Source organism: Marinihelvus fidelis (assembly GCF_008725655.1).
GTDB lineage: Bacteria > Pseudomonadota > Gammaproteobacteria > Xanthomonadales > SZUA-36 > Marinihelvus > Marinihelvus fidelis.
The window spans coordinates 1-54,880 of sequence record NZ_VYXP01000004.1 but is presented as its reverse complement, the minus strand read 5'-3'; the positions used below and the strand labels follow the sequence as shown (position 1 = coordinate 54,880).

63 protein-coding genes (1 of these 63 cut by a window edge) are annotated in these 54,880 nt (G+C 63.3%); 23 read left to right on the top strand and 40 right to left on the bottom strand.

What is annotated here, in order from left to right; translation table 11 throughout:
• Positions 1-504: the 3' portion of a heme o synthase gene (gene cyoE / locus F3N42_RS06565; RefSeq protein WP_150863628.1), read on the top strand. The gene continues 375 nt to the left of window position 1, outside the view; 504 of the gene's 879 nt are visible here — the last part of the coding sequence; its start codon lies beyond the left edge, outside the window; the stop codon is at positions 502-504.
• A 65-nt stretch (positions 505-569) separates the two neighbouring features.
• Positions 570-3,497: an aminomethyl-transferring glycine dehydrogenase gene (gene gcvP / locus F3N42_RS06560; protein ID WP_224784777.1), complete on the top strand. Its 2,928-nt coding sequence runs from the start codon at positions 570-572 to the stop codon at positions 3,495-3,497.
• Between the two features lie 75 nt (positions 3,498-3,572).
• Here gcvP and F3N42_RS06555 read toward each other — a convergent pair whose 3' ends face one another.
• The 5 genes from F3N42_RS06555 to F3N42_RS06535 form a co-directional block, all read right to left on the bottom strand.
• Positions 3,573-6,131: a bifunctional aspartate kinase/diaminopimelate decarboxylase gene (locus tag F3N42_RS06555; protein WP_191621272.1), complete on the bottom strand. Its 2,559-nt coding sequence runs from the start codon at positions 6,129-6,131 to the stop codon at positions 3,573-3,575.
• 72 nt (positions 6,132-6,203) lie between these two features.
• Positions 6,204-7,064, bottom strand: coding sequence for an RNA polymerase sigma factor RpoH (rpoH, locus tag F3N42_RS06550; protein ID WP_150863626.1), 861 nt, complete (start codon positions 7,062-7,064; stop codon positions 6,204-6,206).
• 161 nt (positions 7,065-7,225) lie between these two features.
• On the bottom strand, positions 7,226-8,194 hold the full coding sequence (gene ftsX / locus F3N42_RS06545) for a permease-like cell division protein FtsX (RefSeq protein WP_150863625.1): 969 nt from the start codon (positions 8,192-8,194) through the stop codon (positions 7,226-7,228).
• Positions 8,191-8,865: a cell division ATP-binding protein FtsE gene (gene ftsE, locus F3N42_RS06540; protein WP_150863624.1), complete on the bottom strand. Its 675-nt coding sequence runs from the start codon at positions 8,863-8,865 to the stop codon at positions 8,191-8,193. Before ftsE ends, ftsX begins: the two co-directional genes overlap by 4 nt.
• 45 nt (positions 8,866-8,910) lie before the next feature.
• Positions 8,911-10,287 carry a DEAD/DEAH box helicase gene (locus F3N42_RS06535; RefSeq protein WP_150863623.1) on the bottom strand — a complete coding sequence of 459 codons (1,377 nt, stop codon included), beginning with the start codon at positions 10,285-10,287 and terminating at the stop codon, positions 8,911-8,913.
• 227 nt (positions 10,288-10,514) lie between these two features.
• Between F3N42_RS06535 and trxA the strand changes: the two genes are divergently transcribed.
• The 10 genes from trxA (at position 10,515) to F3N42_RS06485 (ending at position 16,584) form a co-directional block, all read left to right on the top strand.
• Positions 10,515-10,841, top strand: a complete 327-nt coding sequence (gene trxA / locus F3N42_RS06530; RefSeq protein ID WP_191621271.1) for a thioredoxin TrxA — start codon at positions 10,515-10,517, stop codon at positions 10,839-10,841.
• A 327-nt stretch (positions 10,842-11,168) separates the two neighbouring features.
• Positions 11,169-12,425 (top strand): transcription termination factor Rho, encoded by a 1,257-nt coding sequence (gene rho, locus F3N42_RS06525; protein ID WP_150863621.1) that lies wholly within the window; start codon positions 11,169-11,171, stop codon positions 12,423-12,425.
• Between the two features lie 12 nt (positions 12,426-12,437).
• Positions 12,438-12,851: a hypothetical protein gene (locus tag F3N42_RS06520; RefSeq protein ID WP_150863620.1), complete on the top strand. Its 414-nt coding sequence runs from the start codon at positions 12,438-12,440 to the stop codon at positions 12,849-12,851.
• Complete coding sequence (locus tag F3N42_RS06515; RefSeq protein ID WP_150863619.1) at positions 12,835-13,380, top strand: lipocalin family protein; 546 nt, start codon at positions 12,835-12,837, stop codon at positions 13,378-13,380. The genes F3N42_RS06520 and F3N42_RS06515 overlap by 17 nt, the downstream gene beginning before the upstream one ends.
• A 20-nt stretch (positions 13,381-13,400) precedes the next feature.
• Complete coding sequence (locus tag F3N42_RS06510; RefSeq protein ID WP_150863618.1) at positions 13,401-13,775, top strand: DUF3224 domain-containing protein; 375 nt, start codon at positions 13,401-13,403, stop codon at positions 13,773-13,775.
• 63 nt (positions 13,776-13,838) lie between these two features.
• On the top strand, positions 13,839-14,213 hold the full coding sequence (locus F3N42_RS06505) for a SpoIIAA family protein (protein ID WP_150863617.1): 375 nt from the start codon (positions 13,839-13,841) through the stop codon (positions 14,211-14,213).
• 4 nt (positions 14,214-14,217) lie between these two features.
• Positions 14,218-14,751: a GNAT family N-acetyltransferase gene (locus F3N42_RS06500; protein WP_191621270.1), complete on the top strand. Its 534-nt coding sequence runs from the start codon at positions 14,218-14,220 to the stop codon at positions 14,749-14,751.
• A complete protein-coding gene (locus tag F3N42_RS06495) occupies positions 14,748-15,365 on the top strand; it encodes a class I SAM-dependent methyltransferase (RefSeq protein ID WP_150863615.1) in 618 nt (205 codons plus the stop codon). The genes F3N42_RS06500 and F3N42_RS06495 overlap by 4 nt, the downstream gene beginning before the upstream one ends.
• Positions 15,362-15,976 (top strand): YhgN family NAAT transporter, encoded by a 615-nt coding sequence (locus tag F3N42_RS06490; RefSeq protein ID WP_150863614.1) that lies wholly within the window; start codon positions 15,362-15,364, stop codon positions 15,974-15,976. The genes F3N42_RS06495 and F3N42_RS06490 overlap by 4 nt, the downstream gene beginning before the upstream one ends.
• Entirely contained in the window at positions 15,973-16,584 is a 612-nt protein-coding gene (locus F3N42_RS06485; RefSeq protein WP_191621269.1) for a glutathione S-transferase family protein, read from the top strand. Before F3N42_RS06490 ends, F3N42_RS06485 begins: the two co-directional genes overlap by 4 nt.
• 12 nt (positions 16,585-16,596) lie before the next feature.
• Here F3N42_RS06485 and F3N42_RS06480 read toward each other — a convergent pair whose 3' ends face one another.
• Genes F3N42_RS06480 through F3N42_RS06465 form a run of 4 tightly spaced genes read right to left on the bottom strand, consistent with a single transcriptional unit; the run spans position 16,597 to position 21,140 of the window.
• Complete coding sequence (locus F3N42_RS06480) at positions 16,597-18,045, bottom strand: bifunctional 2-methylcitrate dehydratase/aconitate hydratase (protein ID WP_150863612.1); 1,449 nt, start codon at positions 18,043-18,045, stop codon at positions 16,597-16,599.
• 53 nt (positions 18,046-18,098) lie between these two features.
• Positions 18,099-19,238, bottom strand: coding sequence for a bifunctional 2-methylcitrate synthase/citrate synthase (prpC, locus tag F3N42_RS06475; RefSeq protein ID WP_150863611.1), 1,140 nt, complete (start codon positions 19,236-19,238; stop codon positions 18,099-18,101).
• 4 nt (positions 19,239-19,242) lie between these two features.
• A complete protein-coding gene (prpB, locus tag F3N42_RS06470; protein ID WP_150863610.1) occupies positions 19,243-20,124 on the bottom strand; it encodes a methylisocitrate lyase in 882 nt (293 codons plus the stop codon).
• Between the two features lie 38 nt (positions 20,125-20,162).
• Positions 20,163-21,140: a malate dehydrogenase gene (locus tag F3N42_RS06465; protein WP_150863609.1), complete on the bottom strand. Its 978-nt coding sequence runs from the start codon at positions 21,138-21,140 to the stop codon at positions 20,163-20,165.
• 133 nt (positions 21,141-21,273) lie between these two features.
• Here F3N42_RS06465 and F3N42_RS06460 point away from each other — a divergent pair, with 133 nt between their 5' ends.
• From F3N42_RS06460 to typA, 5 genes are all read left to right on the top strand, one after another.
• Entirely contained in the window at positions 21,274-22,398 is a 1,125-nt protein-coding gene (locus tag F3N42_RS06460) for a 4-phosphoerythronate dehydrogenase (protein WP_150863608.1), read from the top strand.
• Positions 22,395-25,145, top strand: a complete 2,751-nt coding sequence (locus tag F3N42_RS06455; protein WP_150863607.1) for a two-component regulator propeller domain-containing protein — start codon at positions 22,395-22,397, stop codon at positions 25,143-25,145. Before F3N42_RS06460 ends, F3N42_RS06455 begins: the two co-directional genes overlap by 4 nt.
• A 340-nt stretch (positions 25,146-25,485) precedes the next feature.
• The gene (locus F3N42_RS06450) at positions 25,486-26,118 is read left to right on the top strand and encodes a hypothetical protein (protein WP_224784776.1); all 633 of its coding nucleotides are present in this window, start codon (positions 25,486-25,488) and stop codon (positions 26,116-26,118) included.
• Positions 26,118-28,571 carry a zinc metalloprotease gene (locus F3N42_RS06445; protein ID WP_150863606.1) on the top strand — a complete coding sequence of 818 codons (2,454 nt, stop codon included), beginning with the start codon at positions 26,118-26,120 and terminating at the stop codon, positions 28,569-28,571. The genes F3N42_RS06450 and F3N42_RS06445 overlap by 1 nt, the downstream gene beginning before the upstream one ends.
• A 210-nt stretch (positions 28,572-28,781) precedes the next feature.
• Positions 28,782-30,626, top strand: a complete 1,845-nt coding sequence (typA, locus tag F3N42_RS06440) for a translational GTPase TypA (protein WP_150863605.1) — start codon at positions 28,782-28,784, stop codon at positions 30,624-30,626.
• Positions 30,627-30,684: 58 nt separating this feature from the next.
• On the opposite strand, the gene F3N42_RS06435 is transcribed toward typA, so the two are convergent.
• Together F3N42_RS06435 and F3N42_RS06430 are read right to left on the bottom strand one after the other, a co-directional pair.
• Positions 30,685-32,070: a class II 3-deoxy-7-phosphoheptulonate synthase gene (locus F3N42_RS06435; protein ID WP_224784775.1), complete on the bottom strand. Its 1,386-nt coding sequence runs from the start codon at positions 32,068-32,070 to the stop codon at positions 30,685-30,687.
• A complete protein-coding gene (locus tag F3N42_RS06430; protein ID WP_150863604.1) occupies positions 32,070-32,579 on the bottom strand; it encodes a disulfide bond formation protein B in 510 nt (169 codons plus the stop codon). The genes F3N42_RS06435 and F3N42_RS06430 overlap by 1 nt, the downstream gene beginning before the upstream one ends.
• Positions 32,580-32,675: 96 nt before the next feature.
• Here F3N42_RS06430 and hutU point away from each other — a divergent pair, with 96 nt between their 5' ends.
• The 6 genes from hutU to F3N42_RS06400 all read left to right on the top strand — a co-directional run bounded on the left by hutU (position 32,676) and on the right by F3N42_RS06400 (position 40,804).
• Positions 32,676-34,355 carry a urocanate hydratase gene (gene hutU / locus F3N42_RS06425; RefSeq protein WP_150863603.1) on the top strand — a complete coding sequence of 560 codons (1,680 nt, stop codon included), beginning with the start codon at positions 32,676-32,678 and terminating at the stop codon, positions 34,353-34,355.
• Positions 34,355-35,857, top strand: coding sequence for a histidine ammonia-lyase (hutH, locus tag F3N42_RS06420; RefSeq protein ID WP_150863602.1), 1,503 nt, complete (start codon positions 34,355-34,357; stop codon positions 35,855-35,857). Before hutU ends, hutH begins: the two co-directional genes overlap by 1 nt.
• On the top strand, positions 35,854-37,068 hold the full coding sequence (hutI, locus tag F3N42_RS06415; protein WP_150863601.1) for an imidazolonepropionase: 1,215 nt from the start codon (positions 35,854-35,856) through the stop codon (positions 37,066-37,068). Before hutH ends, hutI begins: the two co-directional genes overlap by 4 nt.
• Positions 37,069-37,179: 111 nt before the next feature.
• Positions 37,180-37,410: a FeoA family protein gene (locus F3N42_RS06410; RefSeq protein WP_191621268.1), complete on the top strand. Its 231-nt coding sequence runs from the start codon at positions 37,180-37,182 to the stop codon at positions 37,408-37,410.
• 2 nt (positions 37,411-37,412) lie between these two features.
• On the top strand, positions 37,413-39,554 hold the full coding sequence (feoB, locus tag F3N42_RS06405) for a ferrous iron transport protein B (RefSeq protein ID WP_150863599.1): 2,142 nt from the start codon (positions 37,413-37,415) through the stop codon (positions 39,552-39,554).
• Positions 39,555-39,568: 14 nt separating this feature from the next.
• On the top strand, positions 39,569-40,804 hold the full coding sequence (locus tag F3N42_RS06400; protein WP_150863598.1) for a threonine/serine exporter family protein: 1,236 nt from the start codon (positions 39,569-39,571) through the stop codon (positions 40,802-40,804).
• Between the two features lie 279 nt (positions 40,805-41,083).
• Here F3N42_RS06400 and rplQ read toward each other — a convergent pair whose 3' ends face one another.
• From rplQ to F3N42_RS06255, 29 genes are all read right to left on the bottom strand, one after another.
• A complete protein-coding gene (rplQ, locus tag F3N42_RS06395) occupies positions 41,084-41,473 on the bottom strand; it encodes a 50S ribosomal protein L17 (protein ID WP_150863597.1) in 390 nt (129 codons plus the stop codon).
• Between the two features lie 31 nt (positions 41,474-41,504).
• Positions 41,505-42,491, bottom strand: a complete 987-nt coding sequence (locus F3N42_RS06390; RefSeq protein WP_150863596.1) for a DNA-directed RNA polymerase subunit alpha — start codon at positions 42,489-42,491, stop codon at positions 41,505-41,507.
• Positions 42,492-42,564: 73 nt separating this feature from the next.
• Positions 42,565-43,191, bottom strand: a complete 627-nt coding sequence (gene rpsD / locus F3N42_RS06385) for a 30S ribosomal protein S4 (RefSeq protein ID WP_150863595.1) — start codon at positions 43,189-43,191, stop codon at positions 42,565-42,567.
• A 12-nt stretch (positions 43,192-43,203) separates the two neighbouring features.
• On the bottom strand, positions 43,204-43,593 hold the full coding sequence (rpsK, locus tag F3N42_RS06380) for a 30S ribosomal protein S11 (protein ID WP_150863594.1): 390 nt from the start codon (positions 43,591-43,593) through the stop codon (positions 43,204-43,206).
• A 24-nt stretch (positions 43,594-43,617) separates the two neighbouring features.
• Entirely contained in the window at positions 43,618-43,974 is a 357-nt protein-coding gene (rpsM, locus tag F3N42_RS06375) for a 30S ribosomal protein S13 (RefSeq protein WP_150863593.1), read from the bottom strand.
• Between the two features lie 106 nt (positions 43,975-44,080).
• On the bottom strand, positions 44,081-44,194 hold the full coding sequence (gene rpmJ / locus F3N42_RS06370) for a 50S ribosomal protein L36 (RefSeq protein ID WP_150863592.1): 114 nt from the start codon (positions 44,192-44,194) through the stop codon (positions 44,081-44,083).
• Positions 44,195-44,212: 18 nt separating this feature from the next.
• On the bottom strand, positions 44,213-45,556 hold the full coding sequence (secY, locus tag F3N42_RS06365; protein WP_150863591.1) for a preprotein translocase subunit SecY: 1,344 nt from the start codon (positions 45,554-45,556) through the stop codon (positions 44,213-44,215).
• Positions 45,556-45,987 (bottom strand): 50S ribosomal protein L15, encoded by a 432-nt coding sequence (rplO, locus tag F3N42_RS06360; RefSeq protein ID WP_150863590.1) that lies wholly within the window; start codon positions 45,985-45,987, stop codon positions 45,556-45,558. The genes secY and rplO overlap by 1 nt, the downstream gene beginning before the upstream one ends.
• A 49-nt stretch (positions 45,988-46,036) precedes the next feature.
• Entirely contained in the window at positions 46,037-46,225 is a 189-nt protein-coding gene (gene rpmD / locus F3N42_RS06355) for a 50S ribosomal protein L30 (protein ID WP_150863589.1), read from the bottom strand.
• 4 nt (positions 46,226-46,229) lie between these two features.
• Positions 46,230-46,742, bottom strand: a complete 513-nt coding sequence (gene rpsE / locus F3N42_RS06350; RefSeq protein ID WP_150863588.1) for a 30S ribosomal protein S5 — start codon at positions 46,740-46,742, stop codon at positions 46,230-46,232.
• A gap of 37 nt (positions 46,743-46,779) precedes the next feature.
• On the bottom strand, positions 46,780-47,133 hold the full coding sequence (gene rplR / locus F3N42_RS06345; RefSeq protein ID WP_150863587.1) for a 50S ribosomal protein L18: 354 nt from the start codon (positions 47,131-47,133) through the stop codon (positions 46,780-46,782).
• A 26-nt stretch (positions 47,134-47,159) separates the two neighbouring features.
• On the bottom strand, positions 47,160-47,687 hold the full coding sequence (gene rplF, locus F3N42_RS06340) for a 50S ribosomal protein L6 (protein ID WP_150863586.1): 528 nt from the start codon (positions 47,685-47,687) through the stop codon (positions 47,160-47,162).
• 22 nt (positions 47,688-47,709) lie between these two features.
• Positions 47,710-48,105 carry a 30S ribosomal protein S8 gene (rpsH, locus tag F3N42_RS06335; RefSeq protein ID WP_150863585.1) on the bottom strand — a complete coding sequence of 132 codons (396 nt, stop codon included), beginning with the start codon at positions 48,103-48,105 and terminating at the stop codon, positions 47,710-47,712.
• Positions 48,106-48,163: 58 nt separating this feature from the next.
• Positions 48,164-48,469 carry a 30S ribosomal protein S14 gene (rpsN, locus tag F3N42_RS06330; RefSeq protein WP_150863584.1) on the bottom strand — a complete coding sequence of 102 codons (306 nt, stop codon included), beginning with the start codon at positions 48,467-48,469 and terminating at the stop codon, positions 48,164-48,166.
• 13 nt (positions 48,470-48,482) lie between these two features.
• Entirely contained in the window at positions 48,483-49,025 is a 543-nt protein-coding gene (rplE, locus tag F3N42_RS06325; RefSeq protein WP_150863583.1) for a 50S ribosomal protein L5, read from the bottom strand.
• An 11-nt stretch (positions 49,026-49,036) separates the two neighbouring features.
• A complete protein-coding gene (gene rplX / locus F3N42_RS06320; RefSeq protein WP_150863582.1) occupies positions 49,037-49,351 on the bottom strand; it encodes a 50S ribosomal protein L24 in 315 nt (104 codons plus the stop codon).
• A 16-nt stretch (positions 49,352-49,367) separates the two neighbouring features.
• Positions 49,368-49,736 carry a 50S ribosomal protein L14 gene (gene rplN / locus F3N42_RS06315; RefSeq protein ID WP_150863581.1) on the bottom strand — a complete coding sequence of 123 codons (369 nt, stop codon included), beginning with the start codon at positions 49,734-49,736 and terminating at the stop codon, positions 49,368-49,370.
• A 29-nt stretch (positions 49,737-49,765) separates the two neighbouring features.
• Positions 49,766-50,026 carry a 30S ribosomal protein S17 gene (gene rpsQ, locus F3N42_RS06310; protein ID WP_150863580.1) on the bottom strand — a complete coding sequence of 87 codons (261 nt, stop codon included), beginning with the start codon at positions 50,024-50,026 and terminating at the stop codon, positions 49,766-49,768.
• Positions 50,023-50,226, bottom strand: coding sequence for a 50S ribosomal protein L29 (rpmC, locus tag F3N42_RS06305; protein WP_150863579.1), 204 nt, complete (start codon positions 50,224-50,226; stop codon positions 50,023-50,025). The genes rpsQ and rpmC overlap by 4 nt, the downstream gene beginning before the upstream one ends.
• On the bottom strand, positions 50,226-50,639 hold the full coding sequence (gene rplP, locus F3N42_RS06300) for a 50S ribosomal protein L16 (protein ID WP_150863578.1): 414 nt from the start codon (positions 50,637-50,639) through the stop codon (positions 50,226-50,228). The genes rpmC and rplP overlap by 1 nt, the downstream gene beginning before the upstream one ends.
• A 10-nt stretch (positions 50,640-50,649) precedes the next feature.
• Complete coding sequence (rpsC, locus tag F3N42_RS06295; RefSeq protein WP_150863577.1) at positions 50,650-51,330, bottom strand: 30S ribosomal protein S3; 681 nt, start codon at positions 51,328-51,330, stop codon at positions 50,650-50,652.
• 18 nt (positions 51,331-51,348) lie between these two features.
• A complete protein-coding gene (rplV, locus tag F3N42_RS06290; RefSeq protein WP_150863576.1) occupies positions 51,349-51,684 on the bottom strand; it encodes a 50S ribosomal protein L22 in 336 nt (111 codons plus the stop codon).
• 11 nt (positions 51,685-51,695) lie between these two features.
• Positions 51,696-51,968 carry a 30S ribosomal protein S19 gene (gene rpsS, locus F3N42_RS06285; RefSeq protein WP_150863575.1) on the bottom strand — a complete coding sequence of 91 codons (273 nt, stop codon included), beginning with the start codon at positions 51,966-51,968 and terminating at the stop codon, positions 51,696-51,698.
• A 12-nt stretch (positions 51,969-51,980) separates the two neighbouring features.
• Positions 51,981-52,808 carry a 50S ribosomal protein L2 gene (gene rplB / locus F3N42_RS06280; RefSeq protein ID WP_150863574.1) on the bottom strand — a complete coding sequence of 276 codons (828 nt, stop codon included), beginning with the start codon at positions 52,806-52,808 and terminating at the stop codon, positions 51,981-51,983.
• Between the two features lie 12 nt (positions 52,809-52,820).
• On the bottom strand, positions 52,821-53,123 hold the full coding sequence (gene rplW / locus F3N42_RS06275; protein ID WP_150863573.1) for a 50S ribosomal protein L23: 303 nt from the start codon (positions 53,121-53,123) through the stop codon (positions 52,821-52,823).
• Positions 53,120-53,722, bottom strand: a complete 603-nt coding sequence (gene rplD, locus F3N42_RS06270; protein ID WP_150863572.1) for a 50S ribosomal protein L4 — start codon at positions 53,720-53,722, stop codon at positions 53,120-53,122. The genes rplW and rplD overlap by 4 nt, the downstream gene beginning before the upstream one ends.
• Positions 53,723-53,732: 10 nt before the next feature.
• Positions 53,733-54,371: a 50S ribosomal protein L3 gene (gene rplC / locus F3N42_RS06265; RefSeq protein WP_150863571.1), complete on the bottom strand. Its 639-nt coding sequence runs from the start codon at positions 54,369-54,371 to the stop codon at positions 53,733-53,735.
• 33 nt (positions 54,372-54,404) lie between these two features.
• Positions 54,405-54,716 carry a 30S ribosomal protein S10 gene (gene rpsJ / locus F3N42_RS06260; protein ID WP_150863570.1) on the bottom strand — a complete coding sequence of 104 codons (312 nt, stop codon included), beginning with the start codon at positions 54,714-54,716 and terminating at the stop codon, positions 54,405-54,407.
• Between the two features lie 60 nt (positions 54,717-54,776).
• Positions 54,777-54,880, bottom strand: a 104-nt coding sequence (locus F3N42_RS06255) for an EF-Tu C-terminal domain-related protein (protein ID WP_455024280.1), incomplete at its 5' end; no start/stop codon positions are given.

Below are 54,880 nucleotides of genomic sequence, written 5' to 3'. Positions count from 1 at the left end.
ACAACCTGGCTGAAGCGGGCCACGCCGCAGAATATCGTCATCGGCGGTGCCGCCGGCGCCGCGCCGCCGGTACTGGGCTGGACCTCGGTCACCGGCCAGGTCGACGCCGACGCATTGTTGCTGTTCCTGATCATCTTCGCCTGGACGCCGCCGCACTTCTGGGCGCTGGCCATCTACCGCCGCGCCGATTACGCCGCCGTCGACATCCCCATGCTGCCGGTCACCCACGGCGTGAATTTCACCCGCTGGCATATCCTGTTCTACACGATCCTGCTGGTGATCGTCACCACGCTGCCCTGGCTTACGGGCATGAGCGGCCTGGTCTACCTGGCCGGCGCGACCGTGCTGAACGCGGGCTTTTTGTGGTACGCCTTTGCACTGCTGCGTAACGATGACCTGCAACTGCCCATGCGGGCCTTCAAGTATTCGGTGGTCTACCTGATGGTGCTGTTCGCGCTGCTCATGGTGGATCACTACTTTACCGCCTGGACCGTCGGCGCCTGATCGCGCCGGGGTTCGATTGCCTTTAAAATACGCGCCTCAAAACGCCTGCCGAAAGGCCCTTAAACATGACCCGACACGCCCCCGACGCGATGGCCAAGACGCCGCTCTACGCCCTGGAAACCCATGCCGAGTTCATCGGCCGCCATATTGGACCCCGCAAGGAAGATGTCCAGTACATGCTCGAAAAAGTGGGCGCGGCATCCCTTGATGAGCTGGCCGCCGGCACCCTGCCGCCCGACATCCAGGACGATACGCCGCTGGACCTCCCGCGGGCGCTGAACGAGGCCGAGACGCTGCAGGTGCTGCGCGAGATCGCCGACCGCAACCAGTTGCGGCACAACATGATCGGCCTGGGTTACCACGAGACCATCACACCCACGGTGATCCTGCGAAACGTGCTGGAGAACCCGGGCTGGTACACGGCCTACACGCCCTACCAGGCGGAAATCTCACAGGGCCGGCTCGAAGCGCTGCTGAACTACCAGCACATGGTCTGCGACCTGACCGGCATGGAACTGGCCAACGCCTCGCTGCTGGACGAAGCCACGGCCGCCGCCGAAGCCATGGCCCAGCTCAAGCGCATCAACCGCCGCTCGAAGAGTGACCGTTTCGTGGTCGACGCCGCCTGCCTGCCGCAGACCATCGATGTCCTGCGTGTGCGCGCCCAGTATTTTGGCTTCGAACTCGCTGTCGGCGACCCGGTAGAAGAACTGGCCAAGGGTGATTGCTTCGGCGTACTGCTGCAGTATCCGGGCGCGGATGGCGAAGTGCGGGAACTGGGCCCAGTTATCGAGCAGGCCCACGAAGCCGGCGCATTGGTTGCCGTTGCCGCCGACCTGCTCAGCCTGGTGCTGCTACAGCCGCCGGGCGAAGCCGGCGCGGACATCGTTGTCGGCTCCTCGCAGCGATTCGGCGTACCGATGGGCTTCGGCGGCCCGCACGCGGCCTTCTACGCGGTTCGCGACGACTACAAGCGCACCATGCCCGGCCGCGTCATCGGCGTGTCCGTCGACCGTCACGGTCGCCCGGCGCTGCGCATGGCGCTGCAGACCCGCGAGCAACACATCCGCCGCGACAAGGCCACCAGCAATATCTGCACCGCGCAGGCCCTGCTGGCCGTAATGGCCGGCATGTACGGCGTCTACCACGGCCCACGCGGCCTGTGGAAAATCGCCAGCCGCGTGCACCGGCTGACCTGCCTGCTGGCCGAAGGCCTGAAAGCGATGGGCGTCAACGTGGAACAGGCCGCCTGGTTCGATACCCTGACCCTGCACGTCGGCGCCGAGGCCGCCGCACGCATTGTCTCCACCGCCGACCAGGCCGGCATCAACCTGCACCACGTGCCGGGGCAAGGTGCGATCAGCATCAGCGTGTCGGAAAAGACCACGCGCGAGCACATCGCCACGCTCTGGTCGATCATCGGTGAAGGCGACGCGCCTGACCTGGAGGCGCTGGACACGAAACTGGGCGATGCTTACAGCGCCATTCCCGCCGGCCTGCAGCGTCAGTCGGATTATCTCCAGCACGAAGTCTTCAACCGCTATCACTCCGAAACGGAGATGCTGCGCTACCTGAAGCGGCTGGAGAATCGCGACCTGTCGCTGGCACACGCAATGATCCCGCTGGGCTCGTGCACGATGAAGCTGAACGCCACCACCGAGATGATCCCGGTGACCTGGCCCGAGTTCGGCGACATCCATCCGTTTGCCCCGGCCGGCCAGGTTCAGGGCTACCGGCAGCTGATTCATGAACTCGAGGAAATGCTGGTGGCCTGCACCGGCTACGACGCGGTCTCGCTGCAGCCGAATGCCGGCTCGCAGGGCGAGTACGCCGGCTTGCTGGCCGTACGCGCCTACCACGCGTCCATCGGCGAACCCGACCGTGACATCTGCCTGATTCCGTCATCGGCGCATGGCACCAACCCGGCCAGCGCCGCCATGGCGGGTATGAAGATCGTAGTCGTGGCCTGCGATGATGCCGGCAATGTCGATGTCGACGACCTGCGCGAGAAGGCATCCAAGCATGCCGACCGCCTGGGTGCCCTGATGATCACCTACCCGTCCACTCACGGCGTGTACGAAGAGCGTGTGCGGGAAATCTGCGACATCGTTCACGAGTTTGGTGGCCAGGTGTACCTGGACGGCGCCAACCTGAACGCCCTGGTTGGCCTGGCCGCACCGGGCAAGTTCGGCGCCGACGTATCGCACCTGAACCTGCACAAGACCTTTTGCATTCCACACGGTGGCGGCGGACCCGGTATCGGTCCGTTGTGCGTGCGCGAACACCTGGCGCCGTTCATGCCGGGCCACCCGCTGGTGGACATGGGCGGCGACCACGCCGGCAACCATGCCGTGGCGGCGGCCCCCTGGGGCAGCGCCGGCATCCTGCCGATCTCCTGGGCCTACATCACGATGATGGGCCGCATGGGCATGCGCCTGGCCACCCAGGTGGCGATTCTCAATGCCAACTACATCGCCAAACGCCTGGACGGCGCCTACGGCGTGCTCTACACCGGCCGAAACGGCCGCGTGGCGCACGAATGCATTATCGACCTGCGGCCGTTCAAACAGTCATGCGAAATTACTGAAGAAGATGTTGCCAAGCGACTGATAGATTACGGTTTTCACGCCCCGACCATGTCATTCCCGGTACCGGGAACGCTGATGATCGAGCCCACGGAAAGCGAATCACTGGCCGAGATCGACCGCTTCTGCGATGCCATGCTGGCGATCCGCGAGGAAATCGCGGCCATCGAACGCGGCGATGTCGACCAAGAGAACAACGCGTTGCGTAACGCCCCCCACAACGCCCGTGACCTCATCCCGGAATGGACTCACGGCTACCCGGCCGAATCCGCACTCTACCCCGCCCCGGGACTCTGGCACGGCAAGTTCTGGCCAGCGGTCAGCCGCGTTGACAACGTCCACGGCGACCGCAATCTGGTCTGCGCCTGTCCGCCGCCGGAAGCGTGGCTGGATTTCGAGGAAGACTGACTTTTTGGGTGAGTAGTGAGTAGTGAGTGGTGAGTAGTNACTCACTACTCACTACTCACTACTCACTACTCACAGCTAGATGACCACTTCGGCAGCCGGTTCGCGCAGGTTGTAACGCGACGACATCGTCCGGCCGTAGGCGCCAGCATTGGCGATCAGCATGATGTCGCCTTCCGTACTTTCCGGCAGGTGACGCGCCTCGCCGAGGATGTCGCCTGACTCGCAGATCGGTCCGACCACCGTGTATCGGCATGACGCCGGGTCGCCCAGGCGATCCAGGTTGATAATTTCATGGTGGGCATCGTAGAGCGCCGGCCGAATCAGGGAGTTCATGCCGGTAGCCAGCCCCAGGTATCGATGGCTGCCCTTTTCCTTGACCTGCGTGACCGGCGCCACCAGGACGCCGGATTCCGCGACCAGGTAGCGGCCCGGCTCGATCCAGACCTGGACATCGCCGCGGCCCTCCACGGTGCCGATGGCCGCATCCATCGCGGCCAGGTCGAACACCGGCTGCCCGGGGCGCTCCGGCACGCCAAGCCCGCCACCCAGGTCGATGACCTTGACCGCTGGGAACAGTTCGCGCAGTGCCAGCAGACGCTTCAGCTGCTCCGACCAGACATCCGCGGTATGCACACCGCTGCCGGTGTGCGCGTGCAGGCCCACCACGCGGATATCGTGCTCGCGCGCCAGTGCCGCCAGTGATTCGAGCTGGGCCATTTCGATGCCGAACTTCGAGCGCGCACCTGACGTGACCACCTTGCTGTGGTGACCATGCCCAAAGGCCAGGTCGACGCGCAGGAAGACGTCGCGGCCGGCAAAGGTCTCGGTCCATTGACGCAAAGGCCAGGCGTTATCGACGGTCACGCGCGCGCCCAGCTCAAAACCCTTCTCGTACTCGGACTGGCCGGAAAAGTTGGGCGTGAACAGGACCTCGGCCGGGTCGATCCCCGGAATGACCGCGTGAATATGCTCAATTTCGGCCACCGAGACACAGTCGAAGCCGACGCCTGCGGCATGCAGCGCGCGCAGAATCTCGGGATGGTTATTGGCCTTCATCGCGTAGAGCACGCGGTCAACATGGTTCAGGGCCGTGAGACGGCCAGCGGCGGCCTCGACCGTGGCGACATCGTAAACGTACAGCGGGCCACGCTCGCGTGACAACGCGAGCAGTTCCTCGGCCCGGCGCTGCCACCAGGGCGCGTCAATGGTATCGACGGGGCCCGTCAACTCGCGCCAGCTGTCACCAAAACCCGGCGCCGTGTCTGCTTCCTGCGCGACCAGCGTCTGGTGCAGGTGCTGCACGAGCCGGTCCGCGCTCTCCGCTTCCACCACCAGCGTCAGGTTCAGGTCATTGGCGGACTGGGTGACCATGTAGACCTTGCGGTCATGCAGGACATCCAGCGCCTCCGAAAGACGGCCGAGGATGGTGCGAATCTGGTTGCCGACCAGGCTCACCGACACGCAGCCAGTGACGACCTGCACGGTGCAAAGCTTTGACAGCGACTCGGTCAGCTGCGCCAGCACCTCGCGACTGCCGGCACCGTGGCGACCGGGGTCGAGGCTGACAGTGACGCTGGATTCCGAGGTGGAAATCAGGTCGATCGAAAGACCGTGGTCACGGAACACGCCGAAGGCGGCCGCCAGGAAACCCACCTGGCGCCACATGGCCGGGTTCTCCATCATCACCAGGGTGATATTGCCGCGGTGCACGATGCCTTTCAGGCCAGCCTCGGTGGCCGGTGAGCGTGGCCCGACCGCGGTGCCGCGCACCGCCGGCCTTGTCGTATCGCGAATATGTAATGGCACGCCGGCTTCCTTGCAGATCCGCACGCTGGGCGGGTGCAACACCTTGGCGCCCATCGAGGCCAGTTCCTGGGCCTCCCCGTAGCTCAAATCCAGCAACAGGCGGGCATCCGGCACCAGGCGCGGGTCGGCGGTAAAAATGCCGGGCACGTCGGTCCAGATTTCCAGGGGGTCGGCTGAAAGCCGCGCGGCCAGGGTGGCGGCCGAGGTGTCGGAACCGCCCCGCCCCAGCAACCAGGTGGCGCCACCGGGGCCGCCCACCAGGAAACCCTGGGTGACGTGTACGGCGCCCTGCGCCGCGAGCCGATCGGCCATGGCCGGGTCGGCCGAGGCGTCGCAGCTGGCCGACAAGGGTGAGTCATGCTCGCCTGAGGCGCGAAGCAACTGGCGCGCGTCCTGCAACAGGGGCTGCTGCCCCCGAGCGGCCATGATGTCGATGGCCAACGTTGTGGAGAGGCGCTCACCGTAACCCAGCAGTTCCGCCCGGGCCGCGTCACTGTCCAGCGGAAGGCGGGCCGTCAATGGCCCACGGAGCTCGCTCATCAAGGCGTTGAAGGCATCACCCGGCGCCACGTCCAGCGCATCACAGAGCGCGCGGTGGCGGTCGCCGATATCGCCCAGGAGGGCTTCGCGTCCACCCGGGTCCGCGGCGTCACACAGTGCGGTCAGCGCATTGGTCACGCCGGACAGTGCGGACAGCACCACCAGAACGTTCTGGCCGGCCTGGCTGGCGGCTTCAACCTGCCCGCAGATGACATCCCAACCGGCCGGGTTAGCGACACTGGTGCCGCCAAACTTCAGCACCCGCCAACCGTTCAATTCCTGGCTCATCGACTCACTCCTCCTCATACAAAAACGGCCTCCGCGTGGGAGGCCGTTCGGTGTTCCGGGGCCGGCTACGCGTCAGGCGTTGAGGCTGGCCCTGAGTTTATTCATCGCATTGACTTCAAGCTGCCGGATGCGCTCGGCCGAAACGCCGTAGCGATCGGCCAGTTCCTGCAGCGTGGCCTTGTCATCCGTCAGCCAGCGGCAGCGAATGATGTCCTGGCTGCGATCGTCCAGCTCACCCAGGCCGGCGTAGAGCAGGCCATGCTGGTGGGACTCCAGGTCGGCCGCTTCCAGGGTATCTTCCGGGTTGCGCTCGCTGGTCTCCAGGTAGGCCGCCGGGGCCACCTGCGGACGGTCTTCGTCGTCGGCCGCCGTCAGGTCGAAACCGACATCCTGCCCGGACAGGCGGGATTCCATCTCCATGACCACCTCGGGCTTGACCCCCAGGTCCTTGGCCACGGCCTCGACTTCGTTCATGTTCAGCCAGCCCAGGCGCTTCTTGGACTTGCGCAGGTTGAAGAACAGCTTGCGCTGGGCCTTGGTGGTCGCGACCTTGACGATACGCCAGTTACGCAGGATGAACTCGTGCATCTCGGCACGGATCCAGTGCACGGCAAAGGACACCAGGCGCACTTCCCGCTCGGGGTCGAAACGCTTGACGGCCTTCATCAGGCCGATGTTGCCTTCCTGGATCAGGTCGCCCAGGTTCAGGCCGTAGCCGGTGTAGCCCTTGGCCACGTGAACCACGAAACGCAGGTGTGCCAGGACCAGGCGACGGGCCGCTTCAAGGTCGTTCTCGTCACGGTAGCGCGTGGCCAGCTCCTGCTCCTCGTCCAGCGTCAGGACCGGGATCTTGTAGACCTCCTGGATGTACGCATCCAGGTTGCCTGTGCCGGCAGGCGCCAGCAAATGGCTGGGTACCAGTGCTTTGCTCATTGAAACTCCTCAATTCAAGCGGGTCAGTATACCAGCTTTAAGTCCCGGAAATCCCTCCGGACCCTGAGTGTAACGCTGGAATATGACGAATTAACAGACTGTACAGTCTGACAATGCAAATCGCCATGGGTTCCGCCCGAAATTTGATATTTTTTGGCCCCTCAGCGGCGACCCAGGGTGCCGCCCACCCGCAGTGTTCGCAGGTGCTTCTGTACCGCCATCGCGGCACCAGACCAGCCCAGCGCAGCGCCCCCCAGGAGCACCAGCAGGGTCTGCGTGCCTCCCAGGCCGCGAAGATTGGAATCCTGTCCGTAACTGGCCATCAGCCGGTCCAGCGGGCCTTCGAGGTAAATCAGCGCGCCGTTGACCAGCACCAGTGCAACCACCCCGCCGAGCAGGCCGTACCAGAACCCGGCATAGAGGAACGGCTGGCGTATGAAGCCCGGCGTCGCGCCAACCAGCGCCATGATCTCGATCTCGTCGGTACGGGCGGCAACATCCAGGCGGATGGTATTGGCGACGACCATAATCACCGCCAGCGCGAACAGCAGCACCAGCACGGTCACCGCGGCCTGGCCAAGGTCCAGCAGACGGCCAAACCGCTGCAGCCACTTCAGGTCAAAACTGACCGACTCGACCCCCGCCTGGGCGCTGATAAACGCGGACAGGCGCTCGGCACCAGCCTCGAAATCCTCGCCCGCCGCCGCCACCGGTGTGACACTCAGCACCCACGGCAGCGGATTGCTCTCCAGCAGGTCCAGCGCGTCACCAAACCCCGATGCGGCCTGGAATTCCTCCAGGCCCTGCTCCGGCGATATGGCATTCACGGCCGCCACGTCGTCCCTCTCACCCAGCATGTCCGCAAGCGCATCGACGGTACCGGCATCCACACCGTCAGCCATGAACACGGTCAATGCACCCCAGTCGTCCTCGTTCAGGTCGACGCGGTCGAAATTCGCAAGGGTCACGTGCAGGCCCAGTGGCAGCAGCATGGCGATGCCGATCACCAGCACCGTCATCAGCGTTCCCAGCCGGTGCGACATCAACTGGCCCAGGCTTGAGAAGAAACTGTAACTGTGGCGCCGGGCCCAGGATCTCAGCCGCTGGCGCATGCCCGCACCCCCGCTCATGACGCTGCCGGCACCAGGTCGTCGACCAGGCGCCCGTCCGACAGCACCAGCACCCGCTCTCCCATACGCCTGACCAGGTGCAGGTCGTGGCTGGCGATCAGCACGGTCATGCCGCGCTGGTTGAGCTCGCGGAACAACCCAAAGAGTTCCCAGGACAGTTCCGGGTCAAGATTACCGGTGGGTTCATCGGCCAGCAGCAGCGGTGGCATGCCGACGATGGCCCGGGCCACGCCTACCCGCTGCTGTTCACCGCCGGACAGGGACAACGGCCAGGCCTGTTCCTGATCGGCCAGGCCGACCTTCTTCAGGGCCGCCCTGACCTTCTTGCCGATGTCGGCGTAACGAAACCCTGCGATCAGCAACGGCAGGGCGACGTTGTCGAACACGGTCTTGTCGTTGAGGAGTTTGTGGTCCTGGAAGATCATGCCGATGCCCTGGCGGACGCGCGGCGCCATGCGGTCATGGGTCCGCCCCAGGTCGCGGCCGGCGACCTCGACAGTACCGCGGCTGGCCCGCTCCAGCATCATCACCAGCCTGAGCAGGGTGCTCTTGCCCGCGCCGGAATGTCCCGTCAGGAAGCAGAACTCACCGTCGGCCAGCTCAAAGCTGAGCTCGGACAGGGCCTGGTTGCCGTTGGGATAGCGCTTGCTGACGCGCTCGAAGCGAATCATGGCCGGGCCTCCGTTCCCGTGCTCAGGTCAACGACAAGGCCCGGTTCACGCGCCTTCGGTCGTGGCCGGCTTGCGCCGCCGGCGGCGCCGGCGCTTCGGCTTGTCGCCCTCGGCACCCGAAGCTGACTGCGACGCCGGGGCGTCCGAACTGCGGCCACCGCCGCGACGGCCCCCACCCCCATGGCGACGCTGGCCACCCGGCCCACTGCGCTTGCGCGGTGGACGCGGCGGCTTCTCGATCTCGGGCAGGTTGCCGGGGTCGACGCTCTCCATCGGGATGGCATAGCCGATGTAGGACTCGATATCCGGCAGTCCGAACGCGAAATCCTCGCAGGCAAAGCTGATGGCCTCACCCTTGGCGCCCAGCCGCGCGGTGCGGCCCACCCGGTGCACGTAATCCTCCGGGTCCTGCGGCAGGTCGAAATTGAAGACATGGGTCACGTCGGGAATATGCAGGCCACGCGCGGCCACGTCAGTCGCCACCAGGATGCGAATATCGCCGTCATGGAAGCGGCGCAACAGTGACTGGCGCTTTTTCTGGTGCACGCGACCGGAAATCACCGCGGCCGGAAGGCCGTTGGCATTAAGGGTGCGACCGATGTCGTCGGCGCCCTGGCGGGTGTTGGTAAAGACCATCGTGCGGCCGTTGTCGGCGTCCCGCAGCAACTGGATCAGCAGTGGCAGCTTTTCCTCGTTGGCCGGATAGAACACCGACTGCTTGACGTTATCGGCGGTGACATTGTCGGCCTCGACCTTCAGCGTCACGGGATCGTTCATGTGCTCGTAGGCGAGTTCCATGACCCGCTGCGCCAGGGTTGCCGAGAACATCAGGCTCTGGCGCTGCGTAACTTCGGGCATGCGCCGGAGCATGTAGCGGATATCCTTGATGAAACCCAGGTCGAACATGCGGTCGGCCTCGTCCAGGATGGCCACTTCCACCTGGTCAAGCGCGTACACCTTCTGTTTGAAGTAATCGATCATGCGCCCGGGCGTGCCAATCAGGATGTCACAGCCCTCTTCCAGCGCCTTGCGCTGCTTGTCATAGTCGACACCGCCATAGGCCAGCGCCAGCTTGAGGCCGGTGTGGCCACCCAGGGTTTCCGCGTCCTTGTGAATCTGCAGCGCCAGTTCGCGCGTCGGCGCGATGATGACCGCGCCGGGATGACGGGCCTGTTCGCCCTGGCCCCGGGTCTTCGCCAGGCGGTTGAACGCCACCAGCAAAAAGGCCGCCGTCTTGCCGGTGCCGGTCTGGGCCTGGCCGGCCACATCACGGCCTTCCAGCGCGGGCGGCAGCGTCAGTGCCTGGATTGGCGTGCAATGGGTAAAACCGGCATCCTTGACGCCGGCCATGACGCTGGGCTCGAGTTCGAGGCTGGCGAAGGCGACATCACTGAGTGGGCTGCCGTGGTCTTGCTTGGACATGTGTTTCTCTCGTTCCCGCGGGCGGGAAGCTCTTGGATCGGTCAGGGCTTGAAAATCGCGGCGGATGCCTTCAAATGGTCTGGCAGTTCCAACGAATTTTGATGACCCGGCGGCGGGCGACGCCCGACGGAAGCCTGAGTTAAAGTAAGTCCGGGTCCCGAACGGCATCTTAACCGCGCTGCCGCCCCCGTACCAGTCGGGGCCGCACAGCAACCAGGAGAATAATTTTGAGCCAGAACATCATCCACGTCACCGACGAAGACTTCGCAGACAAGGTCCTGAATGCCGACGGCCCCGTGCTGGTCGATTTCTGGGCCGAATGGTGCGGCCCCTGCCGCATGATCGCCCCGGCGCTGGACGAACTCGCCGAAGAGTTTGACGGCCAGATCACCATCGCCAAGATGGACGTCGATTCCAGCCCCAAGACGCCGCAGACCTTCAGCGTCCGTGGCATCCCGACGCTGATGGTTTTCCAGGGCGGCAACGTCCAGGGCACCAAGGTTGGCGGCGCCACCAAGGGCGACCTGAAAAACTTCATCGCCCAGCACGTCTGATTCCCGACCCGGCCGCCGCGCCCGCCCCTGGGCGCGGTGGCCCGGGCCGCCCCGATTCCCCATCGCCCGACCAAACTGGACGCTGGCCAATTATCGTGCTAGCTTAACGAGCATCCGCAGCGGGTGTTCCACCCCTCCAGAGCCAACCCGACGAACTTCCAGTGCCGCCCCGACGGCCGGATGGACGTTATGAAACGCCACGGAAACCGATAAAAACGACGGACCACCGCTGCCCGAATTGCGTTCTCGCACAACCTAAACGATAACGAACTGAACCCAGATTCCTCACCAGGGCACCCCGCCCTCATCACGCCTGAATACCGTCTTATGAACCTGACTGACCTCAAACAAAAACCAATTAAAGAACTGCTGGATATCGCCAACGAGATGAACCTCGAAGGCGTCGCCCGCTCCCGCAAGCAGGACGTCATCTTTGGCATCCTGAAGGCACACGCCAAGAGCGGCGAATCCATTTATGGCCAGGGCGTGCTGGAGATTCTCCAGGACGGTTTCGGCTTCCTGCGCTCGGCCGACTCGTCCTACCTGGCCGGCCCGGACGACATCTACGTGTCGCCCAGCCAGATCCGCCGCTTCAACCTGCGTACCGGCGACATGCTGGCCGGCAAGATCCGGCCGCCGAAGGACAGTGAGCGCTACTTTGCGCTGCTGAAGGTCGAGGAACTCAACTACGAGAACCCGAACGCGGCCAAGAGCAAGATCCTGTTCGAGAACCTGACGCCGGAATTCCCGACCAAGCAGGCCACGCTGGAGCGTGGCAACGGCAGCACCGAGGACATCACGGCGCGCATCATCGACCTGGTGTCGCCCATCGGCTTCGGCCAGCGCGGCCTGGTGGTCAGCCCGCCGAAGGCCGGTAAGACAATCATGCTGCAGAACATCGCCACCAGCATTCGCGCCAACCACCCCGAGGCCAAGATGATCATCCTGCTCATCGACGAGCGCCCCGAGGAAGTGACCGAAATGCAGCGCTCCGTCGATGCCGAGGTGATCTCCTCGACCTTCGACGAGCCGGCCAGCCGCCACGTGCAGGTCGCGGAAATGGTGATCGAGCGCGCCAAGCGCCTGGTCGAGCACAAGAACGACGTGGTGATCCTGCTTGACTCCATCACCCGCCTGGCGCGCGCGTATAACACCGTGGCGCCGTCGTCCGGCAAGGTCCTGACTGGTGGTGTTGACGCCAACGCCCTGCAGCGCCCGAAGCGTTTCTTTGGTGCCGCGCGTAACGTCACCGAGGGCGGCTCCCTGACCATCATCGCCACCGCGCTGGTCGACACCGGCTCGAAAATGGACGAGGTGATCTACGAAGAGTTCAAGGGTACCGGCAACATGGAAGTGCACCTGAACCGCCGCATTGCAGAGAAGCGCGTCTACCCGGCCATCGACATCAACAAGTCAGGCACCCGCCGCGAGGAGATGATGATCGACCAGGCCCTGCTGCAGAAGGTCTGGATCCTGCGCAAGCTGCTGCACCCGATGGACGAAATCCAGGCAGTCGAGTTCATGCTCGACAAGCTGAAAGCCACCAAGACCAACGAAGAGTTCTTCAACTTTATGAAGCGCTGATCCGGCGCAGCCGTGGACACCGGCCAGGCCAGCAATCGACCACCCCCGGGTGACGTCAATGGTTGGACCCTGGTCGTGGCCACCGCCATGACGGTGTTCACGGCTTACCTGTACCGGAACATGCACTACACGGGCGGCCTGTTCCGCGCCCTGTTCAGCAATATCATCGACGAGATCCCGCTCGTGACCCGCCTGCTGCTGTGGGTGTCCGACTGGGCCTACGTACTGCTGGCCGCCAGCCTGGTGCCACTCGCGCTGCTGTTCCTGCAACAAAATGCAGCCAATGGGCTGGGCAAGCGCCGCTTCCTGCAGGTCACCGCCTGCGTTTTTGTAGCCGTGCTTTTGACCGGTGCCCATACACTGGCGATGTACCAGGCACCTGTCGACCGTCCCATTGAGAGGCCCATCTATGCCCCATCCCGTTAAACAGGCCAGCCGACGCCTTTACCACCTGCTCCTGATGACCGCCATGCTCACGTTGTCGGGCTGCCTGGGCATGCCCGACGACGTTGAACCCGTTGGCGATTTCGAACTCGATCGCTACCTGGGCCAGTGGTACGAAATCGCCCGGCTCGACCACGCCTTCGAGCGCGGACTTGAACGCGTGACCGCCCAATACACCCTGGGCGAAGAGGGTGGCGTCCAGGTGGTCAACAGGGGCTTCAACCCCGAAACGGGCCAATGGAAAGAGGCCGAAGGCAAGGCCTACTTTGTTGACGACCCCGGTACCGGCTACCTGAAGGTGTCGTTCTTTGGACCGTTCTACGGCAGTTACGTCATCTTCGAACTCGGCCCTGATTATGAGTACGCCTTCGTCTCGGGCCCCGACTACGACTATCTGTGGCTGCTGGCGCGCGAACCGCGGGTGGACGCCGGTGTGCTGGAGCGCTTTACCACGCGTGCGCAGGCCCTGGGCTTCGATTCATCGGCGCTGATCATGGTCAAACACCCCTGAACCCAACGGAGATTGAAACCATGCCCGAAGTAACCGGACCGTTCGACGTTTCACTGGAACCCCAACCCGACCCGGAAGCCCCCGCCGGTCGCATGATCATTCGCAAGCGCTACAGTGGCGCGATCGAGGGCACCGCCAATGGCCAGATGATCAGCCACCAGGTCGAGGGTGGCGTGGCCATCTACTTTGCCATTGAGACCTTCGAAGGCAGCGTCGATGGACGCGAAGGCGGGTTCCTCCTCGCCCACCGCGGCGTCATGTCGGCCGATCGCCGTGAACTGGATATCCATGTCATCGACGGCACCGGGACAGGCGCACTCGAAGGCATCAGTGGCCGCATGGACATCAGCCAGGCCGGCGGCGAGCACCACTACACTTTCGACTACACGCTCTGACCCTCGCACCACCGGCTGGCCGCCGTATAATCGGTGACCCCTGCCCGCAATGGAGTCTTTGCCATGCTCAAGGTCGAACGTGTCAGTCCCAACCGCCTGGATATTGAACTGGGTGGAAAAATGGACAGCGAAGCGATGCGGGTCGCGCTGGACGCACTGGTGGACAAGTCTGCGGGCATCCAGAACGGGCGCATGCTGTTTGATGTCGCCAGCTATGCCCTGCCCACTTTCGGCGCCCTGCGGGTCGAGTTTTCACAGATGCCCAGGATGTTCCGCTTCATCCGCCAGTTCCGGCGCGCCGCCGTCCTGGCCGATGCCGGCTGGCTCAAAGCCGCCAGTGAAATCGAAGGCTTGCTCATACCCGGGCTCGAGATCAAGGCCTTTTCACGTGAGCAGCGGACCGAGGCAGAACAGTGGCTCGACAGTCCAATCGGCTGACGGCGTGACCGCCGGGCCGGACATCGTCGCGACAACGCCGCGCCTGCGCCTGCGTGAAATCACCCGGCAAGATGCCGCCTTCATCCTTGAACTGGTCAATCAGCCGGATTGGCTTCGGCATATCGGCGACCGCGGCGTGAACAACCTGGCCCAGGCGGCGGACTACATCGAGACCCGGATGCGCAGCGCCTACTCAAGCGATGGGTATGGCATGTATGTCGTTGAAAATCTTGAAGACCACATGGCCATAGGCTTATGCGGCCTGGTCAACCGGGACTGGTTACCCTGCCCCGACCTGGGTTTTGCAATACTATCCCGGTTCCATCGACGGGGTTTTGCGATTGAAGCCTCGCGGGCCGCGGTCACCCTCGCCTGGGAGCGATTCGACCTGGACCATCTGGTTGCCGTCACCACACTGCAAAACACTGCCTCCCAGCAGCTCCTGGGAAAATTGGGCTTCGAGTTACGGGACCAAAAGTTCCACACACCAGAAAATGAATACCTGTATTTATATTCGCTAATATGTGATCGTGCATGAACCCCGCCGACGTCTCCGCCAGCTACAACCAGATCGCCGGGCAATGGGTCAGCCCGGAGTTTAACGAGGAAAACGGTGTAGCCGCCCACCGGCGTGCCCTGGCCTTCCTGCCTGGCGACACCCCGCATGGCACGGCCCTTGATCTCGGCTGTGGCGCCGGCGGCCGCTTGATCAACGTCATGCTGGCCAACGGCTTGAAGGTTGAGGGCCTCGACCTTTCTGAGCGCATGCTCGATCTCGCACGCAACCGGCACCCGGATGTCATCTTTCACCACGCGGACATGACCGAATGGCCGTTCGCGCAAACGTACAATTTCATCACGGCCTGGGACAGCTTCTGGCATGTCCCCCTTGTTCAGCAGCCAGGTGTTCTCGAACAGATGTTGGGCGCACTGAACCCGGATGGGGTCTGCATCTTCAGCAGCGGCGGCCTGGACCATGCCGAGGAGCGCGTCGACCAGGCCATGGGGGTACCCATGTACCATGCCACCCCCGGCATCCCTGCCCTGTTGCACATCGTCGGGCAGTCGGGGTGTGTGCTTCGTCACCTGGAGTATGACCATCACCCGGAGTTGCACATTTACATCATCGCGCAGAAAATGCCGAACCCATGAACTGGCCCGAAACACTCTCCGCCGCCGCCACGCTGTTCCTGGTCATGGACCCGCTGGGCAACGTGCCGATTTTCAACAGCATTCTCTCGAACATGGACCCGCGACGGCGAGCCCGGGTGGTCGCGCGCGAACTGGTGTTTGCGCTGGTCATCCTGCTCGGTTTCCTGCTGGCCGGTACCGCGGTCATGAAGTTCCTGGGGCTGAGCCAGTCGTCACTGAGCATCGCCGGCGGCCTGTTGCTGTTCATCATCTCGCTGCGGATGATCTTTCCCGCGAAGGCAGGCGAGCCGGGCGACCCGGACGAGGCCGAGGACCCCTTTATCGTGCCGCTGGCCGTGCCACTGGTCGCCGGCCCTTCCACCATCGCCCTGCTGATGCTGCACAGTTCCAGCCGTCCGGAGCTGTTGCATGAGTGGATCGTCGCGCTACTGATGGCCTGGGCAGCCTCGACGGTGCTGCTGGTGGGTTCACCCAAGGTCATGGCGTTGATCGGCCACCGCGGCTCGCGCGCGCTGGAGCGCCTGATGGGCATGATCCTGGTGATCCTGTCGACGCAGATGCTGCTGAACGGCATACGCGGATTCGTGCTCAGCCTGGGTGCCGGCGCGTGAAGCTGATCGGCTCCGAGGCCAGCCCCTACGTCCGCTTCGTGCGCGTGGCACTCGCCGAGCTGGGCATGACGTACACGTTCGAAACCACGGCGCCGTTCGCGAAACTGACCGCCGAGCAGCACGAGCGAATCAACCAGGCCAACCCGTTGATGAAGGTGCCGGTGCTGGAAACCGGCGATGGCACCCTGTTCGACTCACGGGTGATCGTCGACTGGTTGCTGTCGCGGCCTGGGTATGCCGATGCTGAATTCGCACGCGGCTTCCGTGAGAACTTCGACCGGATCAACGCCTTGACCACGGCCTACGGCATCCTGGAGTCCGGCGTGCTGCGCTTCCTCATCCGCATGCGTCACCCGGACACGGACATGGATTCGGGCTACATGGGCCGTTCAAGAGAACGCATCGACAGCGGCCTGTCGTGGCTGGAAGCTACCCCGGTGCTGGGGCCGTCTTTCGGCCCGCCGGAAGCGCTGGTGTGCTGCGCCCTGGCCTGGCTGGAGCGGCGCTCCGTTCACGATGTCAGCGCTTACTCCAGACTGAACCGCCTGGCCGCGGATTATGGCCAGCGTCCCTCGCTGGCCACTACCCGGATTCCGGAAGACGCCTGAGCGCGCTGCGCCTCAGGCGACCCATAGATCGACGAAGTCAGGCACGGACATCGCGTCCAGTGCCTGGGGGTCACGACAGGCGGCAATGATGGTTTCGGCCTGGGCTGGCTCGAACCGCTCCGAAACCGCTTTTTCGAACTTCCGCACCAGCACCGGGATACCTTCGTCACGCCGGCGGCGGTGACCGATTGGGTAGTCGACCTGCACGCGGTCGGTTGAAGAACCATCGGTGAAGAACACCTGGATGGCGTTGCCGATGCCACGTTTTTCGGGGTCGAAATAGTCCGTCGTGAAGGCCTCGTTCTCGCGCACCTCCATCCTGTCACGCAAGGCGTCGATGCGCGGGTCGGCGGCGACCCCGTCTTCGTAGCTTCGCGCGGTCAACTCGCCAAAGATCAACGGCACCGCCACCATGTACTGGATGCAGTGGTCACGATCGGCATAGTTGTCCAGCGGACCGGTCTTGTCGATGATGCGCACGCCCGCTTCCTGGGTCTCGATGACGATACGGTCGATTTCATCGATGCGGTCTTTCACCTGCGGGTGCAGCGTCAGGGCGCACTCCACCGCCGTCTGGGCGTGAAACTCCGCCGGAAAGGAAATCTTGAACAGCACGTTTTCCATCACGTAGCTGCCGTAAGGGCGCTGGAAAGTGAACGGCTGGCCACCGAACAGCACGTCGTAGAAGCCCCAGACATCGGCACTCAGCGCCGAGGGGTAGCCCATCTCGCCCTGCTTCGCCAGCAGCGCCAGGGTCACGGCGCGGCGGCAGGCGTCGCCGGCGGCCCAGCTCTTGCGTGAGCCGGTATTGGGCGCATGCCGGTAGGTACGCAGCGCACCGCCGTCGATAAAGGCGTTGGACAGCGCATTCAGCACCTGGTCGCGGTCACAATCCAGCATACGCGCCACTACGGCCGTTGAGGCCACGCGCACCAGCAGGACGTGATCCAGGCCGACACGGTTAAAGCTGTTCTCCAGCGCCATCACGCCCTGGATTTCGTGCGCCTTGACCATGGCGATCAGCACGTCACGGATAGTCAGGGCTTCACCACCCTCGGCCACGCGCTGGCGTGACAGGTAATCGGCCACTGAAAGAATCGCGCCCAGGTTGTCTGAGGGGTGCCCCCACTCGGCCGCCAGCCAGGTGTCGTTGAAATCGAGGTAGCGCACCAGCGTGCCCAGGTTGAAGGCCGCCTGCACCGGGTCCAGCTGGTGCGTGGTGCCCGGCACTTTCGCGCCGTTGGCCAGTTCGCCGCCCGGCACCAGCGGGCCCAGCAGGCGCACGCAGTCCGGGAAATCCAGCGCCAGCATGGCGCAGGCCAGGCTGTCGATCAGGCAATAGCGGGCCGTGGAATAGGCCTCGTCACTTTCAATCTCGTAGCTGCAGACGTAGTCCGCCATATCGGCGAGAACAGTGTCAAAGTCAGGGCGGTTAGCGGTACGGATGCCGACTTGGCTCATGGTGCGTGGTTCCTTGGATACGTTCGTTGGGTCGTGTTCGCCTGGATGCGGCTTCAGCGCGCGTCAATCGGCGTCACGTCACGGTCCACGGGGCCAATGTACTCGGCGCCGGGACGGATAATGCGGTTGTTGGCACGCTGCTCGAAGCAATGCGCGGCCCAGCCGGTCACCCGCGACATCACGAAGATGGGCGTGAACAGGCTGGTGGGAATATCCATGAAGTGATATGCGCTGGCATGGAAGAAGTCCGCGTTGGCGAACATGTTCTTCTGCTCTTTCATGGTCCGTTCGATGGCCTCGGACACGGCGTACAGCACGGTGTCACCTTTCAGATCGGCCAGCTGCTGCGACCAGCCCTTGATGATGGCATTGCGCGGGTCACGCAGGCGATAGACGGCGTGGCCGAAGCCCATGATCAGCTCTTTCGCCGACAGCTTCTTCATCACGTCGTCGACGGCCTCGTCCACCGAGCCGTACTGCTCGATCATGGCCATGGCCGCCTCGTTGGCGCCACCGTGTAGCGGGCCGCGCAGCGAGCCGATCGCCGCGGTGACGCACGAATGCAGGTCCGACAGCGTCGAGGCGCAGACGCGCGCGGTGAAGGTCGAGGCGTTGAACTCGTGCTCTGCGTAGAGGATCAGCGACACGTCCATGACCTTCGCTTCCAGCTCGGTGGGCGAGCGATCCAGCAACATGTGCAGGAAATGCGCGCCCAGGCCGTCCTCGCCGGTGTCGGTGCTGACCCGCACGCCATCGTGACTGTAGCGGTACCAGTAAACGACGATGGCCGGGAAAATCGCCAGAAGGCGATCGGCCACGTCCTGCTGGTTGGCGAAGTCCCCTTCCTGCTCCAGGTTGCCCAGGAACGAGCAGCCCGTGCGCATGACGTCCATCGGGTGGGCGTCAGCGGGAATGCGCTCCAGTACTTCTTTCAGCGGCTGTGGCAAGGCTCGCAGGGGCTCCAGCTTCGCTTTCCAGGCGTCCAACTCAACCTGGTTGGGCAGTTCGCCCTTCAGCACCAGGTAGGCGGTCTCGTAGAAGGTGGCGTTTTCGGCCAGGTCGACCACGTCATAGCCGCGGTAACGCAGGCTGTTGCCTTCCGCACCGACGGTACAAATGGCGGTCTGGCCGGCGGTCTGTCCGCGCAGGCCGGCACCGGTGTTCTTCTTCACCGTTGAACTAGAATCTGACATGGGATTACTCCTTGCCCTGGTCGAACAGTTCGTCCAGTTTGCGTTCGTAGTCGTGATAACCGAGGTAGTGGTACAACTCTTCGCGGGTCTGCATCGTGTCGAGCAGGTTCTTCTGGTGGCCGTCGGCGAGCAGCCCTTCGTACACCGCCAGGGCTGCCTTGTTCATGGCCCGGTAGGCCGAACAGCAATACAGCACGATGTCGACGCCGGCATCCCCAAGTTCGGGCGTGGTGAACAATGGCGTATGGCCGAACTCGGTGATGTTGGCGAGGATCGGCACGCCGACGGCCTGCTTGAAGCGCGTGTACTGCTCCAGCGTCTTCATGGCCTCGGGAAAAACCATGTCAGCGCCGGCCTCGACACAGGCCACGGCCCGGTCAATGGCCGCGTCCTCGCCTTCCACCGCCAGAGCGTCAGTGCGCGCCATGATGACGAAGCCCTCGTCACTACGGGCATCTACGGCTGCCTTGATGCGGTCGACCATTTCGCCCTTGCTGACAATGGACTTGCCGGGCCGGTGGCCACAACGCTTCTGCGCCACCTGGTCTTCGATGTGCATCGCGGCCGCGCCGTCGCGAACCAGCGCGCGCACCGTTCGGGCGATGTTGAACGCCCCGCCCCAGCCGGTATCCACGTCCACCAGCAAGGGGAGTTCGCAGACCTCGGTGATGCGGCGGATGTCGGTACACACATCTTCCAGCGAGCTAATGCCCAGATCCGGCATGCCCAGCGAATTGGCCGCCACGCCACCCCCGGAAAGGTAGATGGCGCGGTGGCCGACGGCCTGGGCCATCCGGGCGGTGTAAGCGTTGATAGCGCCCACGACCTGCAATGGCGCATGGTCGAGGACGGCATCCCGAAAGGCCTGGCCTTTTGATTTAAGCATATTTACAGATAGTTACCCGTATTACTTAATGTGTTTTATTACAGCAATGAAGCAACCGCTTCACGCTCTTCACGCAGTTCCGCCTCGGTGGCGTCCATGCGCTCGCGGCTGAATTCATCAACGTCCAGCCCCTCGACGATGCGGTAGTTACCGCCTTCACAGACACAGGGGTAGGAATAGATGATGCCGGGCTCGATGCCGTAGGCGCCGGTGGACGGTACAGCCATGGAGACCCAGTCACCATCCGGCGTACCCAGGGCCCAGCTGCGGATGTGGTCAATGGCCGATGAGGCTGCCGATGCCGCGCTGGAGGCGCCACGGGCCTTGATGATGGCCGCGCCACGCTGCTGCACGGCCGGGATAAAGCTGTCTCGGTACCAACCGGTATCGACACCGGCCGCCAGGCCCTCCCCTTCGGACTCGGCAAAACGGATGTCTGGGTACTGGGTGGAGGAATGGTTGCCCCAGATGATCATCTTCTTGATGCTGGCGTGGTGCCGGCCGGTCTTTTCCGCCAGCTGCGCCAGCGCACGGTTATGGTCCAGGCGCGTCATGGCCGTGAAATTGCGCGGATCCAGGTCCGGTGCGGCGGCCTGCGCAATCAGGGCGTTGGTGTTGGCCGGGTTGCCCACCACCAGCACTTTTACATCGCGGCTGGCATGGTCATTCAGGGCCCTGCCCTGGGGGCCGAAGATCTTGCCGTTCTCGGCCAGCAGGTCGGCACGTTCCATGCCGGGACCACGTGGCTTCGCGCCCACCAACAGGGCATAATCCGCGTCCTTGAATGCCACGTTAGCGTCATCGGTGGCCACTACGTCCGCCAGCAGCGGGAACGCGGCGTCCTTCAGTTCCATGACCACGCCTTCCAGCGCGCCCAGGGCGGGAGTGATTTCAAGCAGTTGCAGCACGACGGGCTGGTCAGGGCCAAGCATGTCGCCGGCGGCGATGCGGAAGCAGAGTTGGTAGCCAATCTGGCCGGCGGCGCCGGTGATGGCGACGCGAACGGGTTGTTTCATTTCAGAACTCCTGGGGACATTCAATGCATTGGATGAATCTGTACTATTGTAACCGAAGCTCTGGCGCGGATATGGACTCCCGGCCCCCTAAATCGACGATTCGGGCCACCGCCAGGCTCGATGGACAGCGCACTTGAAAGCCGTAGCCGACAACAACATGACCGCGATCGCGGAAACCTTCGGGCGCCACATGTCCGTGCGCGCCCTGCCCGGCCGAAACATCCGTCGTGAAAACCTTATCGATACCGACGTGCTGTTGGTCCGCTCGGTCACCCGCGTCGACAGCGACCTGCTGCAGGACACCCCGGTGCGGTTCGTCGGCAGCGCGACCATCGGGACCGACCACATGGACACGGAGTGGCTGGACTCGGCGGGCATTCGCTGGGCCGCCGCGCCCGGCTGCAACGCCGATGCCGCCGCGCAGTACACGCTGGGCATGATCCTGCTGGCCCTGCATCGACTCGGGCGCACACTGGATGGCGCCCGCGTAGGCGTGATTGGCTGCGGCAACGTCGGCCGCCGTGTCGTCGAACTGGTCGCAATACTGGGTGCCCGGGTCGTTGCCTGTGACCCGCCACTCGCGGATGACGGCAAGACGGGGCTGGTCGACCTCCACAACGCGCTCGACAGCGATATCGTCAGCCTGCATGTTCCGCTCACCCGCCTGGCGCCGTATCCAACGGAAAGAATGCTGGATGCCAGGACCATCGAGCAGATGCGTCCCGGCGCGCTGCTGGTCAACGCCTCGCGCGGCCGGGTCGTGGACGGGCCATCCCTGCAGGACGCCCTGGATGCCGGCCGTATACACGCTGCGCTGGATGTCTGGCCGGATGAGCCGGCGATCGCCCGCGGATTGCTTGACCGCGTGACCGTGGCCACCCCGCATGTTGCCGGCTACAGCGCGCTGGGCCGACATCGGGGCACGGCCATGATCTACACGGCCTGGCAAACGCACAGTGGAGTGGCGACGGCCTCGTTGAAACAATGCCAGGGTTCACCATCCGTCATCACTATTGACCCGGTCACAGATGACCCGGTCGCCGACGCCGTGGTCTCGGTGACACGGGTCGGGGCCGACGACGACACCCTGCGGCACACACACCCTCTCGACGCCGCGGCCTTTGACGCCCTCCGCGCCGGATACCCGCTGCGGCGCGAATTCGCGGAAGCGTATGTGCCCGCGACGCTGGCAGAAACAGCCCGTACACGCTTGCGGGCAATCGGGTTTGGCGCCGCAGACCAGGCGCCCGTATCGTGATCGCGATCCGCCCAATGCGCTGCGTTACGCTGTGTTTGGCCTGGATCGCCCTGAACGCCGGCGCCGCCCCCCAGGACCGACCCTATACGGCGGTCGGCACTGCCAGCGGACTGGAAGCCCGGGTCGTTGCATCGCTGTTGTTTGACCGTGAAGGCCGGCTCTGGGTTGGCTCACGCGAGGGGCTGTACCGGTATGACGGTTACGAGTCGACCGCGTTCCGCCCGGACCCGGAGCGCACGGGGGCGATCAGTGACACCGATATCCGGCATGTCCACGAATCAAGCGACGGAACAATCTGGGTCGGCACCAACACGGGTGGCCTGAACGCCTATGATCCGCTCACCGGGCAATTCACCGTCTACCGGGCGGACAGTAATGACCCCGGTTCCCTGCCGGATGACTCGGTCTACGGCATCCATGAAGGGCCCGAAGACGGTATCTGGGTCGCGACCCAGCGTGGCGTCGCCCGCCTGGATCGCGGCACGGGCCGATTCGAAACCTTCCGCCACCAATCCGACCAGGCGAACAGCCTGCCACATGACTGGGTGTTCGCATTGCACCTGGGTCGCGACGGATACCTCTGGCTGGGAACCGTCGGCGGCGGTGTGGCCCGCTGGCGGCCGGAAACCCGGGACTTTGAACCGTTTGACCTGGCCGTACTCACTGACGGAACCAGCGACCGAAACGACGTGTTCGCGATCCATATCGACCCGGCGGGGATACTCTGGACAGGTACGCGAAGTGGCATCGTCGCCATCGATACGGCACAACGCGAAGCCACGGTGCTGAACACTTTCACCGTTGAAAAGTACGACCACCCATTGGTGACAGACATGGCCGTCGATGAGCGCGGCCGACTCTGGTTCGCGACCATGATTCACGGGGCGATCATGGTTGACCCGTCGACGGGCGAATGGGCACGCGCGAACAGCCAGCCGCTCGGTTCGCCGGGGCAATTGCCGGACCAGCCGCAGATGAGTATCGTCACCAACCGCGACCAGTTGTTCGTCGGCACCTGGGGCGCAGGTGTGTTCCGCGCGCCACTGGATGCCCCCGGCTTCAGGATACAGAAGCGTTCCACCACGGCCGAGGGTCTGCGCAACGATAACGTCACCGCCGTCATGGCCGGCGAGTCCGCCGGCAATCCATGGATCGGCAGTTTCGGTGGTGGCCCGCAGCAGGTCGATTTCCGGACCGGCCAGGTCGTCTTGCCGGATGGCCCGCTCGGCACCCTGGCTGTCGCGGGTGTACTGGACCTGGCCATTGATGACGCCGGTACGCGGTTTGCGGCCACCACGGAAGGCCTGTTCAGTTTTAATGCCACGGGGCGGGGCACGCGGATCGACCGAACCGAAAGCGCGCCTTCACCACTGGGTGAGGGTTACGTCTCCGCCCTGCTTCCGGCCACTGACGGTGACCTCTGGGTCGGCGTGATGGGAACAGGGTTGTACAAACGGAACGCCGATTCCGGCGAACTGACCGCTTTCCGCCATGATCCGTCAAGAAGCGACTCGCTGAGCGGCGATTTCATCACCGCGCTGGCCAACGGCAAAAACGACGAACTGTGGGTCGGCACACGCTCCAACGGCCTGAACCGTTGCCGCCCTGACCCCTGGCGCTGTGACCGCTACCCCGGCCGGCCACGAAGCCCCGATGGCCTTAGCCATCACAATGTCACCGATCTCTACCGTGACCGGCGAAACCGCCTGTGGGTCGCGACCGATGGCGGCGGGCTGAATCGGGTGGAAACAGGCGAAAATGGCGAGGTCTCGGGTTTCACCCACTGGGGTACGGCGCAAGGCCTGCTCGACGAGGGCATCATGGCGATCGCCGAAGACAACGACGAGTCTTTCTGGTTGAGTACCCGCCGCGGGCTTTCACGCTTTAATCCCGCCACCGGAAAAGTGACCAGCTACGTCAGCGAATCCGGCCTGCCCGTCGATCATTTCAACGCCAAGGCCTCGGCATCGGACAGCGAGTTCATCTATTTCGGTTCAGTCGACGGGCTGCTGGGGTTTCCACGAGGCACGTTGCTGGAGGAGCGCCAACCTGCGCCGGTGGAGATCACCCGTATCCAGCACACGGCCCGCGGACGCGAGCCCAATGACATTGTCGCCGACGACAACCACGTCACCGTTCCTTACGGCGACATCATTACCGTGAAGTTCGCCACTCTCGATTATTCCGAGTCCGCGCACCGCTATGCCTATCGGCTCGACCCCCAGGACCCGTGGACCCAGCTGGGCACGCAACGGCAGGTGATCTTTCATGGCCTGGCGCCAGGCACCTACCGGCTCGAGGCCCGTGGCCGTGATGTCTACGGCCTGTGGGGCACATCCACGCCACTATCGCTGGAAATCGAGCCGCCGTTCTGGATGACGACCTGGTTCAGGGCGCTGCTGGCGACGCTGCTGTTGCTCCTGGCCTGGGGGTTCCACGGCCTGCGCCTGGCCCGCCAGCGCCGTAGCGCTGACGCCACCCGGAGACTGAGTGAGCGACGCGAATCGGCCCTGGAAGAAGCCCTGGGCTCCGAGGCCGAACTGGCCGTGCTCACCCCCCGCCAAAAGGAGGTCCTGCAACTGGTTGCCGAAGGTTACTCCACACGCGAAATCGCCGACCTTCTCGACCTCAGCGCCAAGACCGTGGAGGCCCACCGCGCCAACCTCATGGAGCGCCTGGGTATCCATGATGTGCCTGGTCTGGTGCGACTGGCGATTCGATCGCGGCTCGTTTCTCCGCATGAATAAGTTCGTATATCCCATTGTATTTACAACCATAAATAATAAACATAGGGGAATCCCCTAGAAGAAGTTCGGTCGAATAGGGGCATTCCCAATTCACATTTCCTTTCCCATGGCGCAGGTTCAGGCCACGACCCAGAAGGCGGACGGGTCATACGGGAAAGGAGACAGCAAGCATTAAGGCACCTCTCAAAAAGCTGCGTTGGATGCAGGGCGGAATCGTCGCTCTCGCCATCCTCATCCTGCTCTTCCTGGTCATGGCGCCATCTACACGTGCCGATACCGGAACGTCCGTCCTCACTTGTTCCCCAATAGATACACACCCAAACCCCAGAGGAGCTATATCGTGTCAAATATGAGACTCCGTCGCCGGCTGACCGCCGTCGCCACCGCAGCGCTGCTGCTGGCTGCGCCGATGGCCCACGCGATGAAAATCAAGCAGCAAAACCTGGTCGACCTGATCAGTGATTCCCAGAATATCGTCCACGGTACCGTCAAGTCAGTGACCGACGGTATCAACGACAAGGGCGTGCCCTACACCGAAGTCACCATTTCCGTGGGCAGCAGCGCCAAGGGCAGGAAGCTGGACGGCCAGGACGTGACCTTCCGCCAGTTCGGCCTGCTGAAGCCGCGTACCTTTCCCAACGGCAAGACCCTGCTGGCGGTGACGCCGGAAGGCTTCCCGAAGTGGGTGGAAGGCGAAACCGTGGTCGCGTTCCTGCGTGAGCCAGCCTCGCTGACCGGCCTTCAGACCACCGCCGGCATGGGCCAGGGCAAGTTCCGCCAGGTCAACGGCAAGCTGGTCAATGAATATGCCAACGCCGGCCTGTTCGAAGGTGTTGAGATCGACACTGCACTGACCTCACCCGAAGAACGCAACATGATCACCCAGCCGGGTGCCGTGGACGCCGCGGCATTTATCGACCTCGTCGGTCGCGCCGTCGAAGGCAACTGGATCGAATCAGGGGAGATGAAGTAATGAAACGCACCAGCATTAAAATCGCAATCGGCCTGGCACTGGCCGCGACCGGCTCCGCACAGGCGGCCGGCCCCCTCTACCTGTGGCAGGGCGGTGAAACGCCGACCCCGTACAAGTGGGACACCTCCAACGGCCCGATTCCCGTCTACACCGACGGCGGACCGGCCGACGCCAACGGCGTCCCGACCTTCACCTTTGACTACAACGGTGAATTCGCCTTCCTGACCATTGAGCGGGCCAACGAAATCACCGCTTTCGCGTTTAATGAGTGGAACTCGGTGAGCATGTCCACCTTTGACGCGCAGATCGCCGGCACCATTGAAAGTGTCACCGGTATTGCCGACGTCACCGGTGCCAACGCCACCGAGATCTACGACCAGGAAAACGGCTACGGCTTCTTCGTCAACTACGACACCGACGGCAGCATCCTGGAAGACTACTTCGGCGTCAGCCGTGACGGCGTCCTGGGTATCGCGTTCCCCGAATGGGCCGACGAGGCCACCGGCGAGATCACCGAGGCGACGGCCGTCATCAACGGCTGGTACGTGTACGACACCGACACCGAGGGCAACATGATGGCCGGCGTGTTCACGCACGAATTCGGCCATGCCATCAACCTGTCGCACACTCAGGTCAACGGCGACCTGGCCTACGCGCCCGCATACGCCAACCGCACTGCCGGTCCACGGACCTGTGAAGACCTGCCGGTCATCGAGTACTACCAGCAGATCGAGACCATGTTCCCGTTCATCTCGAACGGCTCGCCGGCGGCTGAAGCACAAAGCGAAATCAGCGTCACCGACGACAAGGTCGCCATCTCCAACCTCTACCCGACGGCGGAGTACGCGACTGAACTGGGCTCAATTTCCGGCGTGCTGCGCCTGAAGGACGGGCAGACCGAGTATAGCGGCGTGAATGTTATCGCCCGTAACGTCAATAACCCGTTCTTCGACGCCGTCTCCGCACAGGCGGGTGACCAGACCCAGGGCCTGGTGGGCCCGGACGGCCGCTTCACCATCAACGGCCTGACCCCGGGTGAGTCTTACGTGCTGTACATCAACGAAATCTGGCAGGGTGGATTCCCGACCACGCCGCAGCCGATCGTGTCCCAGGCCGAGTACTGGAACGAGGCCGAAAGCAACGACCCGGCCACGGACGACGTCTGCGACGCCACCCCGATCGTGGCCGAGGCCGGTGTCACCAAGACGGCCGACATTACCTTCAATGGCTACCTGGACGGCATCCAGTACACGCCGATCGTGTCCGCATTCCTGACCGACATGGCCAAGAACGGTCGTTCCTCTGCCGGCCAGGCCGGGACCACAGCGTTCAAGTGGGATGCCATCCACGGCTTCAAGGTGCTGGGCGAGGATATCGTCGGTGGCAATGTGAAGACCAACCGCAACGGCAAGGTGCTGACCGTCATGCACGACCGCAACGGCAATGGTATTGGTGAGGCGGCCCTGTTCAGGTTCAAGGGTGAGTCACTCAAGGGTGAAATTCAGCACCTGGGTGACCTGAACGGCAACACCTGTGGCGGTACCGGCCAGTCCGGCACCAACGCCAGCTACCCCTGGGACGTCGACGCCGCGGGCCATACCGTGGTCGGTACCGCCTACGTGGACACGGATGGCGATGGTGGCTGCTCCACTTACGCCAAGCAGGAGGTCGTGCCCTTCATCTGGACCCACGGCAAGGACGGCGGCATGCGCCAGCTGGATAACAGCGGCATTCCGCGCGCCACCTCCTGGGCGCGTGCGCACGCCGTGTCCGGCAACGGCAAGGTCGTACTGGGTAACAACGGCGGTTCCGCCGCATTGGCATGGGTCGAAGAAGGCCCGGTCAAGGTCCTGTACGGCGGCGAGTACAGCGCCCGCGAGGCAACGGCTGTCAGTTACGACGGTACCAAGGTCGCCCTGGACACGTTTAACAAAGGTCCGGTGCTCTGGAATCCGTACACCGAGGAGTACACCGAAATCGGCAGCCTGACCTGGTGTGTCGACCTGCCCTACAACCACTTCTTCCTGGGCAACCTGTGCGAGCAGGGATTCACGCCCGAGGAAATTGAAGCGGCTGTCGGCCCCATCGCCGTGCTCCCCATCGACATGAACGATGACGGCACCGTGATTGTCGGCCGTGCGGGCAGCCTGTTCACCGGAACGGTTGGCGGACTGTATGTCGAAGGCCTGGGCTGGATGAGCCTGGCCAAATTCTTCGAGAAGCAGGGTGTCGCTGAAGCATTCGACTTCCCGATGGACAACCCGCTCTCCGTTGACGGTGACGGCAACAAGCTCGTTGGCGGACTCGCCGGCGCGCAGATGTCGTGGTACGTCGACATGAGCGAAGTGTTCGTCTGCGAAGATGGCAAGGACGTCAGTACGACGTTCCCTGGAGGGCTGGTCAACAAGGTCCAGAACGGCGCGGAAATCGGCCGCTGTGCATTTATCGACTGATCGGGCCTGACTCCCGGCCGCGGGATCACCGCGGTCGCGGTCCGAGCGCCCTCGTGCGGCTTTCCCCTGGCCGCACGATGATTGGGCGGGGCTTCGGCCCCGCCTTTTTTATTGCAAAACCATGCCGTTGCGTGTATCGTGCGCGCGCTTCCCCGGGTCGTTCCGGCCCGCACCCATGGCGTTCACCCGCCACACATTCCAGGCATTCAAATGATCGAGAATCTTCGCAATATCGCCATCATCGCGCACGTCGACCATGGCAAGACCACCCTCGTGGACCAACTGCTGCAACAGTCCGGCACCCTGGGTGACCGCGCGGCCGCACCTGAGCGCGTCATGGACTCCAACGAGCTGGAAAAGGAGCGTGGCATCACGATCCTGTCCAAGAACACGGCGATTACCTGGAAAGACGACGACACCACCTGGCGCATCAACATCGTCGATACCCCGGGACACGCGGATTTCGGCGGCGAAGTGGAGCGTATCCTCAGCATGGTCGATTCCGTGCTGTTGCTCGTGGACGCGGTCGACGGCCCGATGCCGCAGACCCGTTTCGTGACCCAGAAGGCTTTCGAGATGGGCTTTAAGCCGATTGTCGTCATCAACAAGATCGACCGCGACGGCGCGCGCCCGGACTGGGTGCTGGACCAGACCTTCGAACTGTTCGACCAGCTGGGTGCCACCGATGAGCAGCTGGATTTTCCGGTGGTCTACGCCTCTGCCCTGCGCGGCTACGCCAGCGAAGAGAACAGCGCCCGCGATGGCGACATGACGCCGTTGTTCCGCACCATTGTTGAGCAGGTCTCACCGCCGGACGTGGATACCGAAGGCCCGTTCCAGATGCGCATCACCACGCTCGATTACAACACCTACGTGGGCGTAATCGGCGTAGGCCGCGTGCAGCGCGGCACGGTGAAGCCGAACCAGCGCGTGACCGTGATCGACCGAGACGGCGAATCACGCAGCGCCAAGGTGCTGCAGGTGCTGGGTTTCCACGGCCTCGACCGCATCGAGGTCGAGAGCGCCAACGCCGGCGACATCATTGCCCTGACCGGCATCGAGGGCCTGCGCATCTCCGACACCATCTGCGACCGCGAAGCCCCCGAGGCCCTGCCAGTGCTGAGTGTCGACGAACCAACCATCAGCATGACCTTCCGTGTTAACAGCTCGCCGTTTGCCGGCCGCGAGGGCAAGTTCCTGACCAGCCGCCAGATCCGCGAGCGCCTGCTGCGCGAGGCCAGTCACAACGTGGCCCTGCGCATCGAGGAAACCGAGGACCCGGAAAAATTCCGCGTCTCCGGCCGTGGTGAGCTGCACCTGTCCATCCTCATTGAAACCATGCGCCGCGAAGGCTACGAGCTGGCCATTTCACGCCCCGAAGTCATCCTCAAGCAAATCGATGGCAAGACCCAGGAGCCTTACGAGTCCCTGGTCGTCGACCTGGAGGACAGCTACCAGGGCGCGGTCATGGAGAAGCTCGGTGAGCGTCGCGGTGTACTGCAGGACATGCAGCCGGACGGCAAGGGCCGCATCCGCATGGACTACCTGATCCCGGCCCGTGGCCTGATCGGGTTCCAGTCGGAGTTCCGGACCCTGACGGCGGGCACCGGCCTGCTGTTCCATGTCTTCGACCATTATGGCCCTTACAACCCGGCGCCAATCTCGACCCGTAACAACGGCGTGCTGATTTCCAACGCCACGGGCAAGTCAGTCGCCTACGCCCTGTTCAACCTGCAGGAGCGCGGCCGCATGATCATCGAGGGTGGTGTGGATGTGTACGAAGGCCAGGTGATCGGCGTTCACAACCGCGGCAATGACCTGACGGTGAACCCGCTTAAGGCCAAGCAGCTGACCAACATCCGCACGCAGATGAAGGATGACGCCACCACGCTGAGCGCCCACCAGGAACTGACCCTGGAACAGGCGCTGGAATTCATCCAGGACGATGAACTGGTGGAAGCGACACCGGAGAACATCCGCATCCGCAAGAAACACCTGCTCGAACACGAGCGACGCGTTGCGGAACGCAACGCCAAGCGCGCCGAAGAAGCGTAACGCGGGAGCGCCGCGCTGACGCGCGGCTGGTGACGCGTTACCCGTTACCCGTCACGCGTTACGCGTTACGCGTCACCGTTTCATGCTTGCGCACGATAAGCATGGCCAGTTCCAGCGCCTGCTCGTAGTTCAGGCGCGGGTCGACGGTGGACTTGTAGGCACGGCGCAGGTCGGCGTCGACCAGGTCGCGGGCACCACCGGTGCATTCCGTGACATCTTCGCCGGTCAATTCCAGGTGCACACCGCCCAGCCTTGAACCATTGTCGTGGTGCACGTCGAAGGCCTCGTCCACTTCCGCCATGATATTGCGGAACCGGCGTGTCTTGATGCCGTCCGCCGTTGACTCGGTGTTGCCGTGCATCGGATCGCAGATCCACAACACCGGCGAACCGGAATCCTGGACCGCGCGGATCAGTTTCGGCAGCTTGTCCGCCACCTTGCCGGCGCCCATGCGGTGAATCAACACGATCTTGCCCTCTTCGCGGTTCGGATTGAGCACCTCCAGCATGTCGGTGAGCAGGCCGGGCTCCACAGAAGGACCGACCTTCATGCCGATGGGGTTGCGGATGCCGCGCATGAATTCCAGGTGCGCGTCCTCCATCGAGGCCGTGCGCATGCCGATCCACGGGAAATGTGTCGACAGGTTCCACCAGCCCTCCTGGCGCGGCACCTCGCGGGTCAGCGCCTGCTCGTAATGCAGGTGCAGGGCCTCGTGCGAGGTGTAGAAGTCGACCCGCTTGACCGAGCCGGCGCGGCGCCCGGAGATCGTCTCCATGAAGCGGACCGAGCGACCGATGCTGGTCGCCAGCTGCTGGAAGTCCTCGGCCAGCGGCGAGTGCTCGACCCAGCCCAGGTTCCAGTACTCCGGGTGATGCAGGTCGGCAAACCCGCCGTCGACCAGCGCGCGGACGAAATTCATCGTCATGGCCGAGCTGGCATGGGCCTGGATCAGGCGGCGCGGATCGGGAATGCGCGCTTCCGGCGTGAATTCCGGTGAATTGATGATGTCGCCGCGGTAGCTGGGCAGCGTGACGCCATCGCGGGTTTCGTCATTGGACGAGCGCGGCTTGGCGTACTGGCCGGCAAAGCGGCCGACGCGCACCACCGGCATCTGCAGGCCGTGCACGAGGATCAGGCTCATCTGCAGCAGCACTTTCAGGCGGTTGGTGATCACCGCCGAGTTGCATTCGGCAAAGCTCTCGGCGCAATCGCCGCCCTGCAGGAAGAAACGCTCGCCGCGCTGGGCCTCGGCAATCTGCTCCCTGAGCGCCAGGATCTCCCACGAGGTCACCAGGGGCGGCAGGCCGGATAATTCCGTCAGTGCCTTGTCGAGCTCACCCGCGTCGGGATAGATGGCCTGCTGTGCAGCGACCTTTTCCTGCCATGAATCCGGACGCCACGGCGCCCTGTTGGCCACCGCTCCCAGTGAATTACCCATAGTCATTATGTTCTGCCCTCCACGCGGGCCTGTCTGATCGTCAGAAAAATCGTTACCAACCCAAGCCCGATAAACCATACCAGCGTCCACGCCGGCATGCTCAGGCCCAGGAACTGCCACTGCACCTCGGCGCAGGCGCCATCGCCTTCAAGCACCGTCTTCAGTACATTCCAGAACGGCAGCGTGTCCATCATGTAGGCCAGGCCCGGGCCGCACTCCGGCACCTGGTCCAGGGGCAGCCCCTGCAGCCACACGTGCCGCCATGCAATCGCGCCACCCACGATGGCGCCAATGGTCATCAGCGTCGTCACCGTCCAGCGCCATTTGCCGCCGGGATTGAACAACGCGCCCACCAGCGCCCAGACGCCAATCCACATGAAGGCGACGCGCTGGAAAATACACAGCGGACAGGGGTCGAGGAACATCTTGTGCTGGCTGTACAGCGCATACCCGAGCAGGGCCGCGCAACAAATGGCGGCCAACAGGTACCAGAGCCTGAGGGAAAAAAACTTCATTGTCGTGACGATTACCGTGCCGTGGGGACCGCTCTGGCCAACGCCGGGCGCTGGTATAATTGGCGGTTCTCTTCATCCTGCCTTCAGGAGTCGATAATGAGTGGTTCCACCGCACAAAGCAAGCCGTCCGTCCGCCCCGCCATTCACGCACCCACGGGTACGGAATTGAGCTGCCGGGGCTGGCACCAGGAAGCGGCCCTGCGCATGCTGATGAATAACCTGGACCCCGATGTCGCCGAGCGCCCGGAAGACCTGATCGTCTACGGCGGAACCGGTCGCGCGGCCCGCAACTGGGCCTGCTACGACGCCATTGTCGCCACGCTCAAGCGCCTGGCCGATGACGAGACACTGTTGATCCAGTCGGGCAAGCCGGTCGGCGTGTTCCGCACCCATGAAGCCGCCCCGCGCGTGCTGATCGCCAACTCGAACCTGGTACCCCGCTGGGGCAACTGGGACGAGTTCCGTGACCTTGAAGACCGCGGCCTGACCATGTACGGACAGATGACGGCGGGTTCGTGGATCTATATCGGCTCCCAGGGTATCGTCCAGGGCACCTACGAGACTTTTGCCGAGGTGGCCAGGCAGCATTTTGGCGGCACGCTCAAAGGCACACTGACCGTCACCGCCGGCCTCGGCGGCATGGGTGGTGCCCAGCCCCTGGCGGTGACAATGAACGACGGCCACTGTATTGCTGTCGAGGTCGACCCGTGGCGGATCCAGCGGCGCGTGGAAACCGGCTACTGCGACGTTCGCGCCGACAGCCTGGACGAGGCCCTGCAGCTGATCGACCAGGCCGATGGGCCGTTGTCCGTTGGCCTGCTGGGCAATATCGCCGACGTCATGCCCGCCCTGCTGGAGCGCGGCCTGGTGCCCGACATCATCACCGACCAGACCTCCGCGCATGATCTGCGCCAGGGCTACATTCCCACGGGCTACTCACTGGAAGCCGCAGCCGCCCTGCGCGAATCCGACCCGAAAGCCTATGACGACAAGGTGCTGGACTCGATGGTCACGCACGTCCGCGCAATCCTTGACCTGCAGGACAAGGGCGCCGTCTGCTTCGACTATGGCAACAACCTTCGGGGCCAGGTAAAAGACTTCAGGAATATGCCAGAGGCTTTTGATTTTCCTGGCTTTGTTCCTGCCTATATTCGTCCCCTGTTCTGCCGCGGCGCCGGCCCGTTCCGCTGGGCGGCGCTGTCCGGTGACCCCGGCGACATTCGCATCACGGACGAGACCATCCTCGAACTGTTCCCGGAAAAGGCCGCCCTGCACCGCTGGATTGAAAAAGCCCAGGAGAAAATTCACTTCCAGGGGCTACCGGCACGCATCTGCTGGCTGGAGTACGGCGAAAGGGCGAAGGCCGGGCTGGCCTTCAATCGCCTGGTTCGCGAAGGCAAGGTCAAGGCGCCCATCGTCATTGGCCGGGATCACCTGGACACGGGCTCGGTGGCCTCCCCCAACCGCGAGACCGAGGCCATGGCCGACGGTTCCGACGCGATCGCCGACTGGCCCCTGCTGAACGCCATGCTGAACACGGCCTGCGGCGCCAGCTGGGTCTCACTGCATCACGGTGGCGGCGTAGGTATCGGCTATTCACAGCACGCCGGCATGGTCTGTGTCGCAGACGGCACCGAGCTGGCCGACGAGCGCCTCGAGCGCGTGCTGACGGCGGACCCCGGCTCCGGCGTCATGCGCCATGCCGATGCCGGTTACGACGAGGCCGTGACCACGGCCAACGAGCGCGGTGTCGACCTGCCAATGGTGAACGGCTGATGAGCACCATCCGCCTGGCGCAACTGGACACCGATCTCGCGGCGTCGATGCAGCGCCTGCGGCAGGATGACGGCCCGGTCGCGGCCTCCCGACAGGTGGTCGACGCCGCGCTGGCCTCCGGAAAGGCGCATTACGGCATCAATACCGGCTTCGGCGCCCTGGCCAACCAGCGCATCTCCAGCGCCCAGCTCACCGACCTGCAGCGCAATATCCTGCTCAGCCATGCCTGCGGCGTCGGTAGCCCGGTGCCGCGTGAGATCAGCCGGCTGATGCTGCAGTTGAAGATCCATGCCCTGGGCCTGGGCCGATCCGGCATCTCGCGCCAGACCTTCGACCTGCTACTGGCGTTCGCCGAGCACGACCTGGTCCCCTGGGTGCCCAGCCGGGGCAGCGTCGGCGCCTCCGGCGACCTGGCCCCGCTGGCGCACATGTGCCTGCCGCTGATCGGCCGTGGCGAGTTCTGGGCCAGGGACGACGACCGCCCGGTACCCGCGGCGGAACGCCTGAGCGAAGCAGGCCTGGAGCCCATTGACCTGCAGGCCAAGGACGGGCTGGCCCTGATCAACGGCACCCAGCTGATGAGCGCCTATGGTGCCTTTGTGCTGCAACGCGCGCTGGTCCTGCGCAGGGAAGCCGATGTCCTGGCGGCCATGAGCCTGGAAGCCCTGCAGGGCAGCGCGGCGCCATTCGACGCGCGCATCCACGAGGCCAGGCCACACCATGGCCAGGGCCAGGTTGCGGCCAATGTACGCAGGATGCTTGAAGGCAGCGAGATTCTTGAATCCCACCGTGACTGCGGCAAGGTACAGGACCCCTATTGCCTGCGCTGCGTGCCGCAGGTTCACGGCGCCAGCCGCGACGCGCTCGACTACGCGATAGGCGCCATCGAAACGGAGCTGAACTCGGTCACCGATAACCCGTTGGTGTTCCCCGAGGGCGACATCGTTTCCGGCGGAAACTTCCACGGCCAGCCCCTGGCGCTGGCGATGGATTTCGCTGCCATCGCCCTGGCCGAGCTGGGCAGTATCTCGGAACGGCGGACCTACCTTTTGCTGGAAGGCCACGATGGACTGCCCAAGCTGCTGATGCGTGACACCGGCGTCAATTCCGGATTCATGATCCCCCAGTACACGGCCGCGGCGCTGGTATCGGAAAACAAGGTGCTGTGCCACCCGGCCAGCGTCGACTCCATTCCCACCAGCCTGGGCCAGGAAGACCATGTCAGCATGGGTTCCATCAGCGCGCTCAAGTTGCTGGAGGTGCTCAACAATGTCGAGCGCGTGCTCGCCGTCGAACTGCTCACTGCGGCCCAGGCGCTGGACTTTCGCGAACCCCTGCGTCCCGGCCGCGGTGTCGCCGCCGCTCACCAGGCCCTGCGCGCCAAAGTCGAGCACGCGCATCGCGACTACGAGGTCCGCAACGACCTGGACCGCTGCGCGGCGCTGTTGCGTTCCGGCGCCATGGCCCAGGCGGCGGCATCGGGTAGCGGCGAACTCGCATGAGCCTGCGACTGACCGGTATCGGCCAGCTGGCCACCTGCCCTGCGGACAATCCGCAGGGTGATGCCGGCCTGGTCAATGACGCCGAACTGGTCATCGCCGACGGGCGTGTCGCCTGGGCGGGCCCGGCCGCGCAACTTCCGCGGCAATGGGCCAGCACGGAGCCCTGGGACTGCCAGGGCCGCCTGGTCATCCCCGGCCTGGTCGACTGCCATACCCACCTGTGTTTTGGCGGGTGGCGTGGTGACGAGTTCGAAATGCGTCTGCAGGGGCACAGCTACCAGGAAATCGCCGCGGCGGGCGGCGGTATCCGTCACACGGTCAAGCACACCCGCGCCGCCAGCAGGCAGGCGCTGATCGACAAGGCTCGCAGCGCACTGGACGACATGCTCGCGCTGGGCGTGACGACGGTCGAGTGCAAGTCCGGTTATGGCCTTGAGCCGGAAACGGAATTGCGCCAGCTGCGCACCTATCGCCAGCTCGACGCCGATCACCCGGTCGACCTGGTGCCGACCTTCCTGGGCGCCCACGTCATTCCCGACGAGTACGCCGCCAACCGCTCGGCCTATATCGAGCTGCTGTGCCAGGACATGCTGCCGCGGATTGCCGCCGACGGCCTGGCCGAATTCTCCGATGTGTTCGTGGAACAGGGCGCGTACGGCCTTGACGAAGCCCGCCAGGTGCTGGCCACCGCGCGTGAGCTGGGCATGGGGCTGAAAGTGCATGCCGACCAACTGAGTGATGGTGGCGGTGCCGCGCTCGCGGCCGAGATGGGGGCCGTGTCCGCAGAGCACCTGGAGTACGCCAGCGAAGACGGCCTCCGCGCCATGGCGCGGGCCGGCACCGTTGCGGTCAGCCTGCCACTGGCCTCTCTGTACCTGCGCGAACATTACATGCCGGCACGGGACGCGCTGTCCGCCGGTTGCCGCGTCGCCGTGGCCACGGACTTCAACCCGGGATCGGCGCCCAGCTACCACCTGCCCCTGGCGATGTTGCTGGCCTGCATTAACCAGTCCATGACGCCGCAGGAATCCCTGATGGGCGCAACCACCATTGCCGCCCGGGCCATCGCACGACATGACCGCATCGGCTCTTTGCGCCCCGGCTACCTGGCCGATATCGCGGTCATCGACGCCCCGGAGCTGAACCACTGGCTGTACCACTTTCGCCCCAACGCGTGTATCGCTCGATTCAAGTCGGGTATCGAATACTGATCTCGTTGTACGTCTGTTCCGCACCGGGGATTACCGGTACAATGGCCTCTTAATGAGAACAATTCGCATTTATGGCGTGCGCGCCACCGGATGCCCGACAGGAATAATCACATGACCCTCGCAGAGCTCAGGAACGGCATGCGTGCCGACATCACCGCCATGAACGCATCGGATCCCGGGATCATCCGGCTGATGACGCTGGGCCTGGTCGAGGGCGTTGCCGTGGAATTCCGCAACGCGGCAATTGGTGGCGACCCCATCGAGGTGAGCGTTTTCGGCGCTTCCGTATCCGTGCGCCTGGATCAGGCCCGTCAGATCGAAGTTTCGCCGCTGGAGCCCTGATCATGAGCGCGACGACAACCGCACAGGTCGATGTCGACTCGATCGGCATCCGCCGCCGCCCCCGCGGCCGGGTCGCCGTGATCGGTAATCCGAATTCCGGCAAAAGTACCCTGTTCAACCGACTGACCGGCCTGCGCCAGACGACTGGCAACTTCCCCGGCGTGACGGTGGAAAAACACTCCGGCACCGCGCAGCTTGATGGCTCCGCAGTCGAACTGGTCGACCTGCCCGGCATCTACAGCCTGGCCGGCGCGTCCACCGATGAGCAGATCGCCGTCGACGTGATCCTGGGCCGCGCCGGCGAGGCCGCCAGGCCCGATGGGCTGATGGTCGTCATCGACGCGCCGCATATCTACCAGGGCCTGTACCTGCTGCAACAGCTGATGGAACTCCAGGTGCCGACGATGGTGGCGCTGACGATGACCGACGCGGCGCTGGCTGCTGGTATCGAGATTGATGTCGACGCGCTGAGCGATCAGCTGGGTGGCATACCCGTCTGCCCCGTCGCCACCACTCTGGGTACCGGGCTGGGGGAACTGAAATCGACGCTCGCAGGGCTGTCGGAGCAACCCGTACCACCCTACCCCGCGTCCTGGCCGGCCCTGAGCGCCGCTGCCCAGGGGCTGGCCGATGCCAGCGATGGCACACTCGCACGGATCGATGTCATCCAGGGGTTGGTCGATCCGACCGGCCCGGCCGGACAGCAACTGTGCCGCCAGGTCGATACCGGTGCCGTGGACGATGTCAGCACGACCCTGTTCGCAGACAAACCGCCGCAGGCCGAGGAGGCCCGCCACCGTTATCGCTGGGCCCGGGATGTTGTCGGCCGGGTTCGCAAACAGGCCCCGGCCTCCCGGCGCGCACTCGCGCGCGTGGAACAATGGGTCAGTCGGCCATGGCCGGCCACCGTACTGTTTTTCCTGTCACTGGTCCTCGTGTTCCAGGCGGTTTTTTCCTGGGCGACACCGCTGATGGACGGCATCGACGCAGCCGCGGCCGGCCTGGGCGACCTGTCGCGCGGCCTGTTCGGCGACGGCGCCCTGGGAAGTTTCGTTGCCGACGGCATCATTGCCGGCGTCGGCAGTGTTGTCATTTTCCTGCCGCAGATCGTTATCCTGTTCCTGTTCATCATCCTGATGGAAGACACGGGCTACCTGGCACGCGCGGCCTTCCTTATGGATCGCGCCATGCGCCGCGTCGGACTGTCCGGGCTGTCGGTCATCCCGATGCTATCCAGCTTCGCCTGCGCCGTGCCGTCCATCATGGCCACGCGAGTGATTCCCGATCGCAGGGACCGCATCGCCACCATCCTGGCGGCCCCATTCATGACCTGTTCCGCGCGACTGCCGATCTACGCCCTATTGATTGCCGCGTTCGTGCCCGCCACCTCAGTTGGCTGGTTCAACCTGCAGGGACTGGTGCTGTTCGGACTATATTTGCTGGGCATTTTCGGCGGCCTGGCCACGGCCTGGCTGATGAAGCGTTCGGCGCTGCGCGGCCCCAAGCCGCACTTCGTGCTCGCGCTGCCCGAGTTCCGCCGCCCCAACCTGCAAACCGTGCTGATCAAGCTCTGGGACCGCTGCCGGATCTTCCTCAAACGCGCCGGCACGGTAATCTTCGTGGTCGCCGTCGTGGTCTGGGCATTGGCCTATTTCCCCCGCATGGACATGTCGGGCTTCACGCCGGATCCGTCCAGCAACCAGTCGGTTGATAACCAGCAGGCCGCCGCACAGATGGCCCAGAGCTACCTTGGTCGGGCCGGCAAGGTCGTAGAGCCGGTGTTTGAGCCGCTGGGCTGGGACTGGCGCGTGTCTTCGGCCGTGATTGCCGGCTTCCCGGCCCGCGAGGTGGTCGTCGCCGTCATGGGCACCCTGTACGCCGTTGGCGCCGAGGCCGACGAGTCATCGCTGGCCGAACGCCTGCGCGCCGCCACCTGGCCGGACGGGCGCATGATCTTTACCCTGCCGATGGTGCTGGGCCTGATGGTTTTCTATGCCTGGTGCCTGCAGTGCGCCGCCACGGTCGCCGTGATTCGCCGCGAAACGAACTCGTGGCGCTGGCCGATTTTTGCCTGGACCTACATGACCGTCGTGGCCTACCTGGGCGCGTTCGTCGTCTTCCGCGTTGGTAGCGGGCTCTTCTAGGCCGCGGTGATGCGATGAGTAAGCCGCTGCCCATCGAGGTCCGCTTTCTCAAGCGCTACGCGCGTCGCCTGCACCAGGCCGGCACGCCCGCCCACCAGATGGAATCGATGTTGACGGCGATTGCCGAACAGCTGGGGTACGGATGCGCGGTCTGGTCCAGCCCTACGGCCAGCTTCATCTCGGTCCATCGCCTCGATGATGAGGACGAACTCGACCCGATTCCCATGCAGCTGATCCGTACGCCCCCGGGCCAGATCAACCTGGGTTTTACGTCCGACCTTTACGAACTGGGTGAAGACCTGTTTGAAGGCCGAATCGGCGTCGAGGATGCGTTCTCTCGACTGAAATCCGAAGACGTGAATGACGGCCTGCCGCGCTGGCTGCGCGCCTTGTCCTGGGGCTTGTGCAGCGCGGGGATCGCGGTCCTGCTCGGCGCCAGTTGGCTGGGCGTCGGTGTTGCCGGCGGAATCGGCACCCTACTGGGTGCCGTATTCCTGGGCATTGGCGAGCGAGCCAACGTCGGCGGCCTGGAGGCCCTCGCCGCGTTGCTGGCGACCCTGGTCGTCAACGCCCTGCAGCATGTCCTTCCCGGCCTGGACGCCGCGACTGTCATCATGTCGGCGCTCATCGTCATCGTACCGGGCCTGAGCCTGACCATTGCCGTGACCGAGCTCTCGACCAACCACCTGTCTTCCGGCGCGGCCCGACTGGCCGGTGCCGTGGCAGTCATCTTCATGCTCGCCCTGGGTGTGCTGTTGGGTACCGTCATCACCGGCTTCCTGGGCTGGACTCCGGCAACCAACGTGGCCGAGGCCACCCTGCCCCATCCACCAGACTGGTTTATCGTGCCGGCCATCCTCTGGTCGTCGCTGGGTTTTGCGATGGTGTTTTCGGTCCGCCCCCGCCAGTTCGCCATCGCGATGGTCGCGGCCATCGCCAGTTATGCGCTCAGTCGCTACGCGGTCAGCATCGGCGGCCTCGAGTTTGGCGTCCTGGTCACAGCCCTGCTGGTCGCCATGGGCTCCAACGCCTGCGCCCGCTGGCTGAACGTACCGGCTTCGCTGATGCGTGTACCCGGCATCATCCTGCTGGTCCCGGGCAGCCTGGGCTACCGTGCCGCCACCGGCGCCATGCTCGGCCAGGGCACGGGCGTCGAAGACGCCTTCATGCTGATGGTCGTCGTCGCCACCGGCCTGGTCGGCGGCCTGCTCATCGGCAGCACCCTCGTCCCCCCACGCCGCTACCTGTAACGCGTGACGGGTGACGGGTGACGGGTGACGGGTGACGGGTGACGGGTGACGGGTGACGGGTGACGAAGAGCCTCCCAGCCCAGGACCACCCACATCAACCTCTTTCGCGTAATTTGCGAAATTCGCGTAATTCTTGTTAACCCCTGAGCAGAACCCACCTACCCAAAACCCAGCGCCGCCACACCTTCACCCACAGCGCCCCAAGCATAAATCGCCCCTTCCAAAACAAGAAAGCCCGGCACAAAGGCCGGGCTCTCCGTATTGCTTAGCGTGGTTGCCTTACTCGGCTTCCACCACTTCGCCATCCGCGCGCGGACGGTCGACCAGTTCGACATACGCCATGGTGGCGTTGTCGCCGGCGCGGTGGCCGCACTTCAGGATGCGCAGGTAACCACCCGGACGCTCCTGGTACCGCGGGCCGATCTCTTCGAACAGCTTGCCAACCACTTCCTTGTCGCGCAGGCGGTCAAAGGCGGTACGACGGTGTGACACACTGTCTTCCTTTGCCAGCGTGATCAGCGGCTCGGCGACGCGGCGAAGTTCCTTGGCCTTCGGCAGCGTGGTCTTGATGATCTCGTGCTTGAACAACGAGGTTGCCATGTTGCGGAACATCGCCTTGCGGTGCGATGAGTTCCGGTTCAACTTACGGCCAGCTTTCTGGTGACGCATGATCTTATTCCTGTTTCGTCGCGGCCGCCGTTCAGACGGAGGCCAGGGCCGCGGGCGGCCAGTTTTCCAGCTTCATGCCGAGGGACAGTTCGTGCTGGGTCAGCACGTCCTTGATCTCAGTCAGCGATTTCTTGCCCAGGTTCGGGGTCTTCAGCAGTTCCACCTCGGTGCGCTGCACCAGGTCGCCGATGTACAGGATGCTCTCGGCTTTCAGGCAGTTGGCTGAGCGAACCGTCAGTTCGAGGTCGTCGATCGGGCGCAGCAGCACCGGGTCGATTTCCTGGGACTTCTCTTCCTCAATGGCTTCGGTGCGCGCCTTGAAATCGACGAACACGGACAGCTGGTCGGCGAGAATGTTGGCAGCCAGCTTGACCGCTGCTTCGCAGTTCAGGGTGCCATTGGTCTCGATATCCAGGACCAGCTTGTCGAGGTTGGTGCGCTGTTCAACACGGGCCGCTTCTACGGAGTACGCCACGCGGCGAACCGGGCAGAAAGACGCGTCCAGCATCAGGCGGCCAATCGGGCGGCTTTCCTGGTCACCGATGGTCAGCTGCGCGGCCGGCTGGTAACCCACGCCACGCGCGATCTTCAGCTGCATGTTGATGCTGCCGTCCTTGGTCAGGTGGCAGATCACGTGCTCCGGGTTGACCACTTCGACATCGTGGTCGACGGTGATGTCGCCCGCGGTGACCGGGCCCGTGCCCTTCTTGCTCAGGGTCAGGGTCGCTTCTTCGCGTTCGTGCATGCGCAGCGCGACGCCCTTCAGGTTCAGCAGAACCTCGATGATGTCTTCCTGCAGGCCTTCAACCGCCGTGTACTCGTGCAGCACGCCGTCGATCTCGACTTCGACGATGGCGCAGCCGGGAATGGAAGACAACAGCACGCGCCGCAGCGCGTTGCCCAGGGTGTGCCCGAAACCACGCTCGAGAGGCTCGAGAGAGATACGGGCGCGGTTCGGGTTGATCTCGTCAACACCAACCGCCTTGGGTTTCAGCATTTTATCAATCGCATCCATCATGGGATGTAGACCTCGCAGGTTCTTCGCACAGGATCCCCGGTGGGCGTATCGCCCACCGGACAATCGGCATTACTTACTTGGAGTACAGCTCGACGATGAGCTGTTCGTTGATGTCGGCCGGCAGTTCATCACGGTCCGGCTGGCGCTTGAACACGCCCTCGGCCTTGTCGGCGTTGACATCCAGCCAGCCGCCAACGACGTCCAGCTCCTGGCTCAGCGTGATCGCTTCCTTGACGCGCAACTGGTTGCGTGCCTTTTCGGTCAGGCCGATGGTGTCGCCTTCGGACACCTGGTAGGAAGGAATATTGACCTTCGAACCGTTGACGGTCACTGACTTGTGCGACACCAGCTGGCGAGCCTGGGCGCGGGTCACCGCAAAGCCCATGCGGTAGACCACGTTATCAAGGCGGCCTTCCAGCAGGTTCAGCAGGTTTTCGCCGGTGGAACCCTTCTGCTGCGCCGCCTTCTTGTAGTAGTTGCGGAACTGCTTTTCCAGGATGCCGTAAATACGACGAACTTTCTGCTTCTCACGCAGCTGCAGCGCGTAGTCGGACAGGCGCTGACGACGACTGCCGCCATGCTGACCCGGGGGCTGGTTCAGCTTGCACTTTGATTCCAGGCCGCGCGACGGGCTCTTCAGCCCAAGGTCAACGCCTTCACGACGCGCCAGCTTGCAGGTGGGTCCTGTATACCTTGCCATGTTGCTTTACTCCTAGACGCGGCGCTTTTTAGGCGGACGACATCCGTTATGCGGAATGGGCGTCACGTCCACGATGTTGGTGATCTTGTATCCCAGCGCATGCAGTGCACGAACCGAAGACTCGCGACCCGGGCCAGGGCCCTTGACGCGTACTTCCAGGTTCTTCAGGCCGTAGTCCTGCGCGGCGCGGCCGGCATTCTCTGCGGCCACCTGCGCGGCAAACGGCGTGCTCTTGCGTGAACCACGGAAGCCGGCGCCGCCGGACGTGGCCCACGACAGCACGTTGCCCTGCCGGTCGCTGAGGGTGATGATCGTGTTGTTGAAGGACGCATGGACGTGGGCGATCCCATCGACCACTGTGCGTTTGACCTTCTTCTTGACTCTTGCTTTAGGCTTAGCCATCTCTGGATACCATTCTCGACGTTCTTATCGCTTGATCGGACGACGCGGACCCTTACGGGTACGTGCGTTGGTCTTGGTCTGCTGACCGCGAACCGGCAGGCCACGGCGGTGGCGCAGTCCACGGTAGCAACCCAGGTCCATCAGGCGCTTGATGTTCATTGCAACTTCACGACGCAGGTCGCCTTCAACATTGAAGCGTGCGACTTCCGCGCGAACGGTTTCAACTTCCGGTTCGGTCAGATCACGAACCTTCGTAGACGGCTCGATGCCAGCCGCTTCACAAATCTGCAAAGCGCGCGTGCGGCCAATGCCGTAAATCTGCGTCAGGGCCACCCAGGTATGTTTCTGGACTGGCAAATTGACACCCGCGATGCGAGCCATATTCCTTACTCCTGCTACGGTTTTCGACCGCCCGAAATCAAACGGTCAATTATATCCAAAATTCGATATCAGTAAAAGCCTGCAAGTACTTGTTGCGGCGGGGCGATTAGCCCTGGCGCTGCTTGTGCTTCGGGTCGGTGCAGATCACGAAGACCACACCACGGCGACGCACGACTTTGCAATTGCGGCAAATTTTCTTGACTGAAGCTTGCACTTTCATGGCAGCTCTCCTCGTTCCTTATCGTCTCACCACGCCCGAACGGCCGTAGGATTTCAAATTGGCCTTTTTCATCAGGCTGTCGTACTTATGCGAAATCAGGTGGGCCTGGACCTGGGCAATGAAGTCCATGATCACGACCACCACGATCAGCACGGATGTGCCGCCGAAATAGAACGGCACTGACCAGAACACCTGCATGATGTCCGGCAGCAGGCAGACCGCCACCAGGTAGAGCGACCCCACCATGGTCAGGCGCGTCAGCACAGTATCGATGTAGTCCGCCGTCTGGCGCCCCGGGCGGATCCCCGGAATAAACGCGCCTGAACGCTTCAGGTTGTCCGCCGTCTCCTTCGAATTGAACACGATCGCCGTGTAGAAGAAACAGAAGAAGATGATCAGGCCTGAAAACAGGATCGTGTACGGCAGGTTACCCGGCGTCAGTGCCGCGGCGACGTCCGTCATCCAGCTGAGCTGCTCCGTCGAACTGAACCAGGTGGCCAGGGTCGACGGGAAGATCACGATGCTGGAGGCGAAAATGGCCGGGATCACACCGGACATGTTCAGCTTCAGCGGCAAATGCGTCTGCTGGTTCTGGTAAGCCACCCTGCCCTGGCGCTGCGCGTAGTTCACGGTAATGCGACGCTGGCCACGCTCGACCTTGACGATGAAGTAAATCACGCCCAGGACCAGCGCACCGATCATCAGCACGGCCGGGATACTCAGCTGGCCGGTGTTGACCAGTTCCATCGTGCCGAACACGGCCCGCGGCAGGCCCGCGACGATACCGGCGAAGATGATCAGCGAGATACCGTTACCCACGCCACGCTCGGTGATCTGCTCGCCCAGCCACATCAGGAACACGCTACCGGCGGTCAGCGTGACCACGGCGGTAAACAGGAACCCGAAACCCGGCGCGTAGACCACGTTGGTCTGCGCCTGCAGGGCAATGGCCACGGAACCGGCCTGGAAGGCCGCCAGCACGATCGTGAACACACGCGTGTACTGGGTGATCTTCTGGCGCCCGCTCGAGCCTTCCTTCTTCAGCTGCTGCAGCTGCGGAATAACGCTCGACATCAGCTGCATGATAATGCTGGCTGAAATGTAGGGCATCACACCCAGGGCGAACAGGGAGAAACGCTCCAGCGCGCCACCGGTGAACAGGTTGAACACATCGATGATCGTGCCTTCCTGCGAGTTCATGAACTGCAGCAACGCCTGCGGGCTCACACCCGGAACGGGAATGAACGTACCGACGCGGTACACGATCAGCGCGATGAATACGAACAGCAGCCGCTGACGGAGTTCCGTCAATCGACCGATGCCACCCAGGGTATCCGCCATTTGTGAGGGCGAACGCGCCATTATTCGACCTTGCCTCCGGCCGCTTCAATCGCGGACTGGGCGCCCTTCGTGGCACGGATGCCTTTCAGGGTAACGGCCCGGTCGATCTCACCGGTGTTGATGACCTTGACATTGCGCACGTCGGCGGCGACCAGGCCAGCTTCCTTCAGCACGTCCAGGTCAATGACGTCGACCTTGACTGAAGCCAGCTGGTACAGGCGCAGCTCGGCGTTGAACCGCTGCGTGCGTGAGGCGAAGCCACGCTTGGGCAGGCGACGCTGCAGCGGCATCTGGCCGCCTTCGAAGCCCACCTTGTGGAAACCGCCGGAACGGGATTTCTGGCCCTTGTGACCGCGACCCGCGGTCTTGCCCAGGCCGGAACCGATACCACGGCCGACGCGCTTACGCGCCTTCTTGCTGCCCTCGGCGGGGCTCAGCTGATTCAGTTTCATTGTCAGGTCCTTTCCTAATCTGAGGTTCGCAGAAGCGACCGAGCCGGGCTCAGCCTTCTTCCACTCGTACCATGTAGTTGATTTTGTTCACCATACCGCGAACGGACGGCGTGTCTTCCAGTTCCACCGTGTGGTGCATCCGCTTCAGGCCCAGGCCGCGAACACACTCGCGGTGGCTCGGCTGCGCGCTGATCGGAGAACGCACCAGGGTGACCTTGATCGTGTCTTTCTTGGCCATTGTATTAACCCAGGTTCGCCTTGATTTCGTCGACCGGCTTACCGCGCTTGGCGGCCACCGATTCGGGGCTGTACATCTGCTGCAGACCCTTGATGGTCGCGCGCACCAGGTTGATCGGCGCGTTTGAACCCAGGCTCTTGGCCAGCACGTTGTGAACACCCACGGCTTCCAGCACGGCACGCATCGGGCCGCCGGCAATCACACCGGTACCCTCTGAGGCGGGCTGCATGTAAACACGTGAGCCACTGTGCGTGGCTTTCACCGGGTGCCACAGGGTGGTGCCGTTCAGCGGCACATTGATCATGTTGGCGCGAGCCTTTTCCATGGACTTCTGGATGGCGACCGGCACTTCACGCGCCTTGCCATAACCGAAACCCACCTTGCCGTTGCCATCGCCGACCACGCTCAGCGCGGTGAAGCCGAAGATCCGGCCGCCTTTGACCACCTTGGCCACGCGGTTCACGGATACCAGCTTTTCCAGCATCCCGTCGCCATTGTCTCTGTCGATATTTGACATCTGTCCTTACCTGCTCAGTTGATTCTGACCCCGGGGATCAGAATTTCAGTCCGCCTTCGCGGGCCGCGTCGGCCAGTTCCTTGATCCGGCCGTGATACTTGAAGCCGGAACGATCGAACGCGACCGTGTCCACACCGGCTGCCGTGGCTTTCTCGGCAATCGCCTTGCCTACGGCCGCGGCGGCTGCCTTGTTGCCGGTGCTGTCCAGGCCCTTGATCACGTCTTTCTGGACGGTCGAAGCCGCGGCCAGAACGTTGCCACCGCCAGCGGCGATGACCTGGGCGTAAATGTGACGACCACTGCGGTGCACCGTCAGGCGCGGCACATCCAGCTTGAGGATGCGGGCGCGTGACTTGCGGGCGCGGCGAAGTCTTGAAGTCTTCTTGTTCATCATCGGTTACCTCAGACCCTGAAGGCTTAAGCCTTCTTGGCTTCCTTACGGACCACGCGCTCGTCGCTGTAACGAACGCCTTTGCCCTTGTATGGTTCCGGCGGACGGAAGGCGCGAATTTCAGCCGCAGCCTGTCCAACCCGCTGCTTGTCGCAGCCCTTCAGAACGATTTCCGTCTGGGTCGGCGTTTCCACTGAAACACCTTCCGGCATGTCGTAATCGATCGGGTGCGAGAATCCCAGCTGCAGGTTCAGCTTGGTGCCCTGGGCCTGGGCGCGGTAACCCACGCCGACCAGGGTGAGCTTGCGCTCGAAGCCTTCACTGACACCCAGCACCATGTTGTTCAGCAGGGCGCGGAAGGTGCCGGCCATGGCCACGTCCTTCTTGCTGCTCCACTTGACCGAGCAGTCGCCCTCGCCCATTTCCAGGCTGATCGACGGATGCAGGTCCAGTGCCATGTTGCCCTTGGGACCCTTGACACGAACCTGCTGGCCGTCGACGTTGAAGTCGACACCCTGCGGGATCGTGATCGGATTATTCGCTACGCGTGACATCGTTAATCTCCTCGTTCCGCGATCAGGCCACGAAACACAGCACTTCGCCGCCATGGCCCGCTTCGCGAGCGGCCTTGTCGGTCATGATGCCGCGGGACGTGCTGACAATAGCGACACCCAGGCCATCAAAAACGCGCGGCAGTTCACCCTTGCCACGGTACTGGCGCAGGCCGGGACGGCTGTAGCGCTTCACCATGTCAATGGCACCCTTGCCCTGGAAGTATTTCAGGGTGATTTCCAGCTGCGGCTTGCCATCGTTTTCGGCAACAGCGAAATCATTGATGTAACCCTCTTCCTTCAGCACCGCTGCGATACCGGTCTTCACCTTGGAAGACGGCATGCTCACGCTGGCCTTGTTGGTGGCCTGCGCGTTGCGAATCCGGGTCAACATGTCCGAAATCGGATCACTCATGCTCATGTCAGTAGTCCTGTCTCTAATACCTTGATCGGGGCCGCCGTGCGGACCCGGCTCTTATTTACCAGCTGGCCTTGCGCAGGCCCGGCACGTCACCGCGCATGGCGGCTTCGCGGAGCTTGTTGCGACCCAGGCCGAACTTGCGATAGAAACCACGGGGACGACCGGACAGCGCGCAGCGGTTACGCTGGCGTGCCGGGCTCGAATCCCGGGGCAGCTTCTGCAGGGCGAACATCGCGTCCTGCTTGGCTTCGAAATCCTGTTCCGGATCGGCGACAATCGCCTTCAGCTGTGCACGCTTGTCGGCGTACTTCTTCACCAGCTTCGCGCGACGATTCTCGCGGTTGATCATGCTCTTCTTGGCCATCTGGGTTACCTGCTCACTTGTCCTTGAACGGGAAGCTGAACGCTTTCAGCAGCGCCAGGCCTTCCACATCGTCTTTAGCCGTCGTCGTGATGGTGATGTCCATGCCACGGATCGCGTCGACCTGGTCGAAATCGATTTCCGGGAACACGATCTGCTCCTTCACGCCGAACGAGTAGTTGCCCCGGCCGTCGAATGACTTGCGGCTCAGGCCACGGAAGTCACGCACACGGGGGATCGCCACGTTCACCAGGCGATCCAGGAACTCCCACATCTTTTCGCGGCGCAGCGTGACCTTGGCACCAATCGGCCAGCCATCACGGATCTTGAAAGAAGCCACGGACTTGCGTGCCTTGGTGACCACCGGCGCCTGGCCGGTCACGGTCGCCAGGTCCTGCACGGCGCGTTCCATCACCTTCTTGTCGATCGCCGCTTCACCCACACCCATGTTCAGGGTGATCTTGGTGATCTTCGGCACCGCCATCACGTTCTCGACACCGAGCTCCTTCATGAGCTTCGGCACCAGTTCGTCTTTGTAATAGTCGTGTAATCTGGCCATTGTTCTCTGCCTTAAATATCGACGGCTTCGCCGTTTGAGCGAAACACGCGCACCTTGCTGCCATCGTCCAGCGTCTTGACGCCCACGCGGTCGGCCTTGCCGGTCGCCGGGTTGAACAGCGCCACGTTGGAGACGTGAATGGGCGCTTCCTTCTCGACGATCCCGCCCGCGATGTTGCGGTTGGGGTCAGCCTTCGTGTGGCGCTTGACCATGTTCACGTTTTCCACCAACAGGCGGTCTTCCATCACGCGCAGCACGTTGCCTTTCTGGCCCTTGCTGCGGCCGGTGGTGACGATGACTTCGTCGCCTTTCTTAATACGTTTCATGACTGCTTCTCCGGGCTCAGAGCACTTCAGGCGCCAGTGAGACGATCTTCATGAACTTCTCACCACGCAGTTCGCGCGTCACTGGGCCGAAAATACGGGTACCAATCGGCTCCAGCTTCTGGTTCAGCAGCACTGCCGCGTTACCGTCGAAGCGGATCTTGGAGCCATCCGGACGACGCACACCGGTACGGGTACGTACGACCAGGGCGTTGTACACCTCGCCCTTTTTTACCTTGCCACGCGGGATGGCGTCCTTGACCGTCACCTTGATGACGTCGCCAATCTGCGCGTAGCGGCGCTTGGAGCCGCCCAGCACCTTGATACACTGGACCTGGCGCGCACCGCTGTTATCCGCCGCGGCCAGCATGCTCTGCATCTGAATCATCGTTCTATCCTCGAACCTGTCCGGTTAACTTAGACTGCACGCTCCACGACTTCGACGACCTTCCAGGCCTTCGACTTCGAGAGGGGACGGCACTCTTCAATCCGGACCGTGTCGCCAGCGGCGGCACTGTTGTCTTCGTCGTGCGCTTTCACCTTGGTGGAGCGCTTGATGTACTTGCCGTAAAGCGCGTGCTTGACACGGCGCTCCAGCAGTACGGTGACGGTCTTGTCCATCTTGTCGCTGACCACGCGGCCAACCTGGCTGCGTACGACCTTGTCCGCGGTGCTCATGACTCGCTACCTTCCTTCGACTTTTCATTCAGGACGGTCTTCACGCGGGCAATATCCCGGCGAACACGGCGCAGTTCATTCGGCTGGCCCATCTGGCCGGTGCCCTTCTGCATCCTGAGGTTGAACTGTTCACGCAGGAGACCGGTGAGTTCCTCACGCAGCTCCGCGTCCGACTTTGCTCTTAAATCCTGTGCGTTCATTACATCACCGACCGGGACACGAAGGCGGTCTTCACCGCCAGCTTGGCCGAGGCCAGGCGAAACGCCTCGCGCGCGGCTTCTTCGGACACGCCCTGGATTTCATACAGGACACGACCGGGCTGAATCGGGGCTACCCAGTATTCCACGTTGCCCTTACCCTTACCCATACGAACCTCGACGGGCTTCTTGGTGATCGGCTTGTCCGGGAACACGCGGATCCAGAGCTTGCCGCCACGCTTGACGTAACGGGTAATGGCACGACGGGCGGCCTCAATCTGGCGCGCGGTCACAAAACCACGCGTCGTCGCTTTCAGGCCGTACTCACCGAAACTGACGCGGTTGTTCACCTGCGCCAGGCCGCGGTTACGACCCTTCTGCTGCTTTCTGAATTTGGTACGTTTTGGCTGCAGCATCGTTCAACTCCTAGCTGGCCGCCTTCTGGTTGCTGGCGCTGTCGGACTTCTTCTGGGCGTACAGGTCGAAGACCTCACCCTTGTAAATCCAGACTTTCACGCCCAGCACACCATAGGTGGTCTGTGCTTCCACAAATCCGTAATCAACATCCGCACGCAGGGTATGCAGCGGCACCTGGCCTTCGCGGTACCACTCGCTGCGGGCAATATCTGCACCGTTCAGGCGACCGGACACGTGCACCTTGATACCCAGTGCGCCCAGGCGCATGGAGTTACCGACGGCACGCTTCATGGCACGACGGAACATGATGCGGCGCTCCAGCTGCTGGGCAATGCCCTCGGCAACCAGCTGAGCATCCAGCTCCGGCTTGCGAATCTCGGCCACCGTGATGTGGGTCGGAACCCCCATCAGCTGGCTGACTTCACGACGCAGGCGGTCGATGTCCTCGCCCTTCTTGCCGATCACGATACCCGGACGAGCCGTGTGAATCGTGATGCGAGCAGACTTGGCCGGACGCTCGATTTCGATACGGCTGACCGCCGCCTGTGCCAGACGCTTGCGCAGGAACTCGCGGACCTCGAGGTCGGACTTCAACTGCTCGGCGTACTCGCCTTTTTCGGCATACCAGGTTGAGTTCCAGTCCTTGGCGATGCCAAGGCGGATACCTGTTGGATGTACCTTCTGACCCATAATCTTTTCCCGGTCCTGTTATTCGCTGTCGGCCAGCGTCACGGTGATGTGACTGGTCCGCTTCAAAATCCGCGTGCCACGGCCCTTGGCGCGAGCACGACCACGCTTCATGGTCGGGCCTTCGTCGACACAGATCGCTGAGATTTTCAGCTCGTCGATGTCCGCACCTTCGTTGTGCTCGGCATTGGCCACGGCAGAAAGCAGAACTTTCTTGACGATGGACGCCGCCTTCTGCGGGCTGAATGCCAGCAGTTGCTCAGCCTTTTCCACCGGCATGCCGCGAACCTGGTCGGCAACCAGGCGCACTTTCTGCGCGGAGATGCGCGCGCCATTCAATTTTGCTGTCACTTGCATGATCGCTACACCTACTTCGTCTTGCGGTCACCGGAGTGACCACGGAACGTACGCGTTACCGCGAATTCGCCCAGCTTGTGACCGATCATCTGCTCGTTGATCAGGATCGGCATGTGCTGGCGACCGTTGTGTACCGCGATGGTCAGGCCGACCATGTCGGGCGTGATCATCGAGCGGCGCGACCAGGTCTTGATCGGACGCTTGTTATTGGTCTCCAGCGCCTGTTCGACCTTGGCCGCCAGGTGATGGTCGATAAATGGACCCTTCTTAATTGATCTAGGCATCGTACTGTCCCGTTATTTACCTGAGCGCTTACGCACGATGTACTTGTCGGTGCGCTTGTTGCTGCGGGTCTTGTAACCCTTCGTCGGCGTACCCCACGGTGACACCGGATGACGGCCACCAGAGGTCTTGCCTTCACCACCACCGTGCGGGTGATCCACCGGGTTCATGGCCACACCACGAACCGTCGGGCGAACACCACGCCAGCGACGTGCACCGGCCTTGCCCAGCTTCTCCAGGTTGTGCTCGGAGTTGGACACTTCACCGATGGTCGCGCGGCAGCGGGTCGGCACCTTGCGCATCTCGCCGGAGCGCAGACGCAGGGTGGCGTACTGACCTTCGCGGGCCACGAGCTGGCAGGCTGCACCGGCGCTGCGCGCCAGTTGGGCACCCTTGCCGGGCTTCAGTTCCACGCAGTGCACAACCGTACCCACCGGGATGTTGCGCAGCGGCAGCGTGTTACCCGGCTTGATGGCGGCTTCACGACCGCTCATGACCGGGTGGCCTGAATGCACACCCTTCGGCGCGATGATGTACCGGCGTTCGCCATCTTTGTACAGCACCAGCGCAATGTGGGCGCTACGGTTGGGATCGTATTCGATCCGCTCAACCTGGCCGGGAATCCCGTCCTTGTCGCGCTTGAAATCGATGACACGGTAGTGCTGCTTGTGACCGCCGCCGCGATGACGGGTGGTCACCCGGCCCGCATTATTGCGGCCGCCGGTCTTCGACTTCTTTTCCAACAGGGCCGCGTGCGGCGCACCTTTATGCAGGTGCTCGTGGCGAACCTTGACTACGCCACGACGGCCGGGCGATGTCGGTTTTGCTTTAACGATTGCCATGACTCTTCGTCCTTAAGCTGATTCTTCGCCCAGGAGGTCGATGACCTGCCCTTCCTGGACCCGAACGTAGGCTTTTTTCCAGTCTTTCCGCTTACCGGGGCGCATCTTGAAGGCCTTGGTCTTGCCCTTCACGTTAGCCACACGGACAGATTCCACAGTGACCTCGAACAACTGTTCGATAGCCGCACGGATATCCTGCTTGGTGGCGTCAGTCGCCACACGGAAAACGTACTGGTTACCCTGCTCGCCCACACGCGCGGTCTTTTCCGTCACCCGCGGCGCCAGCAGCACGTTGTAAATATTGTCGTTGCTCATCCCAACCACTCCTGGATCTTGTTGATCGCCTCAACGGTCACCACGACCCTGTCGGCAGACACCAGGCTGACGGGGTCGATACCGGCCACGTCCACGCAATGCACACCGATCAGGTTGCGGGAAGACAGGAACAGCTTCTCGTCCACTTCCGCGGTGATCAGCAGGCCTTTTTCGACACCGAGTTCGGCCAGCTTGCCGGCCAACGCACTGGTCTTCGGCGCGTCAACACCCAGGTCGTCGATGACGACCAGGCGCTCCTGGCGAACGAGCTCAGAAAGAATCGCCTGCAGTGCGCCGCGGTACATCTTGCGGTTCACCTTCTGCGAATGATCGCGAGGCGTCGCCGCAAAGGTCTTGCCACCGCCAACCCAGATCGGGCTGCGAATGGTGCCGACACGTGCGCGGCCGGTGCCCTTCTGGCGCCACGGCTTCTTGCCGCCGCCAGACACCGCTGAACGGTTCTTCTGTGCCTTCGTGCCAGCGCGAGCGCCAGCCAGGTATGCGGTCACCACCTGGTGGACCAGTGCCTCGGAAAACTCACGACCGAACGTGGCTTCCGAAACCTGGACGTCTTTACCGCCTGCTACTGCCAGTTTCATCATCAATACCTCAATGCTTCACGGACGGGCGCACAGTCACGGTGCCGCCAGCTGCGCCAGGGACTGCACCCTTGATCAGCAGCAGGTTGCGCTCCGCGTCCACCCGGACGATTTCCAGGTTCTGCGTCGTGTTGCGCTCGTCACCCATGTGACCCGCCATCTTCTTGCCCTTGAACACGCGCCCAGGGGTCTGGCACTGGCCGATGGAACCCGGCGCACGATGCGACAGCGAGTTACCGTGGGTGGCGTCCTGGGTACGGAAGTTGTGACGCTTGACCGTACCGGCAAAGCCCTTGCCCTTGGTGATGCCCGTGACATCAACCATCTGGCCGGCTTCGAACTGGTCGACCGCCAACTCGGCACCTGCTTCCAGGTCACCGCCTTCCTCGCCTTCCAGGCGCAGTTCCCACAGGCCAAAACCTGCTTCCACACCTGCCTTGGCAAAATGTCCCGCTTCCGGCTTGTTGACCAGGCCGCTACGCTTGCCACCAGCGGTGACCTGCAGTGCTTTGTAACCGTCGTTATCGTCGGTCTTGACCTGGGTCACCCGGTTCGGGGTCGCCTCGATCACCGTCACCGGCACACTTGCGCCGTCTTCGGTGAACACGCGGGTCATACCCGCCTTGCGTCCAATGATTCCAATTGCCATCGTCTTGTCTCTTCTTCAGCTACGACCAGTGGCTCAGTTGAGCTTGATCTGCACATCGACACCCGCGGCCAGATCCAGCTTCATCAGTGCATCCACGGTCTTGTCATTGGGGTCGACGATATCCATCAACCGCTTGTGCGTACGGGTTTCGTACTGGTCACGCGCGTCCTTGTTGACGTGCGGGGAAATCAGTACGGTCGTGCGCTCGATGCGGGTCGGCAACGGAATAGGACCGCGCACCTGCGCGCCCGTCCGCCGGGCCGTTTCCACGATTTCCTGGGCTGAACGATCGATCAGACGATGATCGAAAGCCTTCAACCGGATGCGGATTCTCTGATCTGCCATTTCTATTTACTCGCTTCGCTCGTTGGTGACGCGCAACGCGTCACGCGTTACGCGTTACTGTTACTCGAAAATCTTCGCGACGACGCCGGCGCCGACGGTACGACCGCCTTCACGGATGGCGAAACGCAGACCTTCTTCCATGGCGATCGGGGCAATCAGATCAA

What these genes read in the sequence shown, in the direction of transcription:
- rpsN (WP_150863584.1), bottom strand. Translation starts at nt 48,469, where the DNA reads ATGGCCAAGAAGAGCATGATCAACCGCGAGAATCGTCGCGCGAAGCTG.
- rpsH (WP_150863585.1), bottom strand. Translation starts at nt 48,105, where the DNA reads ATGAGCATGAGTGATCCGATTTCGGACATGTTGACCCGGATTCGCAAC.
- F3N42_RS06400 (WP_150863598.1), top strand. Translation starts at nt 39,569, where the DNA reads ATGAGTAAGCCGCTGCCCATCGAGGTCCGCTTTCTCAAGCGCTACGCG.
- F3N42_RS06505 (WP_150863617.1), top strand. Translation starts at nt 13,839, where the DNA reads ATGCTCAAGGTCGAACGTGTCAGTCCCAACCGCCTGGATATTGAACTG.
- gcvP (WP_224784777.1), top strand. Translation starts at nt 570, where the DNA reads ATGACCCGACACGCCCCCGACGCGATGGCCAAGACGCCGCTCTACGCC.
- rpsK (WP_150863594.1), bottom strand. Translation starts at nt 43,593, where the DNA reads ATGGCTAAGCCTAAAGCAAGAGTCAAGAAGAAGGTCAAACGCACAGTG.
- F3N42_RS06410 (WP_191621268.1), top strand. Translation starts at nt 37,180, where the DNA reads ATGACCCTCGCAGAGCTCAGGAACGGCATGCGTGCCGACATCACCGCC.
- rpmD (WP_150863589.1), bottom strand. Translation starts at nt 46,225, where the DNA reads ATGGCCAAGAAAGACACGATCAAGGTCACCCTGGTGCGTTCTCCGATC.
- feoB (WP_150863599.1), top strand. Translation starts at nt 37,413, where the DNA reads ATGAGCGCGACGACAACCGCACAGGTCGATGTCGACTCGATCGGCATC.
- rplR (WP_150863587.1), bottom strand. Translation starts at nt 47,133, where the DNA reads ATGAACAAGAAGACTTCAAGACTTCGCCGCGCCCGCAAGTCACGCGCC.
- rplE (WP_150863583.1), bottom strand. Translation starts at nt 49,025, where the DNA reads ATGGCCAGATTACACGACTATTACAAAGACGAACTGGTGCCGAAGCTC.
- F3N42_RS06510 (WP_150863618.1), top strand. Translation starts at nt 13,401, where the DNA reads ATGCCCGAAGTAACCGGACCGTTCGACGTTTCACTGGAACCCCAACCC.
- F3N42_RS06495 (WP_150863615.1), top strand. Translation starts at nt 14,748, where the DNA reads ATGAACCCCGCCGACGTCTCCGCCAGCTACAACCAGATCGCCGGGCAA.
- rplW (WP_150863573.1), bottom strand. Translation starts at nt 53,123, where the DNA reads ATGAGCAACGACAATATTTACAACGTGCTGCTGGCGCCGCGGGTGACG.
- rplO (WP_150863590.1), bottom strand. Translation starts at nt 45,987, where the DNA reads ATGAAACTGAATCAGCTGAGCCCCGCCGAGGGCAGCAAGAAGGCGCGT.
- prpC (WP_150863611.1), bottom strand. Translation starts at nt 19,238, where the DNA reads ATGTCAGATTCTAGTTCAACGGTGAAGAAGAACACCGGTGCCGGCCTG.
- rplC (WP_150863571.1), bottom strand. Translation starts at nt 54,371, where the DNA reads ATGGCAATTGGAATCATTGGACGCAAGGCGGGTATGACCCGCGTGTTC.
- rpoH (WP_150863626.1), bottom strand. Translation starts at nt 7,064, where the DNA reads ATGAGCAAAGCACTGGTACCCAGCCATTTGCTGGCGCCTGCCGGCACA.
- rpmC (WP_150863579.1), bottom strand. Translation starts at nt 50,226, where the DNA reads ATGAACGCACAGGATTTAAGAGCAAAGTCGGACGCGGAGCTGCGTGAG.
- F3N42_RS06490 (WP_150863614.1), top strand. Translation starts at nt 15,362, where the DNA reads ATGAACTGGCCCGAAACACTCTCCGCCGCCGCCACGCTGTTCCTGGTC.
- rpsJ (WP_150863570.1), bottom strand. Translation starts at nt 54,716, where the DNA reads ATGGCAGATCAGAGAATCCGCATCCGGTTGAAGGCTTTCGATCATCGT.
- F3N42_RS06480 (WP_150863612.1), bottom strand. Translation starts at nt 18,045, where the DNA reads ATGAGCCAAGTCGGCATCCGTACCGCTAACCGCCCTGACTTTGACACT.
- rpsD (WP_150863595.1), bottom strand. Translation starts at nt 43,191, where the DNA reads ATGGCAAGGTATACAGGACCCACCTGCAAGCTGGCGCGTCGTGAAGGC.
- rplQ (WP_150863597.1), bottom strand. Translation starts at nt 41,473, where the DNA reads ATGCGTCACCAGAAAGCTGGCCGTAAGTTGAACCGGAACTCATCGCAC.
- hutH (WP_150863602.1), top strand. Translation starts at nt 34,355, where the DNA reads ATGAGCACCATCCGCCTGGCGCAACTGGACACCGATCTCGCGGCGTCG.
- rpsC (WP_150863577.1), bottom strand. Translation starts at nt 51,330, where the DNA reads ATGGGTCAGAAGGTACATCCAACAGGTATCCGCCTTGGCATCGCCAAG.
- F3N42_RS06465 (WP_150863609.1), bottom strand. Translation starts at nt 21,140, where the DNA reads ATGAAACAACCCGTTCGCGTCGCCATCACCGGCGCCGCCGGCCAGATT.
- rplB (WP_150863574.1), bottom strand. Translation starts at nt 52,808, where the DNA reads ATGGCAATCGTTAAAGCAAAACCGACATCGCCCGGCCGTCGTGGCGTA.
- rplV (WP_150863576.1), bottom strand. Translation starts at nt 51,684, where the DNA reads ATGCAAGTGACAGCAAAATTGAATGGCGCGCGCATCTCCGCGCAGAAA.
- rplF (WP_150863586.1), bottom strand. Translation starts at nt 47,687, where the DNA reads ATGTCACGCGTAGCGAATAATCCGATCACGATCCCGCAGGGTGTCGAC.
- rplN (WP_150863581.1), bottom strand. Translation starts at nt 49,736, where the DNA reads ATGATTCAGATGCAGAGCATGCTGGCCGCGGCGGATAACAGCGGTGCG.
- rplX (WP_150863582.1), bottom strand. Translation starts at nt 49,351, where the DNA reads ATGAAACGTATTAAGAAAGGCGACGAAGTCATCGTCACCACCGGCCGC.
- prpB (WP_150863610.1), bottom strand. Translation starts at nt 20,124, where the DNA reads ATGCTTAAATCAAAAGGCCAGGCCTTTCGGGATGCCGTCCTCGACCAT.
- rho (WP_150863621.1), top strand. Translation starts at nt 11,169, where the DNA reads ATGAACCTGACTGACCTCAAACAAAAACCAATTAAAGAACTGCTGGAT.
- rpsS (WP_150863575.1), bottom strand. Translation starts at nt 51,968, where the DNA reads ATGCCTAGATCAATTAAGAAGGGTCCATTTATCGACCATCACCTGGCG.
- rpmJ (WP_150863592.1), bottom strand. Translation starts at nt 44,194, where the DNA reads ATGAAAGTGCAAGCTTCAGTCAAGAAAATTTGCCGCAATTGCAAAGTC.
- rpsE (WP_150863588.1), bottom strand. Translation starts at nt 46,742, where the DNA reads ATGTCAAATATCGACAGAGACAATGGCGACGGGATGCTGGAAAAGCTG.
- F3N42_RS06515 (WP_150863619.1), top strand. Translation starts at nt 12,835, where the DNA reads ATGCCCCATCCCGTTAAACAGGCCAGCCGACGCCTTTACCACCTGCTC.
- rplD (WP_150863572.1), bottom strand. Translation starts at nt 53,722, where the DNA reads ATGAAACTGGCAGTAGCAGGCGGTAAAGACGTCCAGGTTTCGGAAGCC.
- rpsQ (WP_150863580.1), bottom strand. Translation starts at nt 50,026, where the DNA reads ATGAGCACCGCGGACAAGGTCGTACGCAGCCAGGTTGGCCGCGTGGTC.
- F3N42_RS06435 (WP_224784775.1), bottom strand. Translation starts at nt 32,070, where the DNA reads ATGACTATGGGTAATTCACTGGGAGCGGTGGCCAACAGGGCGCCGTGG.
- hutU (WP_150863603.1), top strand. Translation starts at nt 32,676, where the DNA reads ATGAGTGGTTCCACCGCACAAAGCAAGCCGTCCGTCCGCCCCGCCATT.
- F3N42_RS06535 (WP_150863623.1), bottom strand. Translation starts at nt 10,287, where the DNA reads ATGTCCAAGCAAGACCACGGCAGCCCACTCAGTGATGTCGCCTTCGCC.
- ftsX (WP_150863625.1), bottom strand. Translation starts at nt 8,194, where the DNA reads ATGAGCGGGGGTGCGGGCATGCGCCAGCGGCTGAGATCCTGGGCCCGG.
- typA (WP_150863605.1), top strand. Translation starts at nt 28,782, where the DNA reads ATGATCGAGAATCTTCGCAATATCGCCATCATCGCGCACGTCGACCAT.
- rplP (WP_150863578.1), bottom strand. Translation starts at nt 50,639, where the DNA reads ATGCTGCAGCCAAAACGTACCAAATTCAGAAAGCAGCAGAAGGGTCGT.
- F3N42_RS06555 (WP_191621272.1), bottom strand. Translation starts at nt 6,131, where the DNA reads ATGAGCCAGGAATTGAACGGTTGGCGGGTGCTGAAGTTTGGCGGCACC.
- ftsE (WP_150863624.1), bottom strand. Translation starts at nt 8,865, where the DNA reads ATGATTCGCTTCGAGCGCGTCAGCAAGCGCTATCCCAACGGCAACCAG.
- F3N42_RS06445 (WP_150863606.1), top strand. Translation starts at nt 26,118, where the DNA reads ATGAAACGCACCAGCATTAAAATCGCAATCGGCCTGGCACTGGCCGCG.
- hutI (WP_150863601.1), top strand. Translation starts at nt 35,854, where the DNA reads ATGAGCCTGCGACTGACCGGTATCGGCCAGCTGGCCACCTGCCCTGCG.
- rpsM (WP_150863593.1), bottom strand. Translation starts at nt 43,974, where the DNA reads ATGGCTCGCATCGCGGGTGTCAATTTGCCAGTCCAGAAACATACCTGG.
- F3N42_RS06430 (WP_150863604.1), bottom strand. Translation starts at nt 32,579, where the DNA reads ATGAAGTTTTTTTCCCTCAGGCTCTGGTACCTGTTGGCCGCCATTTGT.
- secY (WP_150863591.1), bottom strand. Translation starts at nt 45,556, where the DNA reads ATGGCGCGTTCGCCCTCACAAATGGCGGATACCCTGGGTGGCATCGGT.
- F3N42_RS06390 (WP_150863596.1), bottom strand. Translation starts at nt 42,491, where the DNA reads ATGATGGATGCGATTGATAAAATGCTGAAACCCAAGGCGGTTGGTGTT.